41 protein-coding genes and 1 pseudogene (1 of these 42 running past the window's edge) are annotated in these 57671 nt (G+C 69.6%); 20 read left to right on the top strand and 22 right to left on the bottom strand.

The features are described 5' to 3' along the window. On the top strand, positions 1-802 hold the 3' portion of the coding sequence (locus tag C503_RS0114395) for an AfsR/SARP family transcriptional regulator (RefSeq protein ID WP_018682915.1). Its footprint begins 1964 nt before the window's first position; only the last 802 of its 2766 coding nucleotides appear in the window; its start codon lies off the left edge, out of view; it ends in the stop codon at positions 800-802. Between the two features lie 7 nt (positions 803-809). Here C503_RS0114395 and C503_RS0114390 read toward each other — a convergent pair whose 3' ends face one another. The 5 genes from C503_RS0114390 to C503_RS0114370 are packed head-to-tail and all read right to left on the bottom strand — an operon-like array spanning position 810 to position 7234. Beyond that, entirely contained in the window at positions 810-1595 is a 786-nt protein-coding gene (locus tag C503_RS0114390; protein ID WP_211222392.1) for a Bax inhibitor-1/YccA family protein, read from the bottom strand. Between the two features lie 11 nt (positions 1596-1606). Beyond that, positions 1607-2965 (bottom strand): hypothetical protein, encoded by a 1359-nt coding sequence (locus tag C503_RS0114385; protein ID WP_018682913.1) that lies wholly within the window; start codon positions 2963-2965, stop codon positions 1607-1609. Then, positions 2965-5463, bottom strand: coding sequence for a hypothetical protein (locus C503_RS0114380; RefSeq protein ID WP_018682912.1), 2499 nt, complete (start codon positions 5461-5463; stop codon positions 2965-2967). Before C503_RS0114380 ends, C503_RS0114385 begins: the two co-directional genes overlap by 1 nt. Further along, positions 5453-6817: an SUMF1/EgtB/PvdO family nonheme iron enzyme gene (locus C503_RS0114375; protein WP_026316309.1), complete on the bottom strand. Its 1365-nt coding sequence runs from the start codon at positions 6815-6817 to the stop codon at positions 5453-5455. Before C503_RS0114375 ends, C503_RS0114380 begins: the two co-directional genes overlap by 11 nt. 6 nt (positions 6818-6823) lie before the next feature. Next, positions 6824-7234, bottom strand: a complete 411-nt coding sequence (locus C503_RS0114370; protein ID WP_156893212.1) for an effector-associated constant component EACC1 — start codon at positions 7232-7234, stop codon at positions 6824-6826. 88 nt (positions 7235-7322) lie between these two features. Between C503_RS0114370 and C503_RS0114365 the strand changes: the two genes are divergently transcribed. Further along, positions 7323-8147 carry an NYN domain-containing protein gene (locus C503_RS0114365; protein ID WP_018682910.1) on the top strand — a complete coding sequence of 275 codons (825 nt, stop codon included), beginning with the start codon at positions 7323-7325 and terminating at the stop codon, positions 8145-8147. Here the strand turns inward: C503_RS0114365 and C503_RS0114360 are convergent. From C503_RS0114360 to C503_RS0114345, 4 genes are all read right to left on the bottom strand, one after another. After that, the gene (locus C503_RS0114360) at positions 8059-9285 is read right to left on the bottom strand and encodes an MFS transporter (protein WP_018682909.1); all 1227 of its coding nucleotides are present in this window, start codon (positions 9283-9285) and stop codon (positions 8059-8061) included. The genes C503_RS0114365 and C503_RS0114360 overlap by 89 nt on opposite strands. A gap of 152 nt (positions 9286-9437) precedes the next feature. Continuing rightward, a complete protein-coding gene (locus tag C503_RS0114355; protein WP_018682908.1) occupies positions 9438-11297 on the bottom strand; it encodes a S8 family peptidase in 1860 nt (619 codons plus the stop codon). A 261-nt stretch (positions 11298-11558) separates the two neighbouring features. After that, positions 11559-12230, bottom strand: coding sequence for a DNA-binding response regulator (locus C503_RS0114350; protein ID WP_018682907.1), 672 nt, complete (start codon positions 12228-12230; stop codon positions 11559-11561). Further along, the gene (locus C503_RS0114345) at positions 12215-14449 is read right to left on the bottom strand and encodes a sensor histidine kinase (protein ID WP_026316307.1); all 2235 of its coding nucleotides are present in this window, start codon (positions 14447-14449) and stop codon (positions 12215-12217) included. Before C503_RS0114345 ends, C503_RS0114350 begins: the two co-directional genes overlap by 16 nt. A gap of 127 nt (positions 14450-14576) precedes the next feature. Between C503_RS0114345 and C503_RS45920 the strand changes: the two genes are divergently transcribed. From C503_RS45920 to C503_RS46785, 3 genes are read left to right on the top strand one after another with little or no spacing between them, the layout of a single operon-like run. Next, a complete protein-coding gene (locus tag C503_RS45920; RefSeq protein ID WP_156893211.1) occupies positions 14577-14810 on the top strand; it encodes a hypothetical protein in 234 nt (77 codons plus the stop codon). 24 nt (positions 14811-14834) lie between these two features. After that, positions 14835-16901: an NACHT domain-containing protein gene (locus tag C503_RS0114340; protein WP_156893210.1), complete on the top strand. Its 2067-nt coding sequence runs from the start codon at positions 14835-14837 to the stop codon at positions 16899-16901. Next, complete coding sequence (locus tag C503_RS46785) at positions 16894-18168, top strand: hypothetical protein (protein ID WP_169514541.1); 1275 nt, start codon at positions 16894-16896, stop codon at positions 18166-18168. Before C503_RS0114340 ends, C503_RS46785 begins: the two co-directional genes overlap by 8 nt. Here C503_RS46785 and C503_RS0114330 read toward each other — a convergent pair. Together C503_RS0114330 and C503_RS0114325 are read right to left on the bottom strand one after the other, a co-directional pair. After that, positions 18147-18689: a Chromate resistance protein ChrB gene (locus C503_RS0114330; RefSeq protein WP_018682904.1), complete on the bottom strand. Its 543-nt coding sequence runs from the start codon at positions 18687-18689 to the stop codon at positions 18147-18149. The genes C503_RS46785 and C503_RS0114330 overlap by 22 nt on opposite strands. A gap of 103 nt (positions 18690-18792) precedes the next feature. After that, positions 18793-19611, bottom strand: a complete 819-nt coding sequence (locus C503_RS0114325; RefSeq protein WP_018682903.1) for a helix-turn-helix domain-containing protein — start codon at positions 19609-19611, stop codon at positions 18793-18795. 571 nt (positions 19612-20182) lie between these two features. On the opposite strand from C503_RS0114325, the gene C503_RS0114320 reads away from it, so the two are divergent. The 4 genes from C503_RS0114320 to C503_RS44540 all read left to right on the top strand — a co-directional run bounded on the left by C503_RS0114320 (position 20183) and on the right by C503_RS44540 (position 22036). Further along, a complete protein-coding gene (locus C503_RS0114320; RefSeq protein WP_026316306.1) occupies positions 20183-21058 on the top strand; it encodes a helix-turn-helix domain-containing protein in 876 nt (291 codons plus the stop codon). Continuing rightward, positions 21055-21327 carry a DUF397 domain-containing protein gene (locus C503_RS39330; protein ID WP_063710798.1) on the top strand — a complete coding sequence of 91 codons (273 nt, stop codon included), beginning with the start codon at positions 21055-21057 and terminating at the stop codon, positions 21325-21327. Before C503_RS0114320 ends, C503_RS39330 begins: the two co-directional genes overlap by 4 nt. Before the next feature lie 146 nt (positions 21328-21473). Next, positions 21474-21851, top strand: coding sequence for a DUF397 domain-containing protein (locus tag C503_RS0114310; RefSeq protein ID WP_018682900.1), 378 nt, complete (start codon positions 21474-21476; stop codon positions 21849-21851). After that, positions 21848-22036 (top strand): DUF397 domain-containing protein, encoded by a 189-nt coding sequence (locus C503_RS44540; protein ID WP_084477110.1) that lies wholly within the window; start codon positions 21848-21850, stop codon positions 22034-22036. The genes C503_RS0114310 and C503_RS44540 overlap by 4 nt, the downstream gene beginning before the upstream one ends. Here C503_RS44540 and C503_RS0114305 read toward each other — a convergent pair. Continuing rightward, a complete protein-coding gene (locus C503_RS0114305; RefSeq protein ID WP_156893209.1) occupies positions 22023-23807 on the bottom strand; it encodes a hypothetical protein in 1785 nt (594 codons plus the stop codon). The genes C503_RS44540 and C503_RS0114305 overlap by 14 nt on opposite strands. Before the next feature lie 77 nt (positions 23808-23884). Beyond that, the gene (locus C503_RS0114300; protein WP_018682898.1) at positions 23885-25216 is read right to left on the bottom strand and encodes a glycosyltransferase 87 family protein; all 1332 of its coding nucleotides are present in this window, start codon (positions 25214-25216) and stop codon (positions 23885-23887) included. A gap of 232 nt (positions 25217-25448) precedes the next feature. Here C503_RS0114300 and C503_RS0114295 point away from each other — a divergent pair, with 232 nt between their 5' ends. Beyond that, a complete protein-coding gene (locus tag C503_RS0114295; RefSeq protein ID WP_018682897.1) occupies positions 25449-26186 on the top strand; it encodes an ANTAR domain-containing protein in 738 nt (245 codons plus the stop codon). 78 nt (positions 26187-26264) lie between these two features. Here the strand turns inward: C503_RS0114295 and C503_RS0114290 are convergent, their stop codons facing one another. Both C503_RS0114290 and C503_RS0114285 read right to left on the bottom strand, forming a co-directional pair. Further along, on the bottom strand, positions 26265-27257 hold the full coding sequence (locus C503_RS0114290; RefSeq protein ID WP_018682896.1) for a tetratricopeptide repeat protein: 993 nt from the start codon (positions 27255-27257) through the stop codon (positions 26265-26267). A 91-nt stretch (positions 27258-27348) separates the two neighbouring features. Further along, entirely contained in the window at positions 27349-28482 is a 1134-nt protein-coding gene (locus tag C503_RS0114285; protein ID WP_018682895.1) for a Vgb family protein, read from the bottom strand. A 160-nt stretch (positions 28483-28642) separates the two neighbouring features. On the opposite strand from C503_RS0114285, the gene C503_RS0114280 reads away from it, so the two are divergent. Beyond that, on the top strand, positions 28643-30766 hold the full coding sequence (locus C503_RS0114280; protein WP_156893208.1) for an NACHT domain-containing protein: 2124 nt from the start codon (positions 28643-28645) through the stop codon (positions 30764-30766). Here the strand turns inward: C503_RS0114280 and C503_RS0114275 are convergent. Next, positions 30751-32385 carry an amidohydrolase gene (locus tag C503_RS0114275; protein ID WP_018682893.1) on the bottom strand — a complete coding sequence of 545 codons (1635 nt, stop codon included), beginning with the start codon at positions 32383-32385 and terminating at the stop codon, positions 30751-30753. The two genes, C503_RS0114280 and C503_RS0114275, sit on opposite strands and share 16 nt — an antisense overlap. A gap of 493 nt (positions 32386-32878) precedes the next feature. Beyond that, positions 32879-34294 carry a WGR domain-containing protein gene (locus C503_RS0114270; protein WP_018682892.1) on the bottom strand — a complete coding sequence of 472 codons (1416 nt, stop codon included), beginning with the start codon at positions 34292-34294 and terminating at the stop codon, positions 32879-32881. Positions 34295-34527: 233 nt separating this feature from the next. Between C503_RS0114270 and C503_RS39325 the strand changes: the two genes are divergently transcribed. Together C503_RS39325 and C503_RS39320 are read left to right on the top strand one after the other, a co-directional pair. Next, positions 34528-35652 (top strand): transporter substrate-binding domain-containing protein, encoded by a 1125-nt coding sequence (locus C503_RS39325; protein ID WP_051114822.1) that lies wholly within the window; start codon positions 34528-34530, stop codon positions 35650-35652. Continuing rightward, the gene (locus C503_RS39320; RefSeq protein ID WP_018682890.1) at positions 35568-36632 is read left to right on the top strand and encodes a hypothetical protein; all 1065 of its coding nucleotides are present in this window, start codon (positions 35568-35570) and stop codon (positions 36630-36632) included. Before C503_RS39325 ends, C503_RS39320 begins: the two co-directional genes overlap by 85 nt. Positions 36633-36861: 229 nt before the next feature. Here the strand turns inward: C503_RS39320 and C503_RS0114250 are convergent, their stop codons facing one another. Beyond that, positions 36862-37734, bottom strand: coding sequence for a LysR family transcriptional regulator (locus C503_RS0114250; protein WP_018682888.1), 873 nt, complete (start codon positions 37732-37734; stop codon positions 36862-36864). A gap of 79 nt (positions 37735-37813) precedes the next feature. Between C503_RS0114250 and C503_RS0114240 the strand changes: the two genes are divergently transcribed. The 3 genes from C503_RS0114240 to C503_RS0114230 all read left to right on the top strand — a co-directional run bounded on the left by C503_RS0114240 (position 37814) and on the right by C503_RS0114230 (position 40695). Beyond that, complete coding sequence (locus tag C503_RS0114240; protein ID WP_281170507.1) at positions 37814-38689, top strand: EamA family transporter; 876 nt, start codon at positions 37814-37816, stop codon at positions 38687-38689. Beyond that, a complete protein-coding gene (locus C503_RS0114235) occupies positions 38682-39530 on the top strand; it encodes an NmrA family NAD(P)-binding protein (RefSeq protein ID WP_026316300.1) in 849 nt (282 codons plus the stop codon). Before C503_RS0114240 ends, C503_RS0114235 begins: the two co-directional genes overlap by 8 nt. 118 nt (positions 39531-39648) lie before the next feature. Continuing rightward, positions 39649-40695: a putative adhesin gene (locus tag C503_RS0114230; protein WP_018682884.1), complete on the top strand. Its 1047-nt coding sequence runs from the start codon at positions 39649-39651 to the stop codon at positions 40693-40695. Positions 40696-41000: 305 nt separating this feature from the next. On the opposite strand, the pseudogene C503_RS48870 reads toward C503_RS0114230, so the two are convergent. Further along, a pseudogene (locus C503_RS48870) lies at positions 41001-41210 on the bottom strand (hypothetical protein); the annotation flags it as partial. Positions 41211-41399: 189 nt separating this feature from the next. Here C503_RS48870 and C503_RS39315 point away from each other — a divergent pair. Beyond that, entirely contained in the window at positions 41400-45446 is a 4047-nt protein-coding gene (locus C503_RS39315; protein ID WP_018682882.1) for a caspase, EACC1-associated type, read from the top strand. Between the two features lie 44 nt (positions 45447-45490). On the opposite strand, the gene C503_RS0114215 is transcribed toward C503_RS39315, so the two are convergent. Next, the gene (locus C503_RS0114215) at positions 45491-47806 is read right to left on the bottom strand and encodes an SdrD B-like domain-containing protein (RefSeq protein WP_245572483.1); all 2316 of its coding nucleotides are present in this window, start codon (positions 47804-47806) and stop codon (positions 45491-45493) included. A gap of 515 nt (positions 47807-48321) precedes the next feature. Here C503_RS0114215 and C503_RS0114210 point away from each other — a divergent pair. Further along, entirely contained in the window at positions 48322-48879 is a 558-nt protein-coding gene (locus C503_RS0114210; protein WP_245572482.1) for a hypothetical protein, read from the top strand. A gap of 12 nt (positions 48880-48891) precedes the next feature. Here C503_RS0114210 and C503_RS0114205 read toward each other — a convergent pair whose 3' ends face one another. Continuing rightward, positions 48892-50214, bottom strand: a complete 1323-nt coding sequence (locus C503_RS0114205) for a right-handed parallel beta-helix repeat-containing protein (protein ID WP_026316297.1) — start codon at positions 50212-50214, stop codon at positions 48892-48894. A 168-nt stretch (positions 50215-50382) separates the two neighbouring features. Between C503_RS0114205 and C503_RS0114200 the strand changes: the two genes are divergently transcribed. Further along, positions 50383-51408 carry a Dyp-type peroxidase gene (locus C503_RS0114200; RefSeq protein WP_245572481.1) on the top strand — a complete coding sequence of 342 codons (1026 nt, stop codon included), beginning with the start codon at positions 50383-50385 and terminating at the stop codon, positions 51406-51408. Between the two features lie 250 nt (positions 51409-51658). Here the strand turns inward: C503_RS0114200 and C503_RS0114195 are convergent, their stop codons facing one another. After that, on the bottom strand, positions 51659-52225 hold the full coding sequence (locus C503_RS0114195) for a WD40 repeat domain-containing protein (protein WP_018682877.1): 567 nt from the start codon (positions 52223-52225) through the stop codon (positions 51659-51661). A 342-nt stretch (positions 52226-52567) separates the two neighbouring features. On the opposite strand from C503_RS0114195, the gene C503_RS39310 reads away from it, so the two are divergent. After that, positions 52568-57352, top strand: a complete 4785-nt coding sequence (locus C503_RS39310; RefSeq protein ID WP_018682876.1) for an AAA domain-containing protein — start codon at positions 52568-52570, stop codon at positions 57350-57352. Positions 57353-57671 lie beyond the last annotated feature (319 nt).

Raw genomic sequence — 57671 nt, 5'->3', positions numbered from 1 at the left:
GAACCTGTTGGCGGCGCAGCGGTTGGCGGCGAACCAGGGGTGGGACGCGGCGGCCTGGCATCTCGCCTGGGCGTTGACGGCGTTCCACTTTCTCGGGGGGCATCTGCCGGATCAGATCGCCGTTTGGCGGTTGGGGTTGGCTGCGGCCGAGCGGCTTGGTGACTCCTCGGCCCGCACTACCGCGCATCGGCGGTTGGGGGATGCGTGTGCGCGCGGCGGGGAGCTTGTCGAGGGGATCACGCATCTGGAGAAGGCGTTGGAGCTGGCCGCTGCGGGGGATGTGGCGGAGCAGGCGCACGCGCATCGGGCGTTGGGGATCGCTTGGGAGCAGCGGGGTGATCTGGAGCGGGCGCTGGCCTATTCGTTGCTGGCGTTGTTGTTGTATCAGGGGTTGGACAATCCCGTGTGGGAGTCGACTGCGTTGAACACCGTGGGGTGGTGTCAGGCGCGGTTGGGGGAGTACGGGGCTGCTCGGCGGCATTGTTGCCAGGCGTTGGAGCTGGCCGAGTCCGCCGGGTACCACGACGGGGTGGCGGGGACCTTGGACAGCCTCGGGTATGTGGCGCAGCATGCCGGGCTGCACGATGAGGCCATCGAGTACTACAACCGGGCACTGCGGATGTTCCGTGCTCATGGGAACGCCTATGAGGCCGCGAATACGTTGGTCAATCTGGGGGATGTGCACGTTGCCGTGGGGGAGAGGGGGGAGGCCGAGTCTGCTTGGGGGAAGGCGTTGAGGTTGTATCGGGCGCAGCACCGGTTGCGGGAGGCGGCTGGGGTGGAGGGGCGGCTTGTCGGGTGAGCGAGCGCTACCTGAGGTAGGACAGCAGCCAGAGCAGTTCCAGGTAGAGCCAGACCAGGCAGCCGATCAGGCCGAAGGCCAGGTACCAGGACCAGGTGGCCGGTACTCCGAGTCGGATCATCTGGTCGGCCGCCGCGAAGTTGAGCAGCAGGCTCAGGGCGCCGATGGCCAGGAAGGCGACGGTGATGATGATGGAGGATGTGCTGCCGTCGCGGAAGGCCAGGGTCGCGGGGAAGAAGGCGTTTGCTACCAGCAAGGTCAGGGCGCCCGCGCCCGCTATCAGGATCCAGCGGACGAAGCCGGGCGTGACCCGGAGGACGCGGGTCTTGTAGACGATGAGCATGCCTGCGAAGACGCCCGCTGTGCCGATCACCGCCTGGGTGGCGATTCCGTTGTAGACGGACTCGAACAGGGCTGTGACCGAGCCCAGCATGACGCCCTCGGCGGCCGAGTAGGTCAGGGTCACGGCGGCGGAGGGGCGGGGGCGGATCAGCGAGTAGACCGTCAGTCCGATCGCGGCCAACAGGGCCGGGATGAACAGGACCGTACCCAGGCCGGTCCACACCGCCAGCAAACCGGACGCGACCACGACCGCCAGAGAGAGGCCGGTCTTGGTTACGACATCGTCGACCGTCAGAGGGCGGTCGGTACCGGTGGCAGCGCGCAGGGATGGGCGGGTGGTGAAGCGTTTGCGCTTCTTGCCCGCAGGCTCGACAGTGTCGCCCAGGCCGTTGATGGTTTCCGTGCTTACCGTCAGCAGATTACGGATCACGGGATTGCTCGTCGTACGCACGGACGGCCTCCTCAGACTTCCTCGACGCGGCGGCCTGGGCGGATGGTGGCGCGGAGGGCGTCGGTCACGTGGGTGAGCGGTGGGAACGTGGAGTCGCCGGTGGGGGGTGCTTCGTAGGGGAGTTGCGTGGCGAGGTGTTCGTGCCAGGGCGGGGTGACTTCGACGGGTTGACGCATTCCGGTCAGTACCAGGCATTGGGTGGCTGCGGAGCCGTGTTCCTGCAACGCCAGGCGGAGGTGGCCGCGTAGTCCCTCCTGTTGGGCGACTTCGGTGTTCAGGAGTCGTTCGCCGAGGGTGGAGCCGCTGGTGGACAGGTCCGCGCCGCGTAGGCGTTGGACGGTGTCGCGGATGGCGTTGTACTCCTCGCGGCGGAGGCCACGGCAGCGGAGGATGACCTGCGGGTGTGGCTGGCCTTGGATGGCACAGGTGATGTCGAAGGCGATGCGGCGCTTGAACACACCGAAGGCGATGTCGTTGGTGACGTGGAGGCCCTCCTCCGGTTGCGGTTCACCGGTCACGGGAGGGGGTTCCGCGTGTGCGCCGCGCAGCATGTGGCCCAGCGTGGTGGCGCCGGTGAAGAGGCGGCGCATACCGACGGCGGGCTGGTGTAGCTCATACAGCTCTATCCACGCGGGCAGTCTGCGCACACTGCCCAGTTCAGGGGCGATTACCGCTGCTTCCTCGGCATGTTCGACGGCGTTGGATCGCAGCTGCTCGGCCAGGAGTCCTACCCGCCTGCGTAGTTCGATCAGGGCGAGGGTGTCGAACCGTTCCGCCGGGCCGGTCTCGCGTTGCCGGGAGACGCCTTCCAGGACGCCCGCGAGGATCTGGGTGGGTTGGGCTTCCGGCCATTCCCACCGGTGGGCGGCCTCGGTGAGCTTGCGGACCGCGCTCGGGGTGAGCCAGGCGCGGCGTTCGATGAAGCCGCCCCAGTCGCGGGCTTCCAGGCCGTGGCGGGCGGCCAGGCGAGGGAGACGGGCCATCAGGTCGAGCAGGAGGAGCTCCGCGTCGCCGATGCCGTCCTTGGTGTGTCCTGCCTCGCGTAGCGCGCGCGCCAGCTGGTCGGCGTCGAGTAGTGCCGCGATGGTGTCCGTGTGTGGACAGTCGAGTACCTCTGCCAGTACCGGCTGGGCTTTCGGGTCCACCAGCATCCGCAGGTGTTGCGCGGTGAACACCGTCGGGAGACGCGGCGGGGTGAACGCGGCCTGTACGCGGATGGCCATTTCCGCGTAGCGTTCCTCGGTCTGGTCGAACCGGCTTAACCGCCGTAGTAGGTCCTGCAACGCGAAGTTGCCCAGCACCTCACCGACCACCGCACGGGCGCGCTGAGAGGACTTGACCAGCCAGACGATGTACAGCTCGTTGCGCATCAGCCAACCCCCACTCGGCCGTAGGTAGGCGGTTCCTGACCGGTCAGTACCACGAACAGGTCCTGCGCCTGACCGCGCGCGCCGCCCACGAACGGTCCTACCAGGATCTCTTCCAGCACCTGCCCCAGTTTCACCAGGACGGTGTCGGTGGCCTCGCTCTCGTCCGACAGTTCCTCCGCCGACTCCTCCAACTGCCGCGCCAACCGCACCGCTTCGACCGCACGACGGAACAACAACACCGCGTACTCACGTTCCGAGCACGCTGCCCGCGCCCGTGGGACGCCGTGGAACAGTCGCCGGATCGCCTTGTCCAAAGTGGTGTCCGGCAACGCCTTCAGCCACTCGCGGGTGAAGACCTGGTCCACCGCCGCGGCCTGGTCCAGCGCATGGTCGGCGTCCCCGGGCAGGCCCGGCATGCGGTTGCCCAGCACCGAGGGGATGTCGCTCGACCCCATGTCCGCCGCCGCGCACTCGATGATCGCGCGCAGCAGCCACGCGCGCGCCTCCCACTGGGACGCGCCGGGCAGGCTGTCCAGGCATTCGCGGGCGGTGCGGAAGGCCGTGGAGCGCATGGCCATCAGCGCCCGTTCCATGCCCTCGCTCAACTCTGTGGCGCGCACGGCGTGCGCGAGTTCCTCGTCGATCGTGCCTGCCTCGGCCGGGTCGGTGTCGTCCGGGCGCAACTGCTGGACCAGCCACCGCGACACGTGCCGGGGATGTGCGCGCAATGCGGCGAGGAACGCGTCGGTGAACTCCGTGCCGCCGGTTCCGGTGGACGATCCCTCGGCCAACCGGGCCAACGCCTCGCACGCCGCCGTGGCCGCCGACTCGCTCGCCTCGCTGAGGCGTTCGGGTGTGGCATGGTCGGTCGCGTCGCGCACCACCAGCACCCGGCGTTCGGCGTCCGCTAGTACTGCCGAGCGGGATTGGTCGACCAGCGTGTACGGGTGGGTGAACAGCATCGCCGGATCGTCGCCGATCGGCGGCAGATAGCGGGTGATCAGCACCGTGTGCGGGGTGAACAGGTCTGCCGGGTCTATCTCCCGCTGCCGCAACGCACAGCCCCACTCGAACCACAGCACCGGCTGCACCTCGGCACGCCAACGCTCGAACGCGGCGGAGGTGGCCGGGCTCTCGTCCGGTGTGACCCCGCGCAGCAGCGCGTCCACGAACCGGCCCGCGGCCAGTTGACGGGCGGGGGCGTGCGGGCGGTGCACGGCGCGGTCCAGGTTGTCCACCAGCTCGCTCATCCGGGCCAGCCACTCCTGCCGCATCCGGATCAGCTGCGGGACGTTGGCGCGGTAGTAGACGTCCGTCGGGCGCTCCTCCGGCTCGGCCAGCCGGATCGAGATGCCCATCCGGTCGTCGAACCGCTCCACCAGCATGACCGTGGCGTCCCACATGGCCCGCCGCTCGTCCGGGGTGGCCGCGTCGTAGGACTCCTTCTCCCGGGTCAGCCAGTCGATCTCGTCGGAGAGCCGGTCGCGGCGCAGGCGGGCGTCCATGGCCAGGCGGTCGGCGAGGACGCGGTTGTGCGCGGCCTCCAGCTCCCGGTAGGCGTCGGTGGCCAGGATGTCCGGACTGATCGACAGCCCGGGAGAGAGGTCGTGTGCGGTCGGTAGGTACGGGGCCAGGGCGACCACACCGGTCTCGCCGTCGTCGGGGCGGCGCAGGAACGCCTTGGCCGGTTCGTCGGCGGCGCGGTCGGCCAGCGCGTGCAGGCTGTCGGTGAACGCGCCCAGGTCCGCGTGACGGATCTCGGTGACCCGCACCAGGTCTGTCTCCCGCTCCAGCGCGCGCAGCAGCGTCACCAGGTCGCGCAGCACGCCGCGGGCGGTGGCCGCGGACTCGTCCGGGACGCTGGTGTGCCCGCGCCCGCCGAAGATCGACGGCAGCGCTACCACCCGCTCGCCCTCGGCGACCCCGGCGCCGATCCGGATCAGGCCGACGCCGATGTGGTCGGCCACCAGGTCGTTGTCGGCCGGGTCGGTCAACCCGTTGATGCGCAGCGAGGTGGTGAGCGCGGCCTGCACGATCTGCTGCCGGATCTCGGGCAGCCCCTCGCCGACGACCAGCGCCTCCACCGGGCCCCCGTCGTCGACCGCCACCCACACGCGCACCAGCAGCGACGGCAGCGCCGCCCGCACCTCGGGCGCCAGCGCCGCGCGCGGCCCCCACGCGGCGGGCGGCGGCGTCAACGGATCCGGCTCCGGCAGCCGCGCGGCGATCTCCGCCGGCGCGCCGCCGTCGACACCCGTGGTGGGCGCGCGCATCCCGTAGGCGCGCGCGTGCAGCAGGAGGGCGATGTTGTCCTCGTCGTCCTCGAACAGCGCGCGGTCCGGGCAACGCTGCGTCCAGTACCGCCACAGGTTCAGCGCCAGCTGCCGGGGCACGGCGGGCCGGGCCTGGCGGAACCGCTCCCTGGCCGCCGCGGCCTCGTCCTCGTCCCAGGCGTAGGGGAGCTTGTCCGGCATCGCGTCCTTCCGCTCATCGGTCATCGGCCGCGCACCGGAACCCCACGTCCCCGCGGCACACCCGCGCGGGGGTGCGCCGTTCGAGCAGTGATGCAGCGGGAGTGTTGAACGCCCCACCTCGCAGTACGAGTTCGCCGTGCCCGGCAACGCAAATCTCCCATACCTGGCCGAGTAGGTCGGCCAGTCCAGTGGGATTCTCACCGAACTCACCTACTTGGCCGAGTTCACCGAGGGTGTCGCGGTAGTTGACCCGGCCCGCGCGAGTATCGGCCAGATGCCATCCCTCGTCCCGCCCGGCCTGGGCGGCACTGAGCCATTCGGACTCGCGAGGCAGGCGCAACGGTCTACCCAGGCGTTCACCCACCCAGTCCAGATAGGCCATCGCCGCGTCCTGGTCCATGTCCACGACGGGACAGTGCTCGTGGTCCGGGTCGGCCACGACCTCCCGCCACGTGCGCAGATAGTCGGGATCGCGACCGCGCCGCCAACGACCGTTCGCGGGATCGGCCAGGAACGCGCGGAACTGGGCGTTGGTCACCAGGGTGCGGCTCAACGAGAACCCGCCGGGCACCGCGACCAGTTCGGGCAGGACACCCGGCGGCGGGGGGATTTCGGTTGTGCGAGTCGGGTCCCCGTTCTTTCCCGCCGTGACAGGTCCCCGGGCGACGGCGCGGGCGAGCGGCACCGGACCCGAGCCTTTCCACTCCTGCAAGGCGAACAGCCGGTCCGCGCGGTGCCGCGCCGCGTCGGTGATGTACTCGGCGACGTCCTGCGCGGTGATGAACCCGTCGCCGTCCACGTCCAGCTCGGGCCTGCCGAGCGCGTCGAGCAGGTAGCCGGTGAACGGGCTGAGGCCGTCGGCGGCGGCCGCGTCCGGCAGCAGCCTGCTGGTGCGCCGCGCGGCCGCGAGCACGAACCGACCGCGTCCGCGCAGGTGGCCGGGGGCGATCAGGCCGCCCTTGAACTCGCCCGCGTGACAGCAGTCCAGGACAATGATCTTCAACCGGGCCGGGGAGTCGTCCACCATCCGCGACAGCAGCCGCCCGGCGACGCGCGGCGAGGCGAGGTTGCCGGTCTCGGTGTCATACCCGCACAGGTAGAAGTCGTTGTGTGTGTCCACCTGCCCGTGTCCGCTGTAGTAGAACAGCAGGCAGTCGTCGCGGTGCGCGGTGGCCAGGAAGTCGTCCGCCGCGGACAGGATCGCCTGCGCGGGCGCGTCCAACAGCGGCGGTAAGCACTCGAACAGGCCGGTCGACGGATCGGACAGCGCCGCGTGCAGCGCCGCCACGTCGTTGTGCGGGCCGCGCAGGTCCCCGAGCCCCACCGGGTCGAGCGGGAACCGCGCGTTACCGACCAGCAGCGCCCGGAAGGTGCCCACGCGGACTCACCGGTCCTGGTCTTCCAACAGCGCCCGCAGGCTCTCGCCCGCGGCCCGCACGCCCGCGCCGCCGGTACCGTCGATCTCGATGATCTCGTCCGGCCGGGTGATCTTGACCCGGACCGAGCGGGACCCGTCCTGCGCCCGCCACTGGTTGATCACCTCGGCCGCCGCGCGCAGCACGTGCGCGGAGCTGAGCACCACCGCGGCGAGGTCGACGACCCCCTTCGTCCGTCCCGCGTCGACAGTGTCGGGGGCGTCCAGCCCGGTCGCCACGACCAGGCTCGGCGCACCCGGCTCCGGCCCCTCGTCGATCGCGCGCAACCGTTCCCGGAGCACGTCCACCTGACGGCGCCACCCGGGGTGGTCGTCGTCGTAGCGGGCGCTCGCCACCCGTAGCACCAGCACATCGGCCACGGTGGAACCGTAGCAGCGCACCGGGACGCCGTGGTCGCTTTCCCGCCCGCCACTCAAGATCCCCCCGGGGCCGGTCGATAACCAGGGCATGAGGGCCACCAGGCAGGACGCGTCCCTCGGCGCCTCGGTCGGGGTCTACGTCGACTTCGAGAACCTGGTCTGCGGGGCGGGCGCGGGCCGGGTCAACCCGGTCCCGTACGCGGCCATCACCTGCCTGTGCCGGGACTACGGCAACGCGGTCATCCGCCGCGCCTACGCCGACTGGGCCAATGCGCAGTTCGGGCGCTACCAGCAGGATCTGGCGATGAACGGCGTGGACCTGATCCAGGTCGTGCGGTTCGGCGCGGCGCGCAAGAACGCGGCGGATATCCGGATGGCCGTGGACGCGATGGAAACGCTGATCACGCATCCGGAGGTCAGTGTGTTCGTGCTGGTGGCGGGGGACGGGGACTACACGCCGTTGGTGCAGCGGCTGCGGGAGTTCGGCAAGCACGTGGTGGGGGTGGGGACCGAGGCCAACGCCAGTCCCCGGTTGGTTTCGGTGTGTTCGGAATACAAGTACTGGGGGACGTTGGTCGCCCAGGTCGATCCGGGTGGCGTGGATCTTCCCAGCGGTGAGTTCGACATCGCCGACGCCGAGGCGTTGCTGGTGTCGGCGATGGGGCAGGCCACGGTGGCCGCGCCCACCGCCAGCTGGGTGAAGAGCAAGATGATCTCGCTGGACCCGGCGTTCGACGAGCGGAACTACGGCTGTCGCGGGTTCCGGGACTTCCTGGGCAGGCTGGACCACCGGGTCACCACCGCGGGCACCTCCGGCAGCGATATCACGCTGACGCTGGTGGAGGGTCCGATAGTGCTGCCGGTGTCGCCGTGCGTAGGAACGGCACCATCACGGCCAGTGGGCCCAGCGTGAAGACGCCGAACGCGGCGGCCGGTCCGAGCCATTCGGCCAGTGCCCCGGCCAGGCCCGCGCCCAGCGGGATCGCGCCCCAGCTGAACAGGCGGTAGGCGGCGTTGTAGCGGCCCTGGAGTCCGGTGGGGACGAGCCGCTGACCGATCGTGCGGGCGTTGACCGTCCACAGCGTGCCGCCGAGACCGCCGAGGAACGCCGTACTCGCGATGGCCCAGGGGTTCGTGGTCAGCGCGGGCGCGGCGACCATCGCGGCCGTACCCAGCAGGTCCGCGAACATCGACCAACGGCGGCCGAGAAGACGGTTCACCGGTCCGACGACCAACGCGCCCACCAGACCGCCGACGCCCAGCGCGCTCAGCAGCAGGCCATACCCCTGTGCGTCCAGGCCCAGAAGACTGGTCGCCACCAAGGGCATCAACGCCAGCCACGCGCCCCAGCAGGCGCACAGCACTGTCAGGGCGAGGGCCATCAAACGCAGCAGGCTGTTGTCCCAGACCGTGCGCAGGCCCTCCGCGATGCGGCTGTGCACGGACGCCACCGGTGCGTCGTCCAGGTTCGGGCGGAACCGGCCCACCAACAACGTCAGTACCAACATCGCCGCCACGTACGCGACGCCCGTTACTCCCAACGCCGCCGCAGCGCCCAACGCCACGAGTAGGCCGCCCAGGAACGGGCCGCAGAACTCGTTGCACACCGTTTCCGCGCCTGCGACCCACGCGTTGGCGCGTTCCAGACCCTGGGGTTCAACGGCAGTGGGGATCAACGCGGACGTGGAGGTCAACGCCACCACCTCCGCCACGCCCAATGCCAGGCCGGCCGCGTAGAGGACGGGGATGGTGACCAGGTCAGCCGCCAGTAGGACGAGCAGGGCCGCGATCGTGCCCAGGCGGACCAGGTTGGCCAGCCAGATCAGGGTTCGGCGGTCGAAGCGGTCGACCAGCACGCCGACGTGCAGTGCCACCAGCAGCCAGGGCAGCGACAGGGTCAGCGCGACGCCCGCGATCAACGCGGGTGAGCTGGTCAGACCGGTCGCCACCAGCGGTAGCACGACCTTGGTCACGCCGTCGGCCAGGTTCGTCACGGCGGTGAACACCACCAGGACGCCGGTGTTGCGCGCGCTCGGTGCCGACCTCAGCACGCTAACCTCCTATCCTAGATAGATGGTTAGTCTGCCATCCGGATCCGGACATGTCGAGGCGCACGGCCGGTGGGACGGTCCGGCCGTGCGCCTCGGTCGGCTGGGTCGCGCCCGGCGAGTGCAGGGCTCGCCGGGCGCGGGACGGGCGTGACCTACGTGGTCAGCGTCCAGCTGTCGATCTTGCCGATGTCCACCGCGGCGGCGTCCTCCACGCGCAGCGTCCAGGTGCCGTTGCGGGCCTCCCCGGACAGGTCCACGGTGAAGGTCTTGACGAGGTTGTCGATCGAGCCGCCCATGCGGTTGTGCAGCACGAAGGCGGTGCCATCCGGCGCCACCAGCGTGACGATCAGGTCACCGATGTAGGTGTGCTTGATGTCCACCGCGACCGTGGCCGTGGCCGACGCGTTGCCCGTGCAGCCGGACAGCGTCACCTTGCTCTCGACGGTGGACAGGTCCGCGATCGGGTAGTCCGTGTCGTTGGTGGCTGCGTCGCAGGTACCGCCGCCGCCGGGGGACACGGTGATGGCGAAGGTGGCCGTGCCGGTCTTGCCCCCGCTCTCCTTGGCGGTGACGGTCACGTTCGACGTGCCCGCGGCGGTCGGCGTGCCGCTGACCGTGCCCGTGTCGGTGGCGATGGTCAGCCCGTCCGGCAGTCCGGTCGCGGACCACGTGTACGGGGCGGTGCCGCCGGTGGCGGAGTTGGTCAGCGAGAACGGCGTGCCGACCGTGGCGGTCTGGTCGGCGGGCTTGGCCACGGTGACGTTGTCCGGGTTGGTGCCGCCGTTCATGAACGCGGTGTACAGCAACACGTTCGGCGACCCGCTGCCGATACCGGTGAGCTTGCCGGTGGTCCCGTTGTTCACCAACGCGTCGCGCACCTGCGCGGGCGTGGCGTCCGGGTGCTGCCCCAGGTACACCGCGACCGCGCCCGCTGTGTGCGGGGAGGCCATGGACGTGCCGGTCATGGTGGCGGTACCGGTGTTGGTGCGGTAGTCGGCGGAGACGATGTCCGTGCCGGGCGCGAACAGGTCCAGGCAGGAGCCGTAGTTGCTGGTGCCGTTGCGCGCGTCGGTGCGGCTCACGTTGCCGACCGTGATGGCCTCGGGCAGCTTTTGCGGGCTGAAGTAGCAGGCGTTGTCGTTGGCGTTGCCCGCCGCCTGCACCCACTGAATGCCGCTCGCGATGAGGGACTTCACCGCGTTGTCGATCGTGGAGTCGCTGCACCGCTGGTAGCAACCCACGCTGTAGTTGACGACGGCAGGCTTGACGGCGTTGGTCTTGACCCAGTTCAGGCCCGCGATGATGTTGTCGTTGGATCCGCTGCCACCGCAGTCGAGAACGCGGACCGCGGTGACGGTCGCCTTCTTCGCCACGCCGTAGGTAGTCCCCACTGCCGTGCCGGACACGTGCGTGCCGTGGCCGTGGCAGTCGGTCGGGGCGTTGTCCTTGTCCACGAAGTCATAGCCGGGGAGGATGCGCCCGGTGAAGTCCACGTGGTTCGGGTTGATACCCGTGTCCAGCACGTACACGTGCGCGCCCTGGCCCGCGTTGGCCGGGTAGTTGTACGTCTGGTTGAGCGGCAGGGCGTTCTGGTCGATGCGGTCGTCGCCCCAGTTCGGCGGGTTGCTCTGGGTGTCCGCGATCCGCACGCGGGTCGCCTGCTGTACGTACTGCACGCCCGGGTCGCGCGCCACGTTCGCGGCCGCGTCCGCCGACATGGTCGCGGAGAACCCGTTGAACACGGCGTCGTAGGTGTTCTGGACCGTGCCGCCGTACCGCTGCGCCATCGACGTCGCGGCCGCGGACACCGCCTGCAGGCCCTGCCCCTGGGCCTTGAACACGACGATGTAGCGGCCGGCGATCGCGTCGGCGGAGCCCGCGTCGCGGATCAGCGCGGGCTGCGCGGCGGACTCGGCGGACAGCGCCGGGGGTGCCACCGCGAGCCCCAGCCCGCCCACCGCGGCGACCGAGACCAGGACGGTTGTGGTTCTCGGCGAGAGTCGCTTCTTCATGTGCTGTGGATCCTCACTTCGCAGGGTTGTGGATGCGGGTGACCCACCCACCCAGCGGCACCCGCTCCACCGCATCGAACAGTGCTTTTCGGCTAATTCCGGCGACAAGCCGGAACGCTTCCCAACGGACCGTTCAGCAGTGAAAATGCAGGTCAGAGTGATTGTCAGGAATGGCAACCCGGAACGTTCACGGGTGTTCACGGTGCCGGGAACAACCATCCGAAACCGGCTGCAATACAGTGAATAGAACCTGTACCCCGCTCATTTTCCGGCGGGTCGGTCCAGATCCTCCAGGCTGATCAGCCCGTCCTCCAGCGCCCGTTTGACCAGGTCCGCCTTGGTCGGCGCGTCCCGACCGACCTCCGCGTACTTGATCCGGGCCCGTTCGATGAAGCTGTTCACCGAGCTCTCGCGCAGGCCCTTCTGCCGCGCCACCATGGCTTTGCTGCTGCTGCGGAACCAAGCGAGCAGGATCTCCTTCTCGCGCGGACTCAACCGGGGCCGGTTGTCCGCGTGGTCTGCGGCCATCGCCCCGGCGAGCGTCGGTGAGACGAAGGGGCGGTCCGCTGCTGCTGCGCGGATCGCCTCGACCAGGTAGTCCTCGCTCTCCCCCTTGGTCATGTACGTGCTCGCGCCGATCTCCAGGCAGCGCAGCGCGGATTCCTCGTCCGTCCGCTGCGAGTACACGACGACCCGCCGCCCGTTCGCCACCAGCTGGGTCAGCTCCCGATAGGCCGGGATGCCGCCGACGAGCATCAGGTCGAACACCACCACATCGGCCGCCCCGCCCGGCGGCACCCAGGCCACCGCCGCCGACGCGCCCGCCGCCACCAGCCGGATCGGCGGGTCGGCGGCGGCCAGCCAGGTCGCCACCCCGGCCCTGGTCACCGGGTGGTCGTCCACCACGACCACCGTGATCACCCGCTGGTCCATCCGACCTCCACCCAGGTCAGGCCGTCGAAGTGGTCGACGTGCATGGTCAGCCCGTCCGGCCGGAGCAGGTCGACCGGCGGGCTGTCGGCCCGCGCGCTCGCCGTCACCCGCCCCGCCGCACCGTCGATGGTGATCCGCGCGGAGGTCCGTGCCAAGGACAGGATTACCAGGATCGGTTCCGTCAGCTCACGCACGACTTGCGGCGGCGGTGTCGGTCGTGCCCCCGCGAGCACCACATCCACCACCACGCCCCTACGCCCCGCCTGCTCTATCCCCGGACGCAGCTCTGCCGACACCGGGTCGTCGTCTCCACGTTCGGCCAATAATCGGCGCACCCGCGCTGCCTCGACCAGACAGCGCTTACGCACGGACTCATCGCCTGGGTCCAGGCTCTCATCGGCCAGTCCGGACAACAGCGGCGCGATGGTCGGCATCAGGTCCGCGTGCCGGGCGCGCCGCCGGGCGTGCAGCTGTTCCTCGATCTCGTTGCGGGCGCGCAGCTCGTCCGCGTGCTCGGTCTCCGCGTCCGCCTCGGCCGCCAGCGCGGACAGCGACTGTCCACAGGCGCCGGTCGTGACCTGGAAACCGATGATGGCCACCGAGATCGTGATCAGCCGCGCCAGCGTGGGCTGGTCGAACTGCCCGGCGAGCGCAACCTGGGCCAATGCGCACGTCAGGAACGTGGCCTGGAACGCGAGAAGCTCCCGCAACGGGCGGTGCAGAAGCACAGCGGTGGCGAACCAGCCGACCGTCTCGTAGCTCCAGTGCACCGGCGTGATCAGGTGTTCGGGCGGCACCCCGGCGGTGGCGACAATGGACACCGCCAGGACCACCACGGCCAACGCGGGCGCCCACGGTCCCAGAGAGAGGTCGCGGACGATGGCGAACGCGGTAACCGCAGCGACCGCCAGCAATATCACGTAGCCGCCGATCTCCCCGGCAGGAGAGAGGTAGACGTCGAGGTTCGCGAGCAGGGTCGGCGTGCTGCGACCGACCAGGACGGCGGTCGCGATACACACCGTGGCGATCCGCAGCCCGCGCAGCAACCGCCGGGCACTCAACGGCTCCTCGCGTTGCGTCTCCTCGCGTTCCGGCCAGGTGAGCTGCACAGTGGTACCCGCGCCCGGCCCCGACTCGATCCGCGCGGCCCCACCCACCCGCCGCATCCGCTCCCGGATCGAACGCGTCAACCCATGCCGGTCTGCGGGCACGGTCGCCAGATCGAACCCCACCCCCCGGTCGACCACGGTCACTACCACCGCCGCCTCGGTCTCCCGCGCCGCAACCTCGGCCACGTCCACCCGCGCGTGCCGGGCCACGTTCGCCAACGCCTCCCGCATCGCCCAGCACAACGCCGACGCCACCCGCTCCCGCAACGACCGCGACACCTGCACGACCAGGTTCACCTTGGTCACCGCCTGCGCCGCCACCGCCCCCACCATCTCGGCGAACGCCCCCGCGTCCACCGACACTCCCGTATGGACGGTCCCGGCCACCTGCGCGAGATCCGACCGCGCCCGCTCCGACAGCCACCGCGCGGGCCGGTCGAACACCCCGTCCCCGACCCACTGCAACGTGCCAGCCACCGTGTCGTGCAGCGTCGCCAGGTACTCCTCGTCGTCGGCCCGCATCATCCGGTCACTCTCGGCATCGGTCCGCGCCCGCTCGTTCCGCGTACTGGCCAGATCCGCGTGCCGCGCCGCCTTGCGCACCAGTTCGAACAACCCCCGCGACAACGCCCCCTCGACCAGCAGCCACAACGCCAGCGGCACCCCCACCCCCGGCGTCTCCGGCATCGCCACCCCGGCCCCGATCGCGTAGGCCGCCGCGAGCAGGACCGTGACCCCGGCCGCGCCCGCGAGCCGCCGGAAGTGCCACTGGTAGGCGATGACGGTGATCGACACGACCACGCTGACCCACCCGAACCCGGACGTCAGATACTCCGGCGGCACCGTCCACCGCTGTGTCAGCGCGAGCCCGACCACCAGCGCGAAGTCCGCGGGCAGCACCCACCAGCCGGGCCGCATCCGCGTCTGCGGCAGGTAGACGACCTGCCACGTCACCAACGCGAGAGCGAGCACCCCGGTTACCGTCCGCCCGTCCCACGGCGCCACGGGTACGGCTACCGCGGCACTCAGCACGGCGATGATCGCCCGCGCGGTCCCGACATAGCGGTAGCGGAAATCACCCAGGAGCCGCTCGACGCTGCCCGTTGACACGTAACCGGTATCGACCGCGTGACGTCGAGCGTTTGCCGATGCCCGACTGTTCATTCATTTGGCCTATCGGCCGGTGTGGGTTGTTCGCAGTACGCGAACACGGATGTGGTGTTGGTCCACTGTTGGGGTGGAAGCCGAACACGTCTGGTTCATCCCCTGGTGGCCCGCACTGGTCGCCCTGGTAGTCCTGCTCTGGATGCGCTTCGGCATCGACCGCCGGTTCGCGGCCGCCCTCGCGTTGACCGGGATAGTGCTGATCGCGGTCGCGTGCGCCGCTCCTCCCGTGCAAACGCCGACCTCGGTAGCACGTCCGACACCACCCCCGGCGGTTCGCCCGCAGGAGGCAGGCAGTCCCAGGTAAAGTTTCGTACCCGCTGGAGAAGGGGTGCGTGTGGGGCACAACGAGGTCCATGCCGAGCAGATCCACGGCACGATCGTGCAGGCCGAACGGATCGACCGTGTGGTGGTCGGCCCGGTCGACCCCGCCACCTACCCGCCGCTGATCGACTGGTGGCGCCTGCCGAAGATCACCCCCGGGCTCGCCGACCTGCTGATCGCCCAGCGAGAGGCGGTCGACACCCTGCCCTACCGGCTACTGGGTGTGCGACGGCCCGAACTGGCCAAGGTCTATGTCCAGCAACGCATCCGCGAGGGCGGCGACCGGCAGCTGTCGGTCGCGGAGGCGTTGAACCAGGGCGGTCATGTGGTGATCCTGGGGGAGCCTGGCGCGGGCAAGTCCACGCTCGGCCACATGTACGTACAACGGATCTGCGACCACTGGCTTGGGGCGGAAGCGGCGTCGCCTCCGCTGGACGAGCCTTTCCTGGCTGTTCGCGTACCGGCGCGTGCGCTGGCCGAGGACCGCTCGTGGAGCGAGTCGATCGCGGCAGGCGTGCGGGACGCGGTCGGCCGGTTGCTGACCAGCCCGCCCGACCCGGCCCTGTTCGCCCACAGTGCGTTCGGTGCGCGCTGGCTGGTGTTCATCGATGGGTTGGACGAGATCGCCAACCGGCAGGTGCGGGGTCAGGTGATCCACGCGATCACGTCGCAGATGCGCCGATCGGAGCATTACCGGATCGTGGTCACGACCCGGCCACTGTCCGAGAAGGAGATGGAACCGTTCAAGGAGGTGGGCGCGGAGTCGTACACGATCCAGCCGTTCCGCGAACAGGACCTGGACGAGTTCGCCGGTGCCTGGTTCCGTGCACAGGACCCGTTGACCGCGCAGACCCGTGCGGCTGACTTCGTTCGCCAAGTGCGCGACCGCAAGCTGCGGGATCTGGTCCGTAACCCTCTGCTGGCAACCATTGCGGCCATCGCGCACACACTGGAACCGCACCGCGAACTGCCGCGCAGTGTTGCCAGCCTCTACCAGCGGTTCATGGACTACCTGCTGACGGACGAGGCAAGCGGCCGCCGCACCCGCGACGAACTCCGCCGCACCCTCGCCGACAAGCCCGACCGACTCGCACTCGCCATCTGGATGGACGACCACCGGGTGGAGATCATTGAACGTGCGGCTGTGGGGCACGTGGGCATCGGCGGGTCGGCGCTGCCAGCTGCGGTTGCATGGATCGCGGCGAACCGCACCGAACGTCCACCGGGTTGGGAGCAGGATCTGCGCGCTCTGCTGAGCAGCAGTGGCGTGTTCGCCCGGGACGATGACGACCTGTCGTTCTCCCACCAGTCGTTCGCCGAGTTTCTCGCCGCCCGCCACCTTGCGCGGGACATCGGCCCGGACTTCTCGTCCATGGACGTCTGGATCGCCAAGGGTCTGCTGGAAGCCAGCCAGGGCTACGCCGTGTTCGCGTTCGTGCTCTGGGGCGCGCAGGGCAACGACATCGCCAAGGTCTTCCACAGGCTGCTCGACAAAGATCACGACAGTGTCCTGCTGGCCGGGCGACTGCTGGCCGAGGACATACCGGTGGCCCGGGACCTCGCCGCCGAGGTCGTGCAGCGGCTGGTTCACCTGCTTCTCATCTCAGGCCTTTCTGGCAGCAGAGAGGCGGAGAAGATCCGCGAGGTGCTCATCGGTATTGGGGCCCACCGGGACCTCGTGCTCGATCGTGTGGTCCGGATTCGCGACGACATCGATCTATCCACCAAGAGCCGGATCGAGGCGGCCGTCGTGGCCGGTGCCCTGGCCGACCGTGAGGCAGCGGTTCGATGGTTGCTCGACCGGATCGAGGAGGGCGAACCGGACGATCACCACCGGGTGGTGGAAGGGCTGATCAGGCTGGGTGCCCGAGACCTGGTGGAGGAGCCGCTCATGCGGCTGGCGCGGGGCGTCGGCGACGGACTACACGATTGTCATCGGCATCGCCACCGTGTTGGCGAACGCCGACTTCGTGGACGCGACGCGTGCACTTCTACGGGAGGTGATGGTGCCGCTTCGCGCCGACCCGCGCGTGCGGGACGGGCTGATCGCCATACCCGATGGATCGGTGACTGAGCCGGTGGCGCGGAAGTCCCGGGACTTCTGGGCGGGTTCCCTGAACGACTTCCGCCTTGACTGGGCGATGCTGAGCAGCCTGCTCGCCGCCCTTGGCATGTGTGAAGACGCGACCTGGGCCGCCCGGAACGCCCTAAGTACGGAGTGTTCCGAACGGGAGTTTCGCGATGCTGCGCGCGCACTGCTTGAAGTGGGGGGAGCCACGGCGGTGAGCGAAGTCGTCGAGCGCACCCCGCCGGATGCAGCGTACCAACTCGTCGCCGTACGGGCGCTACTTGACGTGGACAAGGCTGCTGCGGTGGACCTGGCCTGGACCTGCCTGTCCCACGTGGATGCCAAAGAGATCCAGGAATTGCTCGACGTCGTGGTGACTGGTGAGGACGATGCGGACCGACTCATGAGGGCGGTCTTGGACAACTGGGAGATGTCCCAGGCCCGCACCGGGCGGATCGCGACTTGGCTGGTCTACAACGGCTTCCACACTGAGGCACGCCAGATCACAACGATGTTGCTGGCATCCCGTCCGATGAGCAAGCCTGACTACAGGCGTGTCACCTGGATCTTGACCACCTTGGCCAATGGGACCGCCACCGTCTTGGCCGACGCCGAGGGACGTCCAGCCGCGCTACGCGCTCAGCTTGTGGGCCTGCTTCATCGCACGGGTCGGTTCGACGAGTCGGCCGCCTTGATGCGAGGGGTGATCAAGGAGCGGCCGCCGCTGAATGTGCTGGTAATGATGGGTGCGGAATGGTACCCACCGCCTGCGGAGCTGATGTCCGCCATCCTCGATCGCATCGACGACTGCGAGTACTCGGACCTGCCGCTGCTGGCGTCAATACTCCGGTCGGCAGCACGGACCGAAGAGGCGAACGAACTCCTGGCTCGGGCTTTCAGGCACGCCATACATGTCGAGGACGGACGGTTGGACGATGCGCTGGTCATGATGCTGGACCATCGCGGCGCGGGTGTCGCGGATTCTATCGTGCGGGACATCCTCGCCGAGGACCTTTCCGCCATCGTGCGCCTTGACGCGGCCGAGTGCCTGGCGAGATCGGGACTTCTGCCGCAGGCAGCAAATATCTGGCTGAATGTAGCGGTGCACCATGGCGAGGATGTGGGAGCGGGCACTACAGCGGCGGATCTGTTGATCAGGACTGGGTACCGGACCGAGTTGGAGGCCGCGTTGGAACAGGCCCTAGCCGTTGGTCGGATGTCGGCGGCGACGCGCAAGCGGTTGCGGGCGCTTCAGAGTTGGTGCAGTGCCTGAAAGACCTGCTGCGTGTACTCGGCAAGTCGGGTGGCGCAGTGTTCCAACCGTTCGTCTGCCTCGCCGACCTCCGGCGCACCAAAGATGTCGCGGGTATGGATGTCCCGGTGCCAGCGCCGAAGCCGGTCGAGGCTCTGTTCTTCCTCCTCCAACTCGGCCAGCGTGAACTTCCCCTTGCCGATCTCCTTGTCGATCTCGGCATCGAACTTCCCACAGTCCGCCAGGAACTCCGCCCACTCCTCCGACCGCTCCGCAGTGAACAAAGTGGACAGTCGAGTAGCGTCCGCCTCGGACCGCCCGGAGGCGTCGAGCACCGTCACCTCGCCCTCACCCCGCTCGGCCAGCTCGACGACCTTGGTCACGCCGTCGGCGAACACGGGCGCATCAGGCACGACCCACGTCCCCTGTCCCAGCGACAACGCCCCGATCCGGCGTAACTCCCGCCAGACGGCGACCCGGTGTTTGGAGGGTTCGGCGGGGACTCGGACCACCAGTACTTGCCAGCGCGCCTTCTCGGTCACAACCACGAAAGTAGCGCCTGTTACATCCACCCCGCATCGGCCAACCAGGTGGCTACCGGAACACCCCGAGCACCAGCTTGGTGCGCTGCCAGGACAAGCGGGATCAGGGCACGGTCAGTGAGTCGAGGAAGGCCAGGGAGTCGGCCGGGGTGAGGGCGGACGCGCGGAGTGTGTCGGCGGTGGCGGTGTAGAGGGCGACGCGGTCGCGTTCCTCGATGGTGGGGTGGTTGCCATCCGTGTGCACGCTGGTGGGTTCGTGCGGGAAGGTCAGCAGCGTGAACGGGCCGGTGATCATGCCGGGGTGGGGTGGGCCGAGCGGGAGGACGCGGAAGGTGACGCGGGGGGAGAGGGTGCGCAGGTAGGCGAGTTGGGCGCGTTCCTGGCGCGGGTCGAGGAGGCGGCGGTGCAGGGCCGATTCGTCGATGATCGCGGTGATGTCGACGGAGGCCCGGCTCAGCAGGGACAGCTGGCGGCTGGTGTGCAGGCCGACGCGGCGGTGCAGGTCGGGTTCGGTGAGGGTGGGGTGTTGGCAGGCGAGGGCGGCCTTGGCGTAGTCGGGGGTCTGGGCCAGGTCCGGGATGAGCGCGGCCGCGTAGATGGTGACGCTGTCCGCGCGGGACTCCAGGTCGACGGCCTCGCACCAGGTCGCGGGCATGTCGAGTTGTGGTTGCCACCACCAGTGCGGCTGGGCGTCGCGGTCGAGGTCGTCCAGGATGGCCCGCCCCTCGTCGAAGTCGACGCCCAGGGCGTGTAGATAGCGGGCGGCATCATCGGCGGTGACCCGCCGCTGCCCCAACTCCAGATGACTGATCTTCGACGACGTCCACCCGAGCCGCTCGGCGAGCGTGGTGGCGTTGAGACCGGAGTCGACCCGCAGGGCACGGAGTCGGGTGGCGGTGCGGCGGTAACGGGTGCGGTGCATGGGAAGTCCTGGGGTTACGCGGCGGGCTTGGGACGGGAATCGTCATCGGGATCGGCGAGCGAGAACGTGATCCCGGCATCGCGGAGCGCGGCACGGAAACGGCCGGTGAGTAATGGGGAGAGGATCCAGGGACCGGGACGGGTGCAGTGCACGCGGATCCCCTTGGCGGACAAGGACACTTCGAGCCGCGCCCGACGCCCCTGTTCGTCGTGGCAGGGAATCGACCAGCCCTCCGGATCACGCGGCCAACCGAAGCGTTTCCATGACCGCAACGGAGGAACTTTCACGCACACCCCGTTTCTGGCTGGAGTTCGACGGCCCTGGTCGGAATACTCGCCGGGCCGCCGGGAGCCTTGGGGGAGAAGGACATGACGCCTCCCGCGCCGTCGTCGGGTTGGACCAGGAGCGCCGGGATGAGCCTGGCGCCTGCAACCCGACGCTCCTGGCGGGCCGGTTGAAATCAGCCCATGTAGAATGTCTACTGTTAACTCAACGATGTCAATTCAACGAACCTCGTCCGATCGGGTGAAGCCTGCGGACCGGTTGGGGAAGTGCGCGGAAGGTGAGCGACGTGAACGAGTCTGGTCTCCCCAAGTCCCTACAGTCCGGCAGCCCCGCGCTGTTCAAGCGGGCGATCTCGCTGTCGCTGCGCCGTTGGCGCGAGGAAGCGGGCTTGACGCAAGGCGATGCCGCCAAGCGGGTCAAGCGCACCACGGCGCACATCAGCAAGATCGAGGCATCGACCCTGCCACCGGCGACGGATCTGGAGATCCTGCTCGGCCTCTACGGCAAGGAGGACCGCATCCCGTTCATGCTGGAGCTGCACTCGGCGGCCCGCAAGGCGCGGAACTGGTGGAGCGGGCTGTCCGGCAAGGTCCCGAGCTGGTTCGACCTGTTCCTGGGCCTGGAGTCCAGTGCCGCCGAACTCTCCAGCTTTGACAGTGTGGTGGTGCGTGGCCTCTTCCAGACGCAGGACTATGCCGAGGCGGTCATCCGGGGGAACCCGGACCTGACAGACGTGCAGGTTCGGCAGTTGGTCGAGGTAAGGATGGGGCGCCAGAAGATCCTCGGCCACGTCCACGTGGCAACGGTCATGGACGAGTCAGTGCTGTACCGGCAGCGTGGTGATGCCGAGACCATGCGCGCGCAGTTGCAGTACTTGCTGGAGTTGATGGAGCGCCCTCGTATCGACATCCAGATCCTGCCTTATGACGCCGGGCCGAACCCGGCGCAGGACTGTGGCACCTTCACCTTGATGACGTTCCCGCCCGATGTGGAGGACGATCTTGGGTTGGTCTACATCGAGATGCTGACCGGCGGCAAGTACTTCGACAAGCCATCCGAGGTCGCCGAGTACCGGCGGGCGCTCGGCAGGCTCCGTGGCATGGCGGCGAACCCGCGTGACTCGCGTGGGATTATCGAGAGGGCAATGAGGGAGGTGAAATGATGATCAACAGTAACCGTGCCACCTGGACAGACACGGTGTTCCGCAAGTCGAGCTTCAGCGGTGGCCAGAACGGCGAGTGCGTCGAGCTGGCCTGGCGCAAGTCGAGTTTCAGCGGTGGCGAGAACGGCTCTTGTGTGGAGGTCGCACGGACGCCGGATCTCTTCGGCATCCGTGACTCCAAGAACGCCGCTGGTCCAGTCCTGGAGCTGACTGGCGCCCAAGGACTCGCGTTCGTGCATGCAGTGCGCGCTGGCCGCCTTCTCGGCTGATCGCGACGGTCGTCCCGACCCAGAAGCGGTGGGTCGGGACGACCGTGCGTGCAGGCGCCTGCCTGGAGAATGCCACAGTCCCGGCGCCACCGCCGTCCCCCGCTTGGCCGTCTCGGTCTCGGCAACTTTCGTGCCACCATCAGAGAATGGCCGACGACAAAGGCTCAGCCTGGCAGGACGCGACATTCCGCAAGTCCAGCCACAGCGGTGGTCAGAACGGCTCGTGCATCGAGCTGGCCTGGCGCAAGTCCACCTTCAGCGGTGGCGAAGGCGGTTCCTGCGTCGAGTTGGCTTGGCATAAGTCCACCTACAGCGGCGGTGCGAGCGGTTCCTGCGTCGAAGTCGCCTGGCACAAGTCGACCTTCAGCGGTGGCGAGAGCGGCTCCTGCGTCGAGGTCGCGCAGACCCCGGATCTCTTCGGCATCCGCGACTCCAAGAACACCACCGGCCCGGTCCTGGAACTCCCCGGCCCCCGAGGCCACGCCTTCGTCCGCTGGGCGGCCCAGCTCACGGGCGAGCGGTGAGCGCAGCCCCGCGCAGGTGGCGGACCAGCAGCTTCTCCGGCGGTGGCGGCAACGCCTGTGTGGAGCTGGCGATCACGCGGCACGAAGCCGGTGTCCGTGACACCAAGAGCCGCCAGACAGAGTTGATCTTCAACCGTGCCGCGTTCACGACTTTCCTCCGGGCTGTCCGGCTCACGGGAAGGTGACCGAGCCGCCCAGCCACGTGTAGTTGATCCTGATCCCCGCCCGCCGCGCCGCCGCCGCCATCGCGCCCCGACACGACGGGCACGGGTCGTACTGGCCCATGATCGTCATGACGTCCCCCGCCTGGTACTCCAGGTTCGCCACCGCCCGCGCCTCGGTGTGCGTCGCCAGCGAGTTGCGCGGGTACCCGATCGCCGCCTCCTCCGCCGTCATGTTCCCCGAGTTCAGCACCCCCTCGAATACCTGCGCCCCACCCCGCTTGATCGTCACCCTCGCCGTGTGCGGCGGCCGGTACTCACTCCCCAACGCCCGCGCGAGGTCGGCGTCGTTCGGGCTGGTCCGTTGCCTCAATACCGCCTTGGCCGTCTCGTCTCTCGATGCCAGCTTCCGCAGTTCCGCGTCCGACATCTTGTGGTACCGGTCCAGCAGAGCCTCGGCGGCGGCCTTGTCGGTCACGGCCCGCTTCCGCAGCTCCGACAGCCGCTCCGGCGGGGCCTGTACGAACTGCGGCGTCTCACCCGCCATCGCCAGTGCCGGGACCAGGTCGTTCTTGTTCGCCGTCTTCAGGAACTCGCCCGCCGCGCGGGCCGCGGACTGGATCTTCGGGGTGGCCGCCCGGGTGGGCTTGTGCAGCAGGACCGCCACCAGCACGTCCACGCTGATCGCGACCGCGGCCTTGGCGAAGTACTGGCCCGCCAGGTCCAGCGCGGCCTCGTCCTGGGCGCCGACCGCGGTCGAGATGAAGCCGTTGATGTCGCCGACGATCTGGTAGATCTCCGGGCCGACCATCAGCGCCGACAGGGCGACCAACGCGACCCCGGCCGCGCCAGCCGTGCTGCCCTCCAGGACCGCGAACAGCACCGTGGTGCCGATCATCATCGCGATGGCCTGCGGGGTCAGCAGGTCGGCGACCTTGCCCTGCAGCTCCGCCCCGCCGTACTTCTCGGCGCGGCGGATGGCCTCGGCGAGCTTGTCCCCGGTCGACATCGCCGCGACATTCATGCCGCCTGCCTCCGGCGCCTTTGGCCACGGCGGCGCCACCTGCGGGAACCGGGACCGCCAGGCCGCATCCAGACCCGATCGGATGCGCTCGCCGTCGTAGCGGTCGGCGGCCTTGGCGGACGAGATCAACAGCCGCAGCTGCTTCTCGTCCAGGCCGCCCAGGGCCGTGGGCAGGTCGGTGAGGAAGTCGAGGACGCGGAAGACGTTGTCTGCGGCGCTGAGCACCAGGAACTCGCCTAGGTCGGCCATGGCGAGCTGCTGCCTGAGCAGGTTCGACCAGCCGCCGCCGGGGGACGGGACACGACGGCGGATGGCGTCGAGCTGGTCGGGGAGCTTGCGGACGCCTGAGCGGGTGACGGCGTCGAGCAGCGGGGTGAGCAGCTGGTCGGTGACGCCGGTCTGGCGGATGCCCATGGTGCGGATGGCCGCCTCCAGCCGGGCCACCGCCTGCGGGCCGAGGCCGGACGCGGTGCCGAGGTTGGCGAGGAGGTAGCTGGCGTTGGCGAATCCCAGGACGTCCAGCTGGGCGAGCATGTCGTCCATGGCACGGCCGTTGAGGTTGAGCAGCACCTCCTGGAACTTCCCGGCGGCCACCTTCTGCCCGAGCGTGTCCTCTACCCGCTGCACCATGAGGCCCTGGACGGCCGCGTTCCCGGCCGTCCGCTGCAATCGCAGTACCGACTCCGACCGGGTGGGGGCCGCGCGCGGGGTGGGCGCGGGTCGCGGGTGCCGCTGGCCTGCGCCGTGCTGGGGACGCTCCCTACGGCTCACACCGCGATTGTCCGTGCAGGTCAGGGGCCTGGGCGGACGTCGCGGAGGGCGGTGCGGACTGCCTCTCCGGGCAGGGGTCAGCTGATCCGCTCGATGATGGTCGTCTGTTCGGGGTCCGTGGGCTCCGTGTGGACGACGGGTGCCGGGCGTCGGGTGCGGAACACGGCCACGGTCGCGGCGGCGAGGAGGATGACGCCGATGATGACGGACAGTGAGCTCAACACCTCCGACAGCCAGGGGTGACCGGTGTCGAGGAAGATCAACCCGGGCTCCGGGAGGTCGAACTTGTGGTCGGCGGGCCACGGCAGCACCAGCGCGTACGCGATGACGATGAGCACCCACGGCAGCACGCGCCGGGCCGACAACGCCCAGTGCACGCCCAGGACCAGGAACGGGACGAACCACACCCAGTAGTGGGACCAGGCCAGCGGCGTCACCAGGACCATCGTCACCCCGACGACGCTCACGCCCAGGTACTCCTGCCCGCGCCTGCTCGCCAGCACCGCGACCACCAGCCCGACCAGGCCGATCACCACGGCGGCGGGCATCCACTGCGCGTTCGTCGGGTCCGTCACGTCCAGCAGCCGGGCGACCGCGCCGCGGATGGACTGGTTCTCCGGCAGCTCCGTGCCGCCCGCGCCGGTGACCCGGTCGGGGTCGGTGACACCGCTCAGCCAGAAGTAGCGGGCCTCACCCGGCAGGACCAGGAAACCGAGACCGATGGTGACCAGGAACGTCACGATCGCGGTGATCGCCGCGCGCCAGCGCTTGGTCAGCAGCAGGTAGAGGATGAAGATGCCGGGAACCAGCTTGATCCCGGCGGCGAGGCCGAGCAGTACACCCTTGAACCGGTTCCTGTCGGGCAGGCAGACGTCCACGATGGCCATGGCCATCAGCAACATGTTGACGTTGCCCCACACCATGTTCCACTGCACCGGTTGCATTGCCAGGCTCACGGCGCCGAGTAGCGCGGTCATGGCGACCGTGCCCGCGTCCTTGCGGTAGCCGAGCGAGCGCCAGCCGAACCAGATGACCACCAGCATCAGGGCGATGTTCGAGAACTGCACCAACGCGGGCAGTATCTTCGCCGGTAGTACTGCCAGCGTGACGAACAGCCCGGCCGCGAACGGTGTGTACTTGAACGTGTGTCCCAGCATCGGCAGGTTCGCCTTGCTCGGGTCGTAGAGGGCCTGTCCGTCGAGCACGGCCTGGCCGGTGGCGACGTAGGACTTGAAGTCGCCGAGGCCCGAGTCGGCGTACCGCGTCCACATGTCGAACCAGGCGTGGAAGCCGGTGATCGCGGCCAGCAGGGCCAGTCCGCCCAAGACCAGCCACCCCACCGACCCGGGCAGTACGCGCTCCGGCCGTGCGGGGGGTGACTCGATGTCGGATTGAACCTGGGCGGACATGCAAAGAACCTTAGTGCCCCGCGCCGGGCCCGGCGGCAAGCCCCGCTGCCCGGCCCGGTCCTGGTCCACAAAGGACGAAATAGGGGTCGGGGGCCGGTCGTGAGTAGTATTCGCGCGCGTTGAGCAGACAGCGCTGAACCACGTCCCAGCGGACGTCGGTGTCCGTGGATGGCCGTGGTGACGAGCGCTGCTCACTCCGCGGTGTGACGAACGGGAAGCGGAGTGTGAGAGCGTGACCGTCGAGCGGGACTCGATGACCGGGCCGTTGGCCACCCAGCTGATGTCGCTGACCAAGGACCTGCTGGCCGCGGGCACCCTGGTGGACGTGCTGGACCGGGTCGTGGCGACCACCACGGACGTGGTCGGCGGCGCCGACCTGGTGAGCGTCACCCTCCGCGGCCCGGACGGCACCTTCCACACCCCCGTGCACACGAACGTGATCGCCGCCGAACTGGACCACCTCCAGTACACCCACGGGGAAGGCTGCTGCGTCGAGTGCGCCGACCCGGCAGGCCCCGCCGCCGCCTACAGCCCCGACCTGTCCATCGACCTCCGCTGGCCCAGCTTCGGCCCGGCCGCGGCCGCGCTCGGCTTCCACTCCCTGGCCTCGGTCGCGCTGGTGCCGGACGCCCTCATGCCCCGCCTGTCCGGCGCCCTGAACGTGTATTCGCGCGACCGGGGCAGCTTCGACCAGCCCGACCGGGACGCGCTGATGCTCCTGGCCACCCACGCCTCACTCGCACTGGCGGCGACCGAGGGCGTCACCCGGGAGCAGCTGCTGGTGGAGCAGCTGCGCGCGGCGCTGGACAGCCGGGATGTGATCGGCCAGGCGAAGGGGATACTGATGGCCCGCCGGGGGATCAACGCGGAGGAGGCGTTCGACACGCTCCGACGCACCTCCCAGAACATCAACGTGAAACTCCGCGACCTGGCCAAGACCCTGATCGACCGCCACCACACCCTGGACTGACCTGCACGTGGTGGCTCGCCCCGGAACGTCATCCGGGTATTGACGGGTCGAGTCGCAGTCACGCTCCGGGGCGCGCCACTAGGTCGAACGGTGGTCTTCGCCGCGCAGTTCGGCTGCTTCGCCCGTTCTGCCGAGAGCGTCCAGGGTGACGGCGAGGTCGACGCGGGCGCGGAGCGTGCTCGGATGCCGCTCACCCCGGGTGCGGCGGCGGACCGTGAGAACGGCGCGGTGGAGGTCGGCGGCTTCCTCGTAGCGGCCCAGCGCGTGCAGGGCGGTGGCGAGCCTGGTCCGGGTGTCGAGGGTGTTGGGGTGGTCCTCGCGTTGGGCTCGGGTCTCCAGTTCGGCGCGGTATAGCTCGGCGGCTTTCCTGTGTCGGCCCAGGACGGGTAGCGCGTCCGCGTGGTCGCGCTGGCTGCGCAGGGTGTGCGGGTGGTCCGCGCCGAGAGTGCGGCGCCGGATGTCGTAGGTGGCGCGGTGGAGTCTGGCTGCTTCCCGGTGCCTGCCGAGTTCTTGCAGCGCGGCGGCCAGATTGCGCCTACAGCGCGAGGCTCGGGGGTGCGTCGCGCTGTAGCGCAGCTCGTTGGCCTTGAGGATTCGTCGCAGGACGGTGACGGCGGCGTCGGTGTCGCCGTGTCGCCTGAGTCGGTCGGCCAGCGAGTTCAGGAGTGCGCGGACGGCGCGGTAGGAGTGCCACGCGTCGATCATGGTCAGGCGTACCAGGTGGGGGACGAGTAGCGGCAGGACCGGATCGGGCGAGCTGGTCTGGGCGAGGCGGTCGAGGGTGAAGCCGATCAGGGCGTTCTCGATGCCGAGCGCCCAGTCCGCGGGGGCGGGCCGCGCCATGAGGCGGACGACTTGCCGGGCCAGGGGGTGCACCTTGACGGTGGACCGGGCGGTGACGAGGTGGTGGCGGCGCAACTGGTCGAGCGCCCTGTCGATCGCCGACTGGGAGAGATCGCGCGGGGGCGCCACGAGCGCGGGGGTGATGAGTTCGCGGGGAATGGGGGCCGCGCTGAGTTGTGCGAGGGCGTGCAACAGGCGGTCGGCCGGGTTGCGGACCGGAACCGCCATCGAACTCGTCATAGCCCGAATGCCTACACCAGCCGGACGCTATCGATCTCCTCGATTTCGTTCGGTTCGACCGGTGCCGGTGCCGAGCGCGCTACCGGGTCGCGGTGATGTCGAGCCTTCCGATCCGGTTCGTGGTCAACAGGCCGAACCACACCGAACCCGGTTCGTGCACGTTGATATCGCACGGGTACGAGGCCGACGACGGTGTCGGCCACATCCGCACCTCGTGCGTCACCGGGTCGAACCGGGCGATCTGGTTGCCCAGGCCGAACAACGCCGGGAAGCTCACCGCGAAGTAGATGTTCCCGTCGCTCGCCTCCGCGATCGGCCCCGGCATCGGCAGCGGGTTGCCGATACTGCCGATGCCCAGCCCGTCGAGGATGCTGGTCAGCAGGCCGTCGACGCCCAGCAGCGGGTACTCGGTGATCTGCCCCGTCGCCGGGTTGATGCGGGCGATCTTCATGCCGAGCGCCTCGCCCACCCAGATCGTGCCGTCCGAGCCGGTGCGCACGCCGACCGGGAACGACGCCGGGGTGGGCATCGGATACTGGGTGAACGCGTGGGTGTCGACGTCGAGGGTGGCCACCTTGTTCAGTTGGGGGAGGTCGAAGACGACCGTGCGGCCGGGGCCGGGCTTGATGATGCCGAACAGCGCCCCCACCTGGCCCAGGATCTCGCCCGGCACCCGGTACTTGCTCCACGCGCCGGTGGCCGGGTCGTAGCGGCCGATGGAGTCGAGGCCGCCGAGGGTGAACCACAGTGCCCCGTCCGCGCCGAGGGCGATGTCGTTGGCCAGGCCGAGGCCGGTGTGCAGGGGGATGCCGAGCGCGTGCCCGCTGAACGCGTTGGCCCAGGGCAGGGCGAGCTCGGTCATCGAGCCGTCGGTGGTGTCGACCCGGAGCAGGCTGTTGCCGGTGACCTGGGGCATCCACAGGTTGCCCGCCCGGTCCAGGTCCATGCCGCCCGGCACGGACAACGGCATGGGGGTGCTGAAGTTCGTGAACCGTCCGGTCGCCGGGTCGAACCGGGCCACCTGGCTGCTCAGGTACTGCTCCACCCACAGCGAACCCCGGTCGTCGAACTCGACCTCGCACACGCCGCCCACGGGCAGCGCCGAGGGCACCGGGCCGTATTCGGTGATCGGTGAGGCGGCCGCCGCCGGTTGGGCGAGCAGCAGCGGCAGAACGGTGGTGAGCGCGATCAGCTTGCGCCGCAAGGAAAGCATCGGGACTCCCGGGGTTGACCGTCCGCGATGCTAGTCGCCGGGTCCCGGCAGGCGCATCACTCGATCGAAGGAATCGTTGGCCTGCCCGGCGACCGATCAGTCATGTCCATTGTGGACATAACCCCGAACGGCGGATTGCAGGCGCCGGTATCCTGCGGTGGTGGACGACCGCGAGCCGCCCGGGACGCACAACGTGGTCAGTGGCGTGGTGCACGGTCCGGTCATCCAGGCGGAGACCATCACCGGCGGCATCCACCACCACGCACCCACGCCCGAGTCCGTCGCGCTCTCGTTGCTGCGTACGCAGGTCCGCGACCAATGGGCTACCGAAGCACGGTCGCGCGACCTGCTGCAACCCAGACCGCTGCGACTGCGCTGGCACACGGCCGCCGACCGCGTGCGCTCCCGGGACTCGGGCGTCATCGACGGATCCCTGCTGCACGAGCCCGACGACACTCGCCCCGCGGCCCAGCAACTCGTGGAGGAGATGCGGGACGGCCCACGGAACCAGTTGGTCGTGTTGGGCGTGCCCGGCGCGGGCAAGAGCACGCTCGCAATCCTCTACACCCTCGCAGCACTGGATCTAACCGCGACCGTCCCCGTCCTGCTGTCCATCGCGGGCTGGAACCCCGACGAGCCACTACGCGCGTGGTGCACACGCCGAATCGTCGAGGACTACCCGGGCCACTCGCGCGAACTGGTCGCCCGGCTACTGTCCGCGGGCGACATCGTGCCGGTGCTCGACGGCCTGGACGAGATGCCATCGCGCGGCCGCGTCCTCGACCAGGTGGAGCGCTCCGGTCTGCGGTTGGTGCTCACCTGCCGCGGCGACGAGTACGCCCAGGCCGTGACCGCGGCCGGACATCCGCTACCGGACGCGGCCGTCGTCGACATCCGGCCGGTCGTGGCCGCCGACATCGCGGACTTCCTGCGCCAAGGCGAGGACGCCGAGACCGACCGCTGGAGCACGGTCCTGCACGACACGACCGTGGCGAGCGCGTTGTCCACGCCATTGATGATCAGCCTCGCCCGACGCGTCTACCGGCGGCCCGCCGACCCGGCCACCCTGCGGACACACGACACCGCCGAGGAGATCCGAGACCACCTCGTGGACCGCTACCTGCCCGCCGTCTACCCAGACCCGCGCGAACAGCGCTGGCTCACCTTCCTCGCCCACCACGTGAAAGACCAGGGCGGACCCGACTACGAGTGGTGGCGGCTGGCGCGCGCCCTGCCCCGACACGCCTTGACCATCCCCCTGGTCCTCGCGCTGCTGATCTTCGGGACGGCGATCGGGGCCTGCGTCGAGGCTGTCATGCCCACCAACCGGTCGGTCCCGCCGGGCACCGTCTTCGGCGCGCTCGGCGGCCTGCTGATCGGTGTGGTGGCGGCGATCCGCACCACGTCGGACCGCGCCGGATCCGGCCAGCGCGACGCGGTGCGGGACACGGTGGCCGCCGCCGTCGCGCTCGTCGTCGCGGCCGCGCTGATGACCGGGATCGGTTTGTTGGTCGCCGGGAAGTGGACCCGGATGATCCTGCGGAACCTGGAGCACGACCTTCCGCTGCCGATACTCATCCCGGCCGTGGCGGTGCTGCTGGTCGTGATGCTCACGCACGGACTCAGCCGCTCCCGCGCCCCGCGACCCCATCGTGTCCGCCCCGCACGCTCCCAGCTGGTGAACGCGCTGGGCAGCGGACTCGGTGCCGCCGTCGCCGTCGGGCCGGTCGCGGTCGTGACGATGCTGGCCTGGCCGCTGGTGTCCGGCTGGCTGCTGGTCTTCACCGCCGTCGTCGCCCTGCTGGTCGGCCTGGGGCGCTGGCTGACCGCGCCCGCCGCGGAGGACACGGCCGTGACCCCGGCCGTGCTGCTCCGCGCCGACCGTGACGTGCTGCTGTTCACCGGCGGGATGAGCGGGCTGGTGGTGGCCGTGCTGGTGTGGGTCGGGATGCGGCTGTTCCTCGGGGTGAATCCGGAACTCGACGACTCCGTCCGGGAGAGCTGGACCTTCCCGGTGATCATCGGATTGTTCGTGACCACCTGCGTGATCGCGGCGTCCGGATCGGCATGGGTCACCTACACGGTCGCCCGCCTGCACCTCGCCACGACCCGGCGGCTCCCGTTGCGGCTGTCCCGTTTCCTGCGCCACGCCCACCGCAAGGGCGTACTGCGCCAGACCGGACCCGCCTACCAGTTCCGCCACCTGATCGTGCGCGATCACCTGGCAGAGCGGTACCCGGCACCGAATCGGCGCCGGGTACCGGAAGCTCAGCCGCGCGCGTAGACCTGCCTGCCCGCGAACCAGGTCTCGTCGACCGTGGTGGACATCAGGTCGGTGACCTCGGACTCGAACGGGTTCCGGTCCAGCACCAGGAAGTCCGCCGACTTGCCCGGCACCAGCGACCCGGTCACGTCGTCCACGCCCATCGCCCGAGCCCCCGAGAGGGTGAACGCCTCGACGGCCTCCGCGAGCGTGATCGCCTGCTCCGCCCACAGCGAACCGGGGTGCACGCCCGCCGGGTCCTGCCGGGTGATCAGGCCCTGGATGCCCTCCCACGCGTTCGGGGACTCGCTGACCGGCCAGTCCGAACCGCCCGCGACCAGCGCGCCGGTGTCGAGCAGTTCGCGGTTGGGCTGCATCCGGGCGGCGCGCTCGGCGGGCAGCACGTTGCCGATCGCGGTCGGGATGACGCCCGGCACCCACAGGAACGGGGAGATGTCCGCGGCCACGCCCAGCGCGCCGAACCGGGCCAGGTCGTCGGGGTGCACGAACTGGCCATGCGCGACCTGGAACTTCGTCGTGGCGTGCCCCTCGGCCCGCAGCTTCTCCACCGCGTCCAGGGTGGCCCGCACGGAGGCGTCACCGGTGCAGTGGATCTTGGCACCGAGCCCGGCCTCGGCCGCCGCGCGCAGCCAGTCCAGCAGCTCGCCGTGCGGCATGGTGGTGGCACCGTGGAAGCAGGCGCCGTGCACCTCGTCCGGCAGGTACGGGTCCAGGAACGCGGCGGTGCGGGTGGGTGGCACGCCGTCGAGGAAGATCTTCACGAAGTCCGGGCGGTGTCGCTGGCCGCGGTACCGGCCCGCCAGCTCCATCAGCGGCCTGCCGATCGGGTCGAAACCGAAGATGGGATCGTTGAGCAGCAGCGACGACACGACCCACGCCTGCAGCTCGCCCGCGTCGTCGAGCTCCTTGAGGGCCTGCAGGATGTCCACCGAGACGCCCGCGTCCTGGAACGCGGTGATGCCGAACGAGTGCAGCACGCCGATGCCGTACCGGGACGCGGCCACGTTCTGCTCGGCGCTCAGCGGCTGGGCCTTGCGCAGCGCCCGCTCGATCTGCACGCCCGCGGCCTCCAGCAGCACGCCGGTGAGTGCGCCGGTCTCCGGGTCGCGCACGATCTCCCCGCCCGCCGGGGCCGGGGTCGCGTCGGTGACGCCCGCCAGCTCCAGCGCCCGGGTGCTGGCCCACCGGTTGTGCCTGCTGTCGTCGCACAGCACCACCGGCCGCCCGCCCGCGGCCTCGTCCAGCGCACGCCGCGCCGACTCCCGCGAGATCGTGTCTACCAGCGTAGACGCCCAGGCGCCGCCGACGACCCACTCGTCCTGGCCCAGGCCGCGCGCGTGCTCGCGGACCGCGTCCAGGATCTCCTCGAAGCCCTTGTCCAGCCCGAAAGTCAGCTCGAACAGCGCCGACCGCCCGGCCAGCGCGTGGTGGTTGTGCACGTCGACCAGACCGGGCATCACGAACGCGCCACCCAGGTCGCGAACCTCGGTGTCGGGCCCCGCCTCGACCTCGTCGAGCGAGGACACCTTGCCGTTCTCGACGGCCAACGACGTGGCCCACGGCCGGTCGGCGTCCACCGTGTAGACGGTGGCGTTGGTGAGGATCAGGTCGGCTGCCAAGGTGCGGTCACTCCCCGGTCGGGTCGTCGGCGGTCATCGGGCTCCGGCAGGTGCCGTGCTGGGCAGTCTTGGCTCGCCCGGAGCCCGGCGGAACCGGCCCGTGGGTGCTCGTGCGGCTCCGGACAAGAAGGATGCGCTGACGGCCAACCGCGCGCGACCGGGACCGCCAACACGAATGACGGCTTTCCCAGGTGAACCCGTGAATCGCGGGAAGCGGCCGCCCGATCTGGATGCCATGGACCAAGTCCCCACGATCGAGCGAATCACACCCCCCGGATCGCCCCGAGTCGCCATCTTGAGAAGCCCCGCCCCACCAGGGGGCGGGCCCGCCTATGACCCTACGAAATCGCGAGACTTGTCAATATCCCCCGATCCGGAACTGTGGACGACTCCGGCGACCTGTGGACAACCGCACCCGTCGGGAACCGAAGCTGCCACCGGTCCCGCTCGGCGCAGCCGGGCGCCGGGGCGAACCCCAGCACCCACCCCTCACCTAACGGATGCGCTTGATCTCGCCCCGCGCCCGATAGAACGAGCCGCTGGCCGACGTGAGCACCTCCGACACCACATACCGCGCCCCCGGCACGCGAATGTGCTTGGGGAACTGCACCCCCCACGCCTGGTTATAACCCTCCGACACCACATGCACCCGCACGCGACCGGACTCCTGTACGCATTCGACCACCACACCATCCCCCGGCGCCGTCACGACCTCCACCTCGGCCGTGGCCTCGACCCGGGCCACCGTGCCCGCCTTGATGTCCTGACGCGGCGGCAGCTGCCCCTGCTCGGCCGCGTGCACCGCAGTCGGGCTGGCGTCGACGCAGGCCAGGGAACCGTCCGTGGTCACCAGGTAGAGGCGCTCGTCCCGGTACTGCATGGAGAACGCCGAGCCGCAGCCGGTGCCCAGCTTCCACAGCCGGGTGCCATCGGCGGCGAAGCAGTAGATCGAGGACTGGTTGTCGCCCGCGAACACGAACTCGCCGTCCGGGGAGGTGGCGCAGGAGAACACCGCCGCGTCGCAACGGTACGCGCCCACCGCGCGGCCGTCGGACTTGGCGAACCGGTGCACCCAGCCGCGGCTCGTGCCCGCGAACACCTCGGCCCGCTCCTGCCAGCCGAACAGCACCGCGCCGTCGGTCTCCGCGTGCCACACCCGGTCACCGCGGCTCGCGTAATGGGTGACCCCGCGCGAGTGACCGTGGAACACGCCCTCCGCCGAGCAGCGCACCATCCAGCCGCTGTCGCCGCCGCTGGGGCGCGCCCACTGGAACTCGTCCTCGTGGTCGACGACCGTGACCGCGCCCTCCCGGTCGGACACGCCGAGCACGCCGTCGTGGATGTCCAGCCAGTAGATGTCCACGTCGTTGGCGATCTCGTAGGCCACCCGGGGCACCTTCGCGCCCAGGTCATAGACCTGCCCGTCGTCACAGCCCGCGTAGATCCAGAAGTCGTCGGCCACGATGCACTTCACCGCGTCCGGCAGCCCGAACCGGCCGGTGACCACGCCGTCGTGGGTCAGCGTGTAGACGTCGCCGTTCTCGTTGCCCACCCAGGCGTGGTCCTCGCCGATGAAGATCCCGAACGCGGGCGCCCCGGACGCGAACCGCCACAGCACCGGCGCCTGGGTGGCGGTCGAACGCGTGCTGACAATCTGCCGCCTGCTCACCGCCCGCCGCTGCCGCACACCCCGCACCGCGGGCGCGTACCCCTTGCGCACCTTCTCGCCGATCTTCTTCTCGGCCGCCTTCACCGCCTTGGCCGCGTCGGCGAAGGACGCGGTCCGGACCTGCCCCTGCTCCCCGATCCGCCCGTAGGTGATGGTGACCTCGGTGCCCTCGACGCGCACCTCGTAGAACTTGTGCGCGCCGTCCGTCTCGGACAGCTCCAGGTACGTCGTGGCGGACATGCGGTTCCTCTTCTCTCGGTGACCTGCCCGCACACTATCGGGGGACACCGACAGTCCCGACCCGGTCACGCGCGGGGTGGACCGCCTGCGCGACGATCCGCACCGACGCTCGCGCAAACCTTCTGCCGGACAAGAGAAGAATGCCCCGCGACCCGCCATGTCTCGTTGTGGATAACTCCCGACGGGGAAGGTGCCCGGGATGATTACATGGCCTATCCGAGGTGGCAGGCGGGATGAGGGTGATGGACGAGGACAGCACGGGCGACGCCGCGGCGGACGCGGTCGAGGTCGACGAGGACGCCGAGCGGGCCGAGCGCGCCGCCCGGCGGGGCAGGCGCGCGTCCTACATCCGGTTCGTCGCCTGGATCGTGTTCGGCGCGCTGGTGGTCACCGCCGGGGTCTACATCTGGTGGCAGGCCAAGCCGTCCATCGCGGACCTGCGGCACCAGGCGTTGCTGGACACCAAGTCCGAGCTGCGCATCGGGGTCATGTCCGACATGCCGGGCGTGTCCGAGCTGGACCCGGCCACGCACACCTACCGCGGCTTCGACATCGACATCGCCTACCTGGTCGCGGCCGATCTCGGGTTCCGGCGCGACCAGGTGCACTTCTACACGGTGAGCAACGAGGACCGGGAGAAGGCGTCGGTGCTCGCCGACGGCAAGAGCGTGCAGCTCGACATGGTCATCGCCGCCTACAGCATCACCGACGAGCGACAGCGCACCCCGTACGTGAACTTCTCCTCGCCCTACCTGCGCACGGAGCAGTCCGTGGTCACCCTGGCGGACCACCCGGACGTGCACGCCCTGCCGGACCTGACCGGCAAGCGGGTGTGCACGCTGGGCACGTCCACCTCGGCCTCGCCCGCGTCGAAGGCCGGGATCGTGGTGGTGCTGGAGGACAAGATCTCCACCTGCATGAAGCGGCTGACCGAGACCCACGACGTGGACGCGGTCACCACCGACGCGGTGATCCTGGCGGGCTTCCTCTACCAGGACACGCTGGCCAACCCCGGCCATCCCGCCCTGAAGGGCCACAACATCAGCCTGGAGGGTGAGGAGCTGTGGGGGATCAGCACCGGCGGCAAGACCGAGGACAAGGAGGCCCTGCGCAAGCTGGTCAACCTGTCGCTCTACAAGTCGCAGCACGACCCGAACGACACCCGGTGGGAGGAGGCGTTCGACCGCTCGCTGCGGGTCGAGCAGCCCGCCAGCGGTGACCAGCGGGTCGCCATCGACCAACAACCCGACGCGGAGAAGGAGGATGTCCGGCAGTGGCCGTGGCAGAACCTGGGCAGCGGCCCCACCACCCGGACGACGCCCCGGCCGAACGCGCGGCGCAGGCGCCCGGTGAGCTGAAGCCCAGCTGGCAGTGGGCGCTCGCGCTGCTGCCCAGCTTCCCGCTGATCCTGCTGGTGCTGCGGCTGTGGACGCTCAGCAGGCAGGACGTGCCCACGATGCTGATCCTGGTCCGGCACGTCAGCCCGCTGGGCCTGGTGGCGTCCCTGGTGATCTCGCTCGCCTGGGTGCCGCCGGTGGTGATCCTGACCGTCCGGGTGCTCGGCGACCTGCTGCGGGCCTGCGCGGACGACGGGCCCGCCCGCCCGTCGTGGCTCACCAGGACGGCCGACCGGCTGCCCGGCTGGGTGGCCGTGGCCGCGGGCATGTGGGCGGCGCTGAGCTGGGAGCTGCGGTTCCTGCCGACGCTGGGCGCGCTGCTGCTGGCGGTGTTCGGCCTGGCCATGCGCCGCCGCTACCCGCCGGGTCACCCGATGGTCGGCCAGACCGGGGTGCTGCTCCCGATCGTGGTCGGTGTGGCGGAGCTGGCCTGGATGGGCCCGGCGATCCTGGCCGGGGTGCACGGCGGCGAGCCGGTCACCGCGCTGCTGCTCGCCGTGCCGCCGGTGATCGGCCCGTTCCTCACCGGCCCGCTGCCGCCCCGCCTGGTCCGCGCCGCCACGCACTGGCCCGCCACGGTCGCCGCGTTCATCGCGCCGATCGCCATCGGCGCGATCTTCCTCCGCACCCCGATCCTGGCGACGGTCGCGCTGGAGGTCGGCAACCCGACCCCGACCCAGCTCACCCGCGGCGGGCTTGTCGACGTGGACGACCACATGACCCTGCTGCTGGGCGACGACGGCGACATCGACTTCATCCGCAACGACCTGGTGCAGGCGACAACGTTGTGCCCCGACGCCGACACGATGCCGTACAGCACGGTGTCGGTGCACGGTTGGCAGGTGGAGCGGACCGCCCTGCAATGGCTCCTCCCCACCCACCAACCCACCGACGACCCCCGCTGCGAAGGTCGGTTACCGCCTGGTTCCCCTGGACAGTAGGAACAACCGCCGTGCAGGGCGCGGCCATCGCAGTCACGTTCGCCAGCGTGACGCCGATGCTGTGCGCGAACAGCACCAGCGCGAGCCAGCCGACTGAGATGTCCTGTTCGGACAGTGCGATGGTCGCAGGCGTCGCGATCACGATCATCACCAGCACGGCGCACAGCGGTCCGACCCGTCCCAGGTCATCTCCACCCACCCCCAACTCGCACCACTAGCGGCGACGAGATCAGGGCTCGATACCCAGGATCCCCAGGAAAGCCGTCGCGGCCGGGGTTCGGCCGGTGCGGCTCCAGATCACATACTCGACGCGGGTGGGCGCGTCCGTCACCTCGATCGTGGTCACCCCGCTGAGCTTCGGTACGTAGGCGGCGGGGAAGAACGCGATCGCGAGGCCCTGTTCGACGAGCCGGACCATGTAGTCCGCCGTCGTCACCTCGTAGGCCACGTCCCGACTGAGACCCGCGGCCGTGAAGGCCTGATCGGACTGGAGCCGCGCGGCGGTCTCCGCGGGCAGCTCCACGAACACCTCGGTCGAGAGTCTGCGCAGGTCGACGGTCTTCTCCCCGGCGAGCGGATGATCCGGCGCGACCACGGCGACGAGCCGGTCCCTGGCCAGCTCGCGGGCCTCGACGCCCTCGGGGTGCGCGGTGGTCGGCAGACCGAGGAAGGCCACCTCGATGACGCCTTCGCGCACTTGGTCGACGAGCTCGTCGCTCGCGCCGACCCGGAGTCCGATCCTGACCTGCGGGTACCGCTCGTGGAACTCCCGGAGCGCCTGCGGCAGGTCCACCGCCGCGACCGTGGGGATCAACCCGACGGCCAAGCGCCCGCGGATCTCGCCGAGCGCGGCCGCGACCTCGGCTTTCGCCCGCTCGGCTGCCTCCAGGCACTGCCGCGCGGCGGGCAGGAACGCCGCGCAGGCCGGGGTCAGCCGCACGCGGCGGCTCGTGCGTTCGAACAGGCGCGTGCCCAACTCCCGTTCCAGGCGGGCGACCTGGTGACTGAGCGCGGACTGGACGACCCGGCAGTGCTCCGCGGCCTTGGTGAAGCTGTTCAGCTCGGCGACGGCGATGACATAGCGCAGCTGGTGAAGCTCCATGGATCAATCTTGGATCAAGATGGATAGCTTGACAAACATGTGTTGGACTGATTGATCGCGGCGGACGAGGCTTTCGAGTGTGCGCAGCCCACCGAAGCCCCTCCTGACGGCGATCCCGCCGATGGCCTGGGGCACGACCTATGTCGTCACGACCGAGTTCCTCCCGGCGGGACATCCGCTGTTCGCCGGACTTCTACGCGCGTTGCCCGCCGGGCTGGTCGCGTTGGCGAGCAGCCGGACGCTCCCTTGTGGAGGGTGGTGGGGCAAGGCGGCGGTGTTGGGACTGTTGAACATCGGGCTGTTCTTTCCATTGCTGTTCATCGCGGCCGAACGATTGCCCGGTGGCGTCGCCGCGACTCTCGCCGCTGCTCAGCCGTTGTTCGTCGCGGCGCTGGCGGTGGTGGTCCTGCGGGAACGGGTGTCCGGGTGGCGCCTTATGTGGGGAGTGGTCGGTGTCGTGGGGGTTGGGCTCGTGGTGATCGGGCCTGCTGCGGGCTTTGACGTGGTCGGGGTGCTCGCGGGTCTTGGTTGCGCGGGGACGATGGCGCTTGGGTTGACTCTTACCAAGCGGTGGGGACGTCCCGCCGGGGTCGGCGTCACTGCCTTTGCCGGGTGGCAGCTCACAGCGGGCGGCCTGTTTCTTGTGCCTGTCACGGTTCTCTTCGAAGGGGCGCCCCCTGTCGTGGATCTTCCTGCGGTGGTCGGCTACCTCTGGCTTGGGTCGGTTGGCGGTCTGATCGCCTACGTGCTCTGGTTTCGGGGGATTGCCGAGCTGCCGGTTGCCTCGGTCGCGGTTCTCGTTCTGTTGTCGCCGTTGGTGGCTGGGGTACTTGGTGCTGTTGTGCTTGACCAGGTGCTTCGGCCGGTCCAGCTCGTTGGGTTCGTTCTGTCGCTTGCGGCCATCGTTGCGGGGCAGTTGCCCGCGCCTGTCTTTGAAGGGGTTCACCGTGTCTGACAACATTCTGGTTACCGGGGCGACTGGCGGGCAGGGAGGTGCTGTCGTTCGGGCGTTGCTCGGTGATGGGTGGGTTGTGCATGCGTTGGTTCGTGATCCCGGGGCTGTGGGGGCCAAGGCTCTGGAGGCGCTGGGGGCGGACCTGGTTGTCGGTGACCTTGATGATCCGGCTGGGCTGAGGGTGGCGGCTCGGGGGATGCGCGGGGTTTTCAGTGTGCAGGCCGCGGACTTTGCTCGACCGGATCCGGAGACTGAGATACGTCGAGGTCGGAACGTTGCGGATGCTGCGTTGGCGGCTGGGGCGCATCTGGTCTACAGCTCTGTGGCTGGGGCTGATCGGGAGACCGGGGTCGCGCACTTCGCGTCGAAGGCTCGGGTCGAGGAGTACATCTGGTCGATCGGTGCCACGGCCACGGTGCTGCGGCCGGTGTTCTTCATGGAGAACTGGGAGTATCTGCTGCCGGAGACGGTGAATGGCGAGCGGGTCGTATCTTTGGCGTTGGATGCGGACACTCCGCTTCAGATGATTGCGCTTGCCGATATCGGGCGGATTGTGGCGGATGCCTTTGACAAGCCCTCGGTCTTTGTGGGTGTTACTGCCGAGATCGCGGGGGATGAGGTGGCTGTGCGGCGGATCGGCGAATTGTTCAGTGGGGCTGACGGGGTTCCTACGCGGTTTGTTCGGAGGGCGGGGGAGGAGCTGTGGGCTGAGGTGCCGGAGTATGCGCGGATGTATCGGTGGATTGATGCCGAGGGGTTTCGGGTTGATATCGACGCGCTTCGCGATCGGTACCCTGGGTTGCTGACGTTCGCTACCTGGCTGCGCGGGCGGCGATCGTAGGTTGTCGGGGCCTGAGGCGTAGGAACTTCGTCCGGTGATCCACACCTCGTCGACCACACGTTACGTCCACACCCACCCGGACGATTGATGATCGTCGAGACGGGTGAGGGAGGCGGCAGTGGACGGTGTCGTGATCGGGCACGGGCAGCACAACGGCCGGGACGAGGTCACCGTGCCGAAGGGCCTGCAGGTGCGGTTCTTCACCGAGCCGGACGCGCCGCTGTTGATGGTGAACCTGCTGGAGCTGCTCAAGCGGGACAACCCCCGCACGCCGATGTACACCATGGACCCGGGCACCACCATCCCGAACTACGAGTACGGCCCCTTCCGCGACCACGAGCTACTGGCGGTGGAGACGTTCGACGAGCTGACCCTCCCCAAGCTCGTCGTCGGCACCGCGTCCCGCCGCGACCCGATCCACCTCTGCGAGACCCCCGCCAAGTGCCCCAAGGACGGCCCCCACAAGTGCGGCGGCGTACTGGCCATCGCCGCGGAGAAAGGCTGGCAGCGCCTCCTGGTGATCGCCTGCCGCCTGCGCGAGAACCACCGCCCGGTCGAACCCCCGTACCTGATGACCCCCGCAGGCCGCGACCAGTCCGTGTTCGACGCCCTGCTCGGCTGGGTCACCCGGTTCGTCGCCATGCCCGCGCAGACCCAGGACACCACCTGGGAGGCGCTGTCCGCCAAGGAACGCATCCGCCTCCTGGCCGTCGAGGACGAGATCCGCGCCTGGTCGAGCTGCCACGACCTCCGCAAGAAGATCGCCGCCGACCGCGCCGCCGCCCCTGCCCTGGTCAAGGCCACCACTCCGGAAAATCGCCTCCGCCTCCTCCGCGACTACCCATCCCTCCGCGACCTCGTCATCGCCGAACCACCGTTGTCCCCCGAGGAACGCGCACTGATCCCCAACTTCCTCCGCGAACCCTTCGAGGTCCAACATGGAGCCTGGTACGGCCTGGACCCCGAGGACCGGGTCCGCTGGTCCACCGTCCCCGCCTTCGCCTCCTGGGCCGCCGCCTTCAACGCCTGCGAGCTCTTCGACGGCGGCCTTCGCGGCGAGAACCTGTTGGGCCTGTTGCGGAAGCTGGACCCGGCGGCCAAGGCGATCGTCCATTCGGAACCGGACCTGGCCGCGTACCTGAAGGAACACTCGTACACGATCTGAGCGTCACCTCTTGTGCGCGCGCCTTCCGCTTCGGCCGGGTCCGATGCCTGTCGCTCGGTCCGGAGCGGCAGGACGTCGGTTCGTCGCCCCTCGGCGAGTGCGCGAAAGTCGACGACCCGGAGTCCGAGCCGCCCCCAGATGGCGATCCGGTCGAACTGGTCGATTCCCGACACCGCCGCGTACTGCTCGGCGGTCAACCGCAGCGGATCGTTCAACTCCGGGAACGCCACAACCGGCCCCAGTGCGAACAACCCGCAGGCGAACTCCCGGCAGGCATCCACCGGTGGCCGCAACAATCCGCGTCCGCGAGACTCCGGGAGCACGTAGACGTAGTCGAGATGAGCGGTCACCACTCCCCACTCAAGCAACGGCGTCACGATGACACTCGCGCCGCCCACCACCACCCCGTCGACCTCGGCAACCAGTACCAGCTCCCGATAAGGACCGAACCGCGCCGAAATCCGCTCGCACGCCGAGCCATGATTGACGTGGTGCCTCCCAGGCGGTCGGGGCATCGTAGCCCGGTGGTGCGCGTTCCGGACCGGGAAGAGGCCAATGGCCGCATGTCGGGGGCGGAAGCCCGCTGGTCCGTTCGACGCGAGTTCTCGTCCGTGCCCTCATGGCTGCGCCGACCGCCGGCATGATGTCGCGGTGATCTTGATCAAGTCCGGGCAGGTCGGCCCTGTCGGATCCGTGGTCGGCGGATGAGCGGCGCGTGGTTCCCCACGGCGGGGCGGTCGCGAGCGGTATTGATCGGAGCAGGTGACTACGACTCCCCGGCGCTCGCCGCCATCCCGGCCGTGGTCAACAACCTGTCTGCGCTCCGAGAAACTCTGACCGATTCGACGCGCGGAGTGTTCGAACCGGCGCACTGCGCTGTCGCCGGATTGCACCGACCCACCTCGGTGGCCGAGGTCGGGTCCGCGCTCGGCAAGGCCAGCCGGGAGGCCGTCGACCTGTTGCTCGTCTACTACGCCGGGCACGGCCTGCTCGACTCCGGCGGCGATCTGCACCTGGCCCTGCACGACACGGAGCCGGACAACGCCGCGTACAGCAGCCTCGCGGTGTCCCGGATCAAACAGGATCTCGGCCAGGCCGCCGCCCGGGTGCGGGTGCTCATCCTGGACAGCTGTTTCTCCGGCCAGGCCATCTCGGCGATGGCCGGACCCGAGGCGCTGGTGGCGGGCCAGCTCCAGCTCAACGGCACCTACACCCTCACCTCCAGCCCGGCCACCAGGCCGTCCGCCGCCCCGCCGGGGGAGCGGCACACCGCGTTCACCGGCGCATTGCTGCGGGCACTCGCCGCGCCCAAGCCGCTGACACTGGACGAGATCTACCAGTCCGTGCGCACCGAGCTGCTCGGCCTCGGGTTGCCGGAACCACAGCGGCGGGGGACGAACAATGGGGAGCGACTTGCTCTCGTCCGAGGTGCCGGGAAGGGCGGATCATCCGAGCCGCCACCCCCGCCGCCACATCGCCGCCGTGGTGGGTTGCTGGAGCAGGTGCTCGACGACGCGAACCGCCAGTCGGTCGTGCTCCGAAGGGCACGGGCCGATCGCACCGAGGGCGCTCGGACATTCTCCGATGCCGGGACCGATGCCGGGCGCGCGCGGGTCGTCGAGTTCTGGCGGGCGGTCGAGATGTTCTCACCGCAGAAGGTCAAGCGGGTGAACAAGCGCGAGCTGCGCGTGCGGGTCGTGCCCGGCGAGCCGCTGCCCTGGCAGCCGGAGCACGAGCTGGCGAGCCGGAAGCTCACCGACAAGCAGGTCTGGCGGCACATGGTGTACCTCGGCGTGCACCAGATCGAGCCGGTGTTCGACATCCTGCACTCGGTCTTCGCGCCCGACGAGACCAGCTACGACGAGCGCCCCGGCGGGGAGAGCGCGCTGGCCGCGTTCGCCGTCGCCCAGGACGGGCGGGCGATCGTCGACTCGCAGGTGCTGTCCACCTGCGCCTGGGCGACGGGCAGGCTGCTCAACCCCGGGCCGGACGCACCCGGCTGGCTCACCGGGTTCGACGGCGTGCGCCGGGAGTTCGACCGGCTGTTCGCCGGGCTGACCGGCCCGGACAGCGACAAGGCCGGGCCGGGCAACGAGGACGGGCCGCCGGTCGACGACGACCTGCTCGCGTACTGCCTGCAGATGGTCGAGGACCTGGTGCGCCTGGGCGCCGCCGTGCCACACGGTGAGATCCGGATCGAGAGCATGATCGTCAGCAAGCGCAACGCGCACGGCGCCGACGGCCTCGACTTCCTCAACAGCATGATCGTCGAGGACCTGGTCACCGTCGCCGACCGGATCCGCGAGGGCACCGCGAGCACCGCATTGCGCGCCTTTCTACGGCCTGAGGCCCAGCTCGACCCGACGGCACGCGTGGACGTGCGCACCCGACTGGACGAGGTACTCGACGCGGTCGCGCCCGCGCGGCTGCCCCTGGGCCGCTGGCCTGCCGATCCGGCGCACGCGCTGGCCCTCGGGCAGCAGCTGGCCGTCGCCCGGTGCGCGTCGACGGCGGACGAACCGGGCGGCGTGCTCGGCGTCAACGGGCCGCCCGGCACCGGGAAGACGACCATGCTGCGCGACCTGGTCGCCGGTCTGGTCGTGCGGCGCGCGACCGCCCTGGCCGGGCTGCGCCGCCCCGACGACGCGTTCACCGGCGACACCGACACGTGGCAGACCGGCGACTACACGCGGCGGCTGTACCGGCTGGTACCCGGGATCACCGGCCACGAGATGGTGGTCGCGTCGGCGAACAACGGCGCGGTCGAGAACGTCACCGACGAGATGCCCGCCCGCGACGCCATCGACGACAGCTGGCGTGCCGCCGCGGCCGCGGTCGACTACTTCCCGGGTATCGGTTCGGCGCTGCTCGGCACCGAGGAGCGCGGGGCGAGCGAGGGCGCGGGTTGGGCACTGCTGGCCGCGCGGCTGGGGAACAAGGCCAACCGCGGCACCTTCGTGAGCGCGTTCTGGTACGGCCCGCGCGATGGCAGGCCGGGGATGCGGGTGATCCTCAAACGGTACGAGGAGAGCGGTCCCGAGCGCGCCTGGGCGGAGGCGGTGGCCGACTTCCGGCGCGCCCTCGCCGCGGCCGAGTCGGGACAGTCCACACGGCAGCGTGCCTACGAGGCAATGCGCGAGATTCCCGTAGTGACAGTGGCCTTGGGACAGTCCACACGCGACTTTGCTGCGGCAGAGCGGCGGGTGGCCGAGGTCCGGCAACTCCAGCAGGCCGCCCACGACACCGGACTCGCCTGGGACCAGGAGCTGGGTAGACAGGTGGACCTGCGGAAGGTGCACCAGGGCAGCAAACCCGGCTTCCTGGAGCGGCTGATGTCCTGGGGCCGCGTCACCCGGGAGTGGCGCGCGGCGGACTCGAAAATCGTCGAGCGGATCCAAGCCGCCGACCACGCCCGCGGTGCCGCGCGCCAGGAAGTGACGCGGTTGTCGGGTATCGCGGAGCAGCAGCGGGTGTCGGCGGCCCGCGCGGCCGAAGCCATGCGGCACGCCCAGGCGCGGTTGGACGCGGCGAACGAGGAGGTGTCACGAGCGCGGGCGCGGTACGGCGACCACTTCCCCGGCGACGGCTGGCACGACGACCGCGACCGCCGAGAGCTGGCCGCGCCGTGGAACGATCCGGAGTGGAACGGCGCCCGGACCGAACTGTTCCTCGCCGCCCTCCGCCTGCACAAGGAGTTCCTCCAGCACACCGCGAGCAAGCTGCGGAAGACACTGCACGGCGCCGTCGACATCCTGGAGGGCAGCGCGCCGCGGGACATCCCGGCCGCCGCGGCGTTGACCGCGTGGCAGGCACTGTTCCTGGTGGTCCCGGTAGTGTCGACGACCTTCTCCTCGTTCGCCCGGATGTTCCGACACCTGACGGCGGAGTCATTGGGCTGGCTGCTGATCGACGAGGCGGGCCAGGCGCCCCCGCAGAGCGCCGTGGGTGCCCTGTGGCGTTCCCGGCACGCGGTGATCGTCGGCGACCCCCTGCAGCTGGAACCGATCTGCGGCGTGCCGTTCCCCGCCGAACAGGCGATCCGCAACGAGTTCGGCGTCGCCCCGGAATGGCTCACCGGGCCCTCCTCGGTGCAGCAGCTGGCCGACCGCGTCACGCGGTGGGGGACCACCCTGCACGGCGAGGACGAGGACATCTGGGTGGGCGCCCCGCTGACCGTGCACCGCCGTTGCCAGGAGCCGATGTTCGGGATAGCCAACGACATCGCCTACGACGGGACGATGATCCACGCCGCCGACCCGCGCGGGGCGGCCGCGTTCGACGCCCGGTACCCGAGCCTGCCCGCGTCGAAGTGGATCGATGTCGTCGGGGAGAGCGCAGGCAGGCACTGGATCCCGGCGGAGGGCGAGCAGCTGGAGACCGTGCTGAAGGCGCTCGACAACCTGGGCTTCCCGATGTCCGAGGTCATGGTGATCGCACCGTTCCGCGAGGTGTCGAACGAGGTGCGCAAGGCGGCAGGCCGGTATACCGGCATGGTGGCGGGGACCATTCACACCGCCCAGGGAAAGCAGGCGGACATCGTCGTCCTGGTCCTGGGCGGCAATCCGACGCAGGACGGCGCCCGCGCGTGGGCGGCAGGCAGTCCGAACCTGGTGAACGTGGCGGCCAGCCGGGCGAAGTACCGTCTGTACGTCATCGGGAACCGGGCGCTGTGGTCGAGGCACCGCTATTTCTCCGTCATGTCCGAACGGCTGCCGTACTCGTCCCCGGGAGACCGGCGCACCAATAGGTAAGCCCCGCCACTCATAATGAGGGGCGGGGCCATGCCTGTTCGTTTTCAGTCTTCCTTGGCGCGTCGTTTTCGGCTTGCGAAGGCGAGCGCCGTGCCCGCGCCGAGTGCGAGGACGCCGAGGCCGATCAGCCACGGCAGACCCGAAACACCTGTGCTGGCAAGGGAACCGGACTGCTTGCCGCTCGGCGCCGGGGTGCTCGACGCCGGAGGTGGCACGCTCGTCGTCGGCGAAGGCGTGGGGGAGGGCGTGGTTGTCGGTTGCGGCTGCGGGATGTAGACACCGGCGTCGATGGTGTGGTCGACCTCGCCGGGTTCGTTCGGCGCCGTGACGGGCCCGAACCCGTTGCACAGTTGTCCGGTGGTCGGCGGGGTCACGTTGGAATCATGCACACGGTCGTCCCCGACCAACGGGAGGGTGAACCGCAGATCGGTGGCGGGCGGCTGCCCGGTGACCTTGTCGGTGTTCGCGGTGCAGACATTGAATTGCACCGTGTACTTGGCTCCCCGCGTCAGCTCGTAGGCCGCGCCCACGCCGCCGAAATAGTACTCGCCCGCCGCGTCGGTCCTGGTCGTGGCGACCTGCTTGCCGTCCGCGTCCAACAGGTTGATCGTGGCGTTCGGCAGCCGCACGTCACCCGGGTCCTGGATGCCGTTGTGGTCACCGTCGAACCACACCAGGTTGCCGATCTGAATGGGCGCGTTCGCCGTCTGGTAGGCGATGGCGCCGAGTCCACCCGACTTGCCGAAGCCGTTCTGGTTCGGAGCGAGGAACTCGTAGGCGTTGGCGGGTGCGTTGTTGCCGGGGCCCTGGCCGGTCTTGATGTCGTAATACCCGGTTCCGCCGGTGCTCACGTGAATCGTCGGGTCCATCTGGGTGCTGACGACCCACTGCTGTCGCGGGATATACGCGACCGAACCCTGCGCGGTCTCCTGATGCGGCCCGCGCGTCGTGGGGCCCTGCGGGGCGAAGTAGTCGCCGGCGAAGTACTCGACCACGCCAGGGCCTTCCTGACCGTTGTCGGTGTTGCTCGCGTGGTTCGGGCAATCCCCGGTGCCCTCCCAGGCATACCCGCCCGCGGGTTTGACGCAGGCCATGTTGATATCTCCACCGGAGAAACCGTTCTCCACGCTGTTGTTGCCCGGTCGGGGATCCAACGCACCCCAGGCCACCACGTCCATGAACCGGTCGCGGAAACCGAGGACCATCGACCCGTCCCGCGCGAAAGCCAGCGTGGCCAGCTGCGGCTGCGGATCTATCATCGCGCCACCGCCGTTCACGTCATGCTTGTCCCAGGTGGACAGAGCGGTGTTCCACGGGTTCCAGTGGTTGCCCTGCGCGCCCGCGGGAACGCCGACGAGGACCTCGCCGCGCCCGAAATCCAGTGGCTGGGTCAGCACCGTGGTGAATTGCGAGCCGTCATAGGCGTAGACGACGGCTTTGAGGTCGGCGCGGTTCTGGGTGCTTTCCGCGCTGCACACCCCGCCGACGTAGAGGGTGTGGTCGTGCGCGGTGACGGAGAACGGTCGCCAGTCGGTGAGCGCCGCGCAGCCCGGGTCGGGGATCGGCACCACGGTCCGGGGCGCCGGGGCGGTGTCGCCCGTCGCGTCGAAGGTGACCAGGGTTCGCGTCAGCAGGTTCACCGTGTACAGCGTGGAACCGTCCTCCGACAGGGCCAGTCCACCGAGACTCTCCTTGCCGGGCGCGCCGGTGAACCCGCCGTCCTTGATCATGTTCGCGGTGTCGTGTGGCGTCACCGCGGCGCCCGGCACCTTGGCGAACAGGGCAGGCGCGCCGCCGCCGTCGAGCGGCACGGTGTGGATCGCGTCGCCGCCGTCCGGCCCGTAGCGGGTGTGCCGCCGGGCGAACGCGCTCTGGAACAGCCGGTGCCGGTACTTGTCGTAGGCCACGCCGAACGTCGTGCCCAGCTGGGCCTGCGTGGCGAGCGTGGTCGGGCACGCGACGTCGGCGGGACACGTGCCCCGCGTGTTCACCCCGAACGCCACCAGCGCCCGGGTGTCGGTCCCGCTTGGTCCATTGTGGACCGGGATGAAGTACCGGGAGTCCGGCAGGGTGTAGTCGGCGGCGTTCCAGACCCCGGTGATCACCGAGTCGTTCTTGCCGTCGGACACGTCCACGAAGGTGGTGAAACTGTCGAAGTGGTTGGTCGCCGTCGACGCGGGCGCGGCGCGCAGATAGTCGCTGAAGGGCGCCGGAACGGTGACGTCGACGCGGTACCGGCCGCCGGTCAGCGGGGTGGACGGCGGTACCACGACCTTGCCGGTGCTGTCGGTGGTGCCGTTGACGTGATGGCCTTGCGGGTCGGTGACATCGACTTTCATGCCGTGTTGCGGCACATCCATCGTCGCATTGATGACGCCGGTCCCGAAAAAGTCTCGTAATACCTGGACGGTTAACGTGCCGTCCGCGGCAGCGGCGGCCGTCCCGGTCGTGATGCCGGTCATCGCGCTGCCGACGAGTAACAGAACCGCTGCTCCCGCTCGCGCCGGTCTGCCGACAAACGCCGAGGTCGTCCGGGTCATTGCTCTCCCCCTTGTGGAAGTCGCCGCGAACCGACCCAGATAACCAGAATGCCGTCTCTTCGTGTGCGGGCGTTCGGGTGAATCATCCGGGTGAATTCAACGGCCTGTTAACGTCCTGCTGTGTGTGGAGCATCCGAGTTCGGCGGCCTCTCTCGTGGAGTCGGCGGTCGACGCTGGTCATCATCGGTTTCGCCGCCGTTGTGATGGTCGGCATCGGCGCATTCCTGATGGTCGATTCACGTTCTACTCCGAGTGGTCCACGGCCGTTGACCTCGGACGAGGTGAATCGGCTTGCGATCACTCGGTTTCTCAACTACCAAACGGGAGGCCGCGCGGTGACTATTACCGTGCCGACCACCGCGGGCGGATTGGCCATCACCGGATCCGTCGACTACCGCGCCGGACTCGGCTACGGCGTGGTGCACGGCACCGGGCGCGATACCTCCAGTGACGGATTGATCCAATGGACCACCGCCGCCGTCTTCATCCACCCGATGGCGGGTGCCCCGGCAGAGGCTCCGGCGACACCACCCGGGTCCGGCTGGCACAACCGTCCACTGAGTACGACCGGCAGTGCGCTGGACAGCTCGCTGCTCATCGCCCTCGGTCTGGGCAGCGACCGGCCGGACAACGCGGAACTGTTGCCACAGAACGGCGCCGTCTGGATCGGTGACGACCAGGTGGCCGGTCGCCACGTGGACATCATGGCCGGGCCGGGCGCACGCGCCAAGCCCGGCACCACGGGCAATGTGCGCTACTGGGTGGACTCGGACGGCACAATGCACCGAGTGCAGGCCGATGTCGCGTCCGAGACGAAGCCGGTGGTCATCGACTTCGACACCCGGCCGTACGTCCCGGTGCAGCCTGCACCGGGAGTTGCCCCGACTCCGTAGTGCACGAGTAGTTCAAGACATTCGCACCGACGCACGATCGGCGAGCAGCGACACCGACGGCAGCGGGACACTCGCGACGTCCGGCAGCTCGGGGATCTCCGGGACGACGGTCGGACCGACGGTGGCGGCGTTCGGGAACTGCGGCTGCGGGGCGGGCGCCGCGACATCGGTGAACGGAATACCCCGAGGCGGCTTCGGAGTGACCCAGGTGGCAGACGGAGATTGCTCCGAGGCCGGGCACACCGCGGTCGCCACCAGCTGGGCGGGCGCGGTCGTCGTGAGCTCGTTGCCGTGCAGGCAGTTGCCCCGGCCACGGGTGGCGGTGGGGAACGTCCAGCCCACGTCGACACCGTTGGCCGCGAACGCATTGTCCACGACCTGGTTGTCGTTGGGCGGTATGTCGGCGGTCGCGGTGATCACCAGCCCCGCGGTGGTGTTGCCGCCGACCCGGTTGCGGACGAACTTGTTCTCGCTACCGCCATCCACGCCGATCCCGATACCCCAACCACCATCGGCCTGCTCGGGCGTCTCGGCCTGCTGGTTCTCCGAGACCAGATTGCCCGCGATGAACGCCCCCTGCTGCGGGAGCAACTTCTCCTGGTGGTCGGAGTTCGTCGTGAGCCCCACCCGGTTGCCGACGAACCGGTTGCCGACGACGTACATCTCCCCGCTGGCGTTCGTGCCCTCGTACCCGACCGCGTTCAGCTCGGCGACGTTGTCCCGCACCACGATGCGACAGGGCTTGCACTGTCCCACATAGATTCCCGAGTCGGGGGAGCCCGACGCGTACGAGTGCTCGATGACGCCATTCTGCGCAGAGAAGGCGTAGATGCCGTACAACCCATTACGGGTGGCGGTCACATGGGACACCAGGAACGATTTCAAGAGCGCGACCGGTTCGTCTCCGGTGTCATAACCACCATCCCCGGGCGACTCGCCCGCCGCCTTCGCCGAACCGGTGACCAGAACCCCGTTCTGGGTGTTGTTCCGCACGGTCAGGTTCTGCACCGCGACCCCGGGCGCGGTGACCACAATCCCGTTCGCCTGCCGCAACTGCCCATCGACGACAACCCCATCCCGAGACTCCCCGCGAACGGTGACGTGCTCCGTACCCACCCTGACCGACTCACGGTAGACACCCGGCGCGATCAGCACGAGATCCCCAGGCCGGGCAAGCAACACCGCGGCGGACACCGTCGGCGCGTCGGCGGGAACCCGGATGGTCACGTTCACACCCTCCGGCCGCTTGCCATTGCCCGATCCGTCGTCCGCGCCGCAGCCCGCCAATGCGAGAACCGGCACCGCCAAGACCACGGCAAGACCGAAACGAGGCATGCCCCCAGTGTGGCACGCCCACCGGATTCGCCCGCGATAGGTCGAATGTGGCACTCTCCGGTGGTGGGCCGCTCCGCACGACCATCCCGCCGCACCTTTCTCGGCACCACGTTGTCCGCCGGGTTCATCGCCGCGTGCAAACCTGATGGCGACCAGTCGGAATCTCCGGTGCCGATCGCCCCGGTATCGCCGACCGGCCTTTTCCAAGTGGGCATCACAATCCCCCAACAGGCCCAGTCCAACCTGCTGGCCGTGACACTCGACGTCGACAATGACGTACCCATCGGCCCGCTCCTGGCCGAACTGGGCGAGACCATCCGCGCCCTCACCGCAGGAACCGACCCCCGATTGCTAGGCCTATCCCCAGGCGACCTCACCGTGACCATCGGCATCGGCCCCCGCCTCGTCCGCATGGCCGACCCAGCCCTCCCCGGCACAACGGACCTCCCACAGTTCCCCCACGAACAGATCACCCCCCAAGCCCGCGGCGGCGACCTACTGATCCAAATCTGCGCCACCGACGCGGTAGTCCCCCCAATCACCGCCGCCGCCCTGCTGACCCAAGCAGGCAACCGCACACAAGAACGCTGGCGCCAGTCCGCCCACCGCGGCTCAACCGTCCCACTGGGCCAAGGCCGCACCGCCCCCCGCAACCAATTCGGCTTCATCGACGGCATAGTCGGCCCACACACCCCCGCCCAACAACAACGAAACCTGTGGCTACCCGGCCCACCCCCGGTAGCAAACGCCACCATCGCCGTACTCCGCCGCATGGAACTGGACCTCCCGCGCTTCGCGGCATTACCAGTCGCCACCCAGGAAGCGATCTTCGGCCGCCGCCGCACCGGTGAACCGCTATCAGGCGGCACCATCACCACCGACCCGGACCTGGGCGCCAAAACCCCAGACGGCCGATACTTGATCCCCGCAGACGCCCACACCCGCCGAGCCCACTCAACGGCGGTAGGCGTCGGCCTCATGCTGCGCCGCTCCTACAGCATCGCCGAACCGACCCCCGGCCTCCTTTTCATCAGCTTCCAGAACGACCTCCAAACCTTCACCGACACCCTCACCCACATGACCGACGACGACGCCCTACTGCCCTTCACCACAACCACCGCCAGCGCGACCTTCCTGATCCTCCCCGGATTCGACCAAGCCCACCCCCTGGGCGCCACCCTGTTCCACCGGTAGCCCATCGACCCGACTCGACCGAGAAACGGCTGTAGGCGGCCGTGACGGAACCCTTGGACGAACACCCCAAGTCGACAGCAAGCGCTCGCACCCCGCCCCGGTGCCCACGCAACTCGACCTCCGCGCCGTCCCCGACCACCGGACCGACCCACACCGACCGCCACGACCGGATTCTTCGATCCTCGTGCACCACCGCGGCGCAAACCCGATCCTCGGTAGGAAGTTCGACCACGGATTCACGCTGGAAGTCCTACGTGCATCGCGTCCCCGCGTGCGTGGCGATCACGATGTTGTTCCCGTCGAAGCTCAACCCGGCCGTGGCGTCGGGCCTGCGCACTGACGCTATGTGGGACTGCGTGTCGCGCTTCCACGCGGTGACCAATCCGTCGGCACAACCCGCGACGCCATATCCCTCCACCACGACCAGACAGAGAACAGTGGAGGCAGTGGTGAAAAGGGGCTCGTCGCGGCCGTGCTGGAAAACCCGCCCCATATCGTCGGAGAAGAACAGCGAGCCTGCGCAGCCTGCGAGCGCCACGGTAGGTGACCCGCTGCGCAACCACACGGGTACGCCCAAGGCACAGGTGACCAGACCTTCATTGCCTGCGACCGACAAACCCGACTGTCCCGCGTCCCAGTTCAAGGCGTTGACGCCACCGACCCGGGGTCGCAGGCAGGACAACTGCCTGCTGGTGGCCAGATCCCACAACCGCACCGTGCCGTCCTCACCGCCTGTGGCGAGCGTTCGGCCATCCGGCGAGGTGGTCAGGCCGTGGACCAGCCCGGGATGTCCAGCGAACCGCTCGGTGCTGATCACCGGCCCAGTATGTCGGGCGGACCCGGTCCAGCCGAGACGAATGCGCAACGCCGCCACCGCTTTCGATCAAGCAGGCCGGCTACCGGCGGTCGAACGACCATGTCGAACTCGGTTCCCGACCACGCACAACCGCACTGCATCGCCCGGCAGCACCACAATCAACCAGCCACAAGACAGTGAACGGCCCGCCGCCTACGCAGAGTATTGGCCGATAGGCCGAATGGGCCAATTGCGCCTCCGTGTGTGACAGCTCGTCGGTAGTGCACGATTACAGGTGACGACCACAAGTACCTCCCCGCTGATCCACCCGGAACGGCGCGTTACCCCGAAGGGCAGTCACCCGTGGCCCAGCTCCCCGAGCACGACGCCGTCCTGCGCGACAAGGTGCGCAGGCTGATGGGGGTGCTCCGCAGGCTGGCGGTGGCCAAGTCCAAGCCCGTTCTCAAGATCAGCGGCTACCAGTCGCACCTGCTGCTCGCCGACGCCGCCAGACACATCACCGTGCGTCCCGCCCTGGGCCCCGAGGACGAGGTGCTGCGGGCGGAGCGGATCGTCCTCGAACCGGAGCCGCCCTGTCCGCGGGAAATCCTTCCCTGGGTGCGCCGGACGTCGGGTGCGCACAGCGCGCCCGTACTGGTGGACGCTCGGCTGCTCCCCGGCGACGAGGAACGGACTCGGGCGGTCGACGTCCCGGGGCTGGCCGCGGCCTTCGAGCGGTGGTCGCGAGAGTGGCAGGCGTGGGCTGTCGAGGACCGGTTGCGCAGGCCGCGGGCAGAGGTGCACCAGAAGTTGTTCGAGCTGCACCGCATGGCCAGGGAACGGCCCGAGTCGGTGGAGTTGGTGTTGGCCGCCGGACTGCTGCACGCACCGGGGGACGAGGGGGAGCGCGAGGTCCGCATCCACCTGATCACCCAGTCGGTCATCGTCGAGCAGGACCCCGCGACCGGGGACATGGTGTGCGCGCTCGCCCCGGGCAGCGCGATCCGGCTGGAGGCCGAGGAGCTGCTGGCGGGTCTGCCCCTGTTCGACCAGACCGGCAACGTGGTGCTGCGCGACCGGCTGTTCGAGTCGGTCGCCTCGCCGCTCGACCCGGCCCTCGCCCCCTACCTCAAGGAGTGGGCGGACCGGTCGCTGACGACCAGCCACAAGGTGAGCGATGAGTGGACCCTGCCCATGGGGGAGACGACACGGCTCGCCGTGACCCCGTCGCTCGTCGCCCGGCAGCGCGGCGCGTTTGCCCTGCGGGAGTACTACGACGCCATCACCAAGTCGTTGGCGGACGACGCCACGCCCGTACCGCTCGGCTTGGCGCAGCTCGTCGAACCGTTCGAGCCCGGCGAGCGGCTGAGCTGGCTGGAGCGCAACGGTGGCCTTGGCGCTGCGGAACTGGCCGAGGACCCGCTGTTCCCGTTGCCCGCGAACGAGGATCAGGCCGAGATCATCAACCGGCTCAGCCACGACAGCGGGGTCGTCGTGGAGGGGCCGCCGGGGACCGGCAAGACGCACACGATCGCCAACCTGGTCAGCGCCCTGCTCGCCCGCGGTCAACGCATCCTGGTCACCGCGGAGAAAGCCCAGGCGTTGCGGGTACTCCGCGACAAGCTCCCGCACCAGATGCGCGACCTGTGCGTGTCGTTGACCGACAGCTCGGCACGGGGGAACTCGGACCTGACCCGCAGCGTCAGCTCGCTCGCCGGGACGTGGGCCGACTTCAACCCGACCGCCTCCGCGCGGACCATCGCCGACCTGTCCGCCCGACGGACGGCGGCCAGGTCGAACCGCGCCGCTGTCCTGGAACGGATCCGGGCGCTGCGCGAGTCCGAGACGTACCGGCACCCCGACATCGCCCCGGAGTACGGCGGCACGCTCGCCGACATCGCCAAGCTGGTCGGCTCGCGCGCGGAGACCGACGGCTGGGTTCCCGGCGCCGTGGTCGGGGATCTGCCGTTGGACCCAGCCGAGCTGGTCCGGCTGACCGACCTGGTGCGCACCGATTCCGAACAGCGCAGGTCCCGCCGCGGTCAGCAGATCCCGCCCGCGGACACGCTCCCGTCGGACACCGCGGTCGCGAACCTGGTCGCACAGGTGGAGCGCGGCGACGTGGTGAACGCCGCGGACGGCAGCGGTCTCGTGGCGGTGCTCGCCGAACTGCCTGGGCAGGCGCTGCACGAGCTCGACACCGCGTGCCTGGCGGTGACCGAGGCCAACGCGGAGCTGCGGGCCGCGCCGACGGACGTGGCGTGGGCGACCGGCCTGGTGGACACGCTGCTCGGCGGGACGTCGCTGGTGCTCTGGCAGCGGGCGGCGGGCCTGCTGCCCTCGATCGACACCGCGATCGAGCTCGACGGGCAGATCGGGTTCACGCCCGTGGCCGTGGCCCCCGCTGTGGATCCCGAGTCGGCCGCGGCCGTCTACCAGCGCTTCGCCGCCGCCCTCGGTTCGGGCAAGTCCGTGCGCAAGCTGTTCAAGAGCGACGAGCAGAAAGCCGTCGAGGCGATCGGGCAGGACGTGCTGGTCAACGGCGCGCCGGTGACCACCGCCGAGGCTGCCGCGACAGCGGAGAAGCACCTGCGGGTGCTGGCCGTGGCCAAGGTGCTGGCGTCCGGGTTCGCGCCCCTGGGGTTGGAGATCCCGCTGGGGCTGGAGCGCACGTCGCTGGTGGAGCGCCTGCGCCAGATCAAGCACGTGTGCACCCTGGCGGCGAACGCGCTCGCCGCCAAGGTAGGTCTGGACCGGCCCCTTTCGACGTTGCCGGTGCCCGCCCGCCCGCGGGCGACCTCGCTCGACACCCTGGACCTGATCGCGTCGGTGGCGGCGGCGGTCGCCGCGAGCAACCAGGCAGCGCTGGCCAGGGCTGAGCTGAATCGGCTCGCCGACGGCGTGGTGGCGGCGGTGCCCGTGGCCGCCCGGCCTCCGGAGCTGGAGAACGCCGCGACCGCCCTCCGCGAGCTGGACACCGGGGGCTACCGGGCCGCCATGGTCGACCTGGAACTCGCCCGGCATCAGCAGAGCGACCAGACCCTCAACGACCGGCTGGCCGTCCGCCTGCGTACGGCCGCACCGGCGCTGTACGAGCACCTCACCGAGACCGTCGACGACCCGTGCTGGCGCGACCGGCAGGCCCGCTGGCCGCACGCGTGGGCGTGGTCGACCGCGCGGCAGTGGATCGAGGAACAGAGCAGGCCGGGCCGCGAGGCCGAACTCGACGCGGACCTGGACAACGCCACCCGCGAGATCGCCGGGCTGACCGCCGACCTCGCCGCGGCGAAGGCGTGGAAGGCCGCCATGGAGCGGATGACCGCGCGCCAGGTGCAGGCCCTGCAGAGCTACCGGTCGTCGATCGCAGGCGTGGGCAAGGGCACCGGCAAGTACGCCGAACAGTTCCGTCAGGCCGCCCGCGAGGCGATGGCCGTGGCGCAGGAGGCCGTGCCAGCCTGGGTGATGCCGGTGCGGCAGGTGCTCTCCTCGATCCCGCCGACGCCGAACGCCTTCGACGTGGTCATCGTGGACGAGGCCAGCCAGGCCGAGCTGACCAGTAGTTTCCTGCTCTGGCTCGCGCCCAGGGTGATCGTGGTCGGCGACGACAAGCAGTGCACCCCGTCGGAGATCGGCGCGGGCGCGCTCGATCCGATCTTCCAGCGGCTGGAGACCGAGCTGCCGGACGTGCCGCGCTACCTGCGCGCGGACCTGACCCCGAGGTCGAGCATCTTCTCCATGCTGCGCTCGCGGTTCGGTCAGATGGTGCGGCTGCGCGAGCACTTCCGCTGCATGCCGGAGATCATCAACTGGTCGTCGAACGAGTTCTACCGCGACGCCCCGCTGGTCCCGGTCCGCCAGTTCGGCGCCGACCGACTTCCTCCACTGCGCACGACGTACGTCGAGGGCGCCTACGTCGAGGGCGGCAACGCCACGCTCACCAACCCGCTTGAGGCGGCGGCGATCGCGGACTCGATCATGGCGTGCCTGGCGGACCCGGCCTACGACGGCAAGACCTTCGGCGTGGTGGTGCTCCAGGGCCAGAAGCAGGTCGAGCTGATCAACTCCCTGCTGGGCGAGCGAATGTCCACAGCGGAGTGGACCGCTCGCGGGTTCCGGGTCGGCACCCCACCGGACTTCCAGGGCGACGAACGGCACGTGGTGTGGTTGTCGTTGGTGGTCGCCCCGGAACAGAACTTCGCCCCGTTGACGCGCGACGAGTACCAGCGCAGGTTCAACGTGGCTGCTTCCCGAGCACAGGACCAACTGTGGCTGTTCCACTCGGTGACCGCCGACCGGCTGCGCGCCTCCGACCTGCGCAACTCCCTGCTCACCTACATGCTGGGCACCGGAACCGCACCACTGCCCGATGCACTGACCGGTGTCTCCCCGGACCAGCGGCACACCTCGTTCGACTCATTGTTCGAGCAGCGCGTGTTCCTGGACATCACCGCCCGCGGCTACCACGTGACCCCACAGGTGGAAACCAACGGCAGGCGCATCGACCTGGTGGTGACCGGCGCATCCGGCAAACTAGCCGTCGAATGCGACGGCGACGCCTTCCACACCACCCCGGAACAACGGGCAGCCGACCTGCAACGCGAACAGGAACTCAAACGCTGCGGCTGGACATTCTGGCGTGTCCGGGAGTCCCGTTACTACCTGGACCGCGCGGCGGCACTGACCTCTCTGTGGTCCACATTGGACTCCCTGGGCATCGCCCCGCACGTCGACCGAGCCAATCCGGACCGGGTCGCCTGGCAGCCCACGACCACAGCAGGAGAAGAACCGGAAGACGATTTCCCGGACACGCTCCAGCTCACAGAACCGATCACGACGACAGGAGAGCCGACCTCGAACTCCGAGCCGCTCACCCTGTTCGTTTCCGACCAGCCCGCCCCGTTCATCTCCGACCCGCCCGCCCTGTTCGTCCCCGACCCGGCCCCGGTGCCCGTTCCGCCCCCGGGTGACCTGGCCGCGGCACTCCTGCGGCAAGCCGAGTCGGCGCCGCTGTCCACCACCCAGGTCGCACAGGACCACGGCATCAGCACCGCCGCCGCCAGGGAAACCCTCACCGCCCTGGTCGCCGCAGGCCGGTTGATCAAGACCGGCCAGACCCGAGGCACCCGCTACGTCCTGCCCCCGTCCTAGACACCCGCCAGCGGATCACATCGACAGGATAGGTCCAGATCGGGAAGCAAGTGGTGCGACCCAGAACGTCGACCATGTCTCGACCCGCCCACGACGTGCCTGACGGCACCGCCGGAAACGACCAAGTACATCCAGTACGAGGCCGTCCCGGCGGCACCGCCAGCCACGCCGATACACGCGTTCTGGGTCGCACCACTAGGTTGCCCACTGGACGCCATAAGGCATGCCAGGGTTCAGCGAGTGGAACCGGAGGTGGATTTCGCCCGCGCTGTCGACCTGGTGGTGTGTGGTTTCGACGAACTCACCTTGGCTGAGACCT

The sequence above is a fragment of the Actinokineospora enzanensis DSM 44649 genome (genome assembly GCF_000374445.1).
GTDB classification, from domain to species: Bacteria; Actinomycetota; Actinomycetes; order Mycobacteriales; family Pseudonocardiaceae; genus Actinokineospora; species Actinokineospora enzanensis.
This window is presented reverse-complemented; position numbering and strand designations above follow the sequence as displayed.

Bases quoted from the DNA above. Each gene is read 5' to 3' on its own strand.
- C503_RS0114325 (WP_018682903.1), bottom strand. From the start codon at position 19,611: ATGCACCGCACCCGTTACCGCCGCACCGCCACCCGACTCCGTGCCCTG.
- C503_RS39330 (WP_063710798.1), top strand. From the start codon at position 21,055: ATGATGATCAACAGTAACCGTGCCACCTGGACAGACACGGTGTTCCGC.
- C503_RS0114205 (WP_026316297.1), bottom strand. From the start codon at position 50,214: ATGCCTCGTTTCGGTCTTGCCGTGGTCTTGGCGGTGCCGGTTCTCGCA.
- C503_RS0114385 (WP_018682913.1), bottom strand. From the start codon at position 2,965: ATGCGCAACGAGCTGTACATCGTCTGGCTGGTCAAGTCCTCTCAGCGC.
- C503_RS0114365 (WP_018682910.1), top strand. From the start codon at position 7,323: ATGAGGGCCACCAGGCAGGACGCGTCCCTCGGCGCCTCGGTCGGGGTC.
- C503_RS0114250 (WP_018682888.1), bottom strand. From the start codon at position 37,734: ATGGAGCTTCACCAGCTGCGCTATGTCATCGCCGTCGCCGAGCTGAAC.
- C503_RS0114350 (WP_018682907.1), bottom strand. From the start codon at position 12,230: ATGGACCAGCGGGTGATCACGGTGGTCGTGGTGGACGACCACCCGGTG.
- C503_RS0114270 (WP_018682892.1), bottom strand. From the start codon at position 34,294: ATGTCCGCCACGACGTACCTGGAGCTGTCCGAGACGGACGGCGCGCAC.
- C503_RS0114215 (WP_245572483.1), bottom strand. From the start codon at position 47,806: ATGGATGTGCCGCAACACGGCATGAAAGTCGATGTCACCGACCCGCAA.
- C503_RS0114310 (WP_018682900.1), top strand. From the start codon at position 21,474: ATGGCCGACGACAAAGGCTCAGCCTGGCAGGACGCGACATTCCGCAAG.
- C503_RS0114285 (WP_018682895.1), bottom strand. From the start codon at position 28,482: ATGCTTTCCTTGCGGCGCAAGCTGATCGCGCTCACCACCGTTCTGCCG.
- C503_RS39325 (WP_051114822.1), top strand. From the start codon at position 34,528: ATGAGGGTGATGGACGAGGACAGCACGGGCGACGCCGCGGCGGACGCG.
- C503_RS0114380 (WP_018682912.1), bottom strand. From the start codon at position 5,463: ATGACCGATGAGCGGAAGGACGCGATGCCGGACAAGCTCCCCTACGCC.
- C503_RS0114355 (WP_018682908.1), bottom strand. From the start codon at position 11,297: ATGAAGAAGCGACTCTCGCCGAGAACCACAACCGTCCTGGTCTCGGTC.
- C503_RS39315 (WP_018682882.1), top strand. From the start codon at position 41,400: ATGAGCGGCGCGTGGTTCCCCACGGCGGGGCGGTCGCGAGCGGTATTG.
- C503_RS0114300 (WP_018682898.1), bottom strand. From the start codon at position 25,216: ATGTCCGCCCAGGTTCAATCCGACATCGAGTCACCCCCCGCACGGCCG.
- C503_RS0114290 (WP_018682896.1), bottom strand. From the start codon at position 27,257: ATGGCGGTTCCGGTCCGCAACCCGGCCGACCGCCTGTTGCACGCCCTC.